The sequence below is a fragment of the Aeromonas sp. FDAARGOS 1410 genome, from assembly GCF_019048745.1.
Classification (GTDB): domain Bacteria; phylum Pseudomonadota; class Gammaproteobacteria; order Enterobacterales; family Aeromonadaceae; genus Aeromonas; species Aeromonas jandaei.
This window is the reverse complement of record NZ_CP077401.1, coordinates 2050013-2107683: the sequence shown is the minus strand read 5'-3', so window position 1 is coordinate 2107683 and position 57671 is coordinate 2050013. Positions and strand designations below refer to the sequence as shown.

At 61.7% G+C, this 57671-nt stretch carries 47 protein-coding genes, 2 tRNA genes and 1 pseudogene (2 of these 50 running past the window's edge); 26 read left to right on the top strand and 24 right to left on the bottom strand.

What is annotated here, in order from left to right; translation table 11 throughout:
- From I6L40_RS09960 to I6L40_RS09940, 5 genes and pseudogenes are all read left to right on the top strand, one after another.
- Positions 1–509: the 3' portion of a glycyl-radical enzyme activating protein gene (locus I6L40_RS09960; RefSeq protein ID WP_216995372.1), read on the top strand. 388 nt of this gene lie to the left of the window's left edge; 509 of the gene's 897 nt are visible here — the last part of the coding sequence; the start codon falls outside the window, past its left edge; it ends in the stop codon at positions 507–509.
- Between the two features lie 52 nt (positions 510–561).
- Positions 562–2994, top strand: a complete 2433-nt coding sequence (locus I6L40_RS09955) for a formate C-acetyltransferase/glycerol dehydratase family glycyl radical enzyme (RefSeq protein ID WP_216995371.1) — start codon at positions 562–564, stop codon at positions 2992–2994.
- Positions 2995–3085: 91 nt separating this feature from the next.
- The gene (locus I6L40_RS09950) at positions 3086–3832 is read left to right on the top strand and encodes a DNA-binding transcriptional regulator YciT (protein WP_011706659.1); all 747 of its coding nucleotides are present in this window, start codon (positions 3086–3088) and stop codon (positions 3830–3832) included.
- A gap of 122 nt (positions 3833–3954) precedes the next feature.
- Positions 3955–4848, top strand: a complete 894-nt coding sequence (locus I6L40_RS09945) for an EamA family transporter (protein ID WP_216995370.1) — start codon at positions 3955–3957, stop codon at positions 4846–4848.
- Positions 4849–4970: 122 nt separating this feature from the next.
- Positions 4971–6822 (top strand): annotated as a pseudogene (locus I6L40_RS09940) (extracellular solute-binding protein).
- Between the two features lie 97 nt (positions 6823–6919).
- On the opposite strand, the gene I6L40_RS09935 reads toward I6L40_RS09940, so the two are convergent.
- Both I6L40_RS09935 and I6L40_RS09930 read right to left on the bottom strand, forming a co-directional pair.
- Positions 6920–7312 (bottom strand): DUF2750 domain-containing protein, encoded by a 393-nt coding sequence (locus tag I6L40_RS09935; RefSeq protein WP_071911694.1) that lies wholly within the window; start codon positions 7310–7312, stop codon positions 6920–6922.
- A gap of 159 nt (positions 7313–7471) precedes the next feature.
- Entirely contained in the window at positions 7472–8026 is a 555-nt protein-coding gene (locus I6L40_RS09930; RefSeq protein WP_216995369.1) for a hypothetical protein, read from the bottom strand.
- Between the two features lie 245 nt (positions 8027–8271).
- Here I6L40_RS09930 and I6L40_RS09925 point away from each other — a divergent pair, with 245 nt between their 5' ends.
- Positions 8272–8520: a TIGR02647 family protein gene (locus I6L40_RS09925; RefSeq protein ID WP_033113423.1), complete on the top strand. Its 249-nt coding sequence runs from the start codon at positions 8272–8274 to the stop codon at positions 8518–8520.
- On the opposite strand, the gene I6L40_RS09920 is transcribed toward I6L40_RS09925, so the two are convergent.
- The 11 genes from I6L40_RS09920 to I6L40_RS09870 all read right to left on the bottom strand — a co-directional run bounded on the left by I6L40_RS09920 (position 8507) and on the right by I6L40_RS09870 (position 22207).
- Complete coding sequence (locus I6L40_RS09920; protein WP_225628434.1) at positions 8507–8740, bottom strand: hypothetical protein; 234 nt, start codon at positions 8738–8740, stop codon at positions 8507–8509. The two genes, I6L40_RS09925 and I6L40_RS09920, sit on opposite strands and share 14 nt — an antisense overlap.
- Positions 8741–8904: 164 nt before the next feature.
- Complete coding sequence (locus I6L40_RS09915) at positions 8905–9114, bottom strand: cold-shock protein (RefSeq protein ID WP_005302803.1); 210 nt, start codon at positions 9112–9114, stop codon at positions 8905–8907.
- Positions 9115–9320: 206 nt separating this feature from the next.
- Positions 9321–10421, bottom strand: a complete 1101-nt coding sequence (locus I6L40_RS09910; RefSeq protein ID WP_071911702.1) for a dihydrolipoamide acetyltransferase family protein — start codon at positions 10419–10421, stop codon at positions 9321–9323.
- Positions 10418–11404 carry an alpha-ketoacid dehydrogenase subunit beta gene (locus I6L40_RS09905; RefSeq protein WP_071911704.1) on the bottom strand — a complete coding sequence of 329 codons (987 nt, stop codon included), beginning with the start codon at positions 11402–11404 and terminating at the stop codon, positions 10418–10420. The genes I6L40_RS09910 and I6L40_RS09905 overlap by 4 nt, the downstream gene beginning before the upstream one ends.
- Positions 11397–12485 (bottom strand): pyruvate dehydrogenase (acetyl-transferring) E1 component subunit alpha, encoded by a 1089-nt coding sequence (gene pdhA / locus I6L40_RS09900; RefSeq protein WP_216995368.1) that lies wholly within the window; start codon positions 12483–12485, stop codon positions 11397–11399. Before pdhA ends, I6L40_RS09905 begins: the two co-directional genes overlap by 8 nt.
- A 253-nt stretch (positions 12486–12738) precedes the next feature.
- Complete coding sequence (locus I6L40_RS09895; RefSeq protein ID WP_071911711.1) at positions 12739–13608, bottom strand: hypothetical protein; 870 nt, start codon at positions 13606–13608, stop codon at positions 12739–12741.
- Positions 13605–17594, bottom strand: a complete 3990-nt coding sequence (locus I6L40_RS09890) for a non-ribosomal peptide synthetase (RefSeq protein WP_216995367.1) — start codon at positions 17592–17594, stop codon at positions 13605–13607. Before I6L40_RS09890 ends, I6L40_RS09895 begins: the two co-directional genes overlap by 4 nt.
- A gap of 125 nt (positions 17595–17719) precedes the next feature.
- Positions 17720–18487 carry a 2,3-dihydro-2,3-dihydroxybenzoate dehydrogenase gene (gene dhbA / locus I6L40_RS09885; protein ID WP_216995366.1) on the bottom strand — a complete coding sequence of 256 codons (768 nt, stop codon included), beginning with the start codon at positions 18485–18487 and terminating at the stop codon, positions 17720–17722.
- Positions 18484–19419 (bottom strand): isochorismatase family protein, encoded by a 936-nt coding sequence (locus I6L40_RS09880; RefSeq protein ID WP_216995365.1) that lies wholly within the window; start codon positions 19417–19419, stop codon positions 18484–18486. The genes dhbA and I6L40_RS09880 overlap by 4 nt, the downstream gene beginning before the upstream one ends.
- Positions 19416–21062: a (2,3-dihydroxybenzoyl)adenylate synthase gene (locus tag I6L40_RS09875; protein ID WP_216995364.1), complete on the bottom strand. Its 1647-nt coding sequence runs from the start codon at positions 21060–21062 to the stop codon at positions 19416–19418. Before I6L40_RS09875 ends, I6L40_RS09880 begins: the two co-directional genes overlap by 4 nt.
- Positions 21059–22207, bottom strand: a complete 1149-nt coding sequence (locus I6L40_RS09870; RefSeq protein ID WP_216995363.1) for an isochorismate synthase MenF — start codon at positions 22205–22207, stop codon at positions 21059–21061. The genes I6L40_RS09875 and I6L40_RS09870 overlap by 4 nt, the downstream gene beginning before the upstream one ends.
- Before the next feature lie 266 nt (positions 22208–22473).
- Between I6L40_RS09870 and I6L40_RS09865 the strand changes: the two genes are divergently transcribed.
- Both I6L40_RS09865 and I6L40_RS09860 read left to right on the top strand, forming a co-directional pair.
- A complete protein-coding gene (locus I6L40_RS09865; RefSeq protein ID WP_216995362.1) occupies positions 22474–24426 on the top strand; it encodes a TonB-dependent receptor in 1953 nt (650 codons plus the stop codon).
- A gap of 118 nt (positions 24427–24544) precedes the next feature.
- Positions 24545–25609 (top strand): 3-deoxy-7-phosphoheptulonate synthase, encoded by a 1065-nt coding sequence (locus tag I6L40_RS09860; RefSeq protein ID WP_071911726.1) that lies wholly within the window; start codon positions 24545–24547, stop codon positions 25607–25609.
- A gap of 72 nt (positions 25610–25681) precedes the next feature.
- Here I6L40_RS09860 and I6L40_RS09855 read toward each other — a convergent pair whose 3' ends face one another.
- The 3 genes from I6L40_RS09855 to I6L40_RS09845 all read right to left on the bottom strand — a co-directional run bounded on the left by I6L40_RS09855 (position 25682) and on the right by I6L40_RS09845 (position 31349).
- Positions 25682–26680, bottom strand: coding sequence for a LacI family DNA-binding transcriptional regulator (locus tag I6L40_RS09855; protein ID WP_042033294.1), 999 nt, complete (start codon positions 26678–26680; stop codon positions 25682–25684).
- Positions 26681–26856: 176 nt separating this feature from the next.
- On the bottom strand, positions 26857–28758 hold the full coding sequence (locus tag I6L40_RS09850) for a transglycosylase SLT domain-containing protein (RefSeq protein WP_071911728.1): 1902 nt from the start codon (positions 28756–28758) through the stop codon (positions 26857–26859).
- Positions 28759–28859: 101 nt separating this feature from the next.
- Positions 28860–31349: a bifunctional diguanylate cyclase/phosphodiesterase gene (locus I6L40_RS09845; RefSeq protein ID WP_071911730.1), complete on the bottom strand. Its 2490-nt coding sequence runs from the start codon at positions 31347–31349 to the stop codon at positions 28860–28862.
- A gap of 370 nt (positions 31350–31719) precedes the next feature.
- On the opposite strand from I6L40_RS09845, the gene raiA reads away from it, so the two are divergent.
- Positions 31720–32058 carry a ribosome-associated translation inhibitor RaiA gene (gene raiA / locus I6L40_RS09840; RefSeq protein ID WP_033113440.1) on the top strand — a complete coding sequence of 113 codons (339 nt, stop codon included), beginning with the start codon at positions 31720–31722 and terminating at the stop codon, positions 32056–32058.
- A gap of 89 nt (positions 32059–32147) precedes the next feature.
- Here the strand turns inward: raiA and I6L40_RS09835 are convergent, their stop codons facing one another.
- The gene (locus I6L40_RS09835) at positions 32148–32657 is read right to left on the bottom strand and encodes a VC2046/SO_2500 family protein (RefSeq protein WP_071911961.1); all 510 of its coding nucleotides are present in this window, start codon (positions 32655–32657) and stop codon (positions 32148–32150) included.
- 124 nt (positions 32658–32781) lie between these two features.
- Between I6L40_RS09835 and I6L40_RS09830 the strand changes: the two genes are divergently transcribed.
- Together I6L40_RS09830 and I6L40_RS09825 are read left to right on the top strand one after the other, a co-directional pair.
- Positions 32782–32866 (top strand) — tRNA-Tyr (locus I6L40_RS09830).
- A 33-nt stretch (positions 32867–32899) separates the two neighbouring features.
- Positions 32900–32984 (top strand) — tRNA-Tyr (locus I6L40_RS09825).
- 158 nt (positions 32985–33142) lie between these two features.
- Here I6L40_RS09825 and I6L40_RS09820 read toward each other — a convergent pair.
- Complete coding sequence (locus tag I6L40_RS09820) at positions 33143–36952, bottom strand: translocation/assembly module TamB domain-containing protein (RefSeq protein WP_216995361.1); 3810 nt, start codon at positions 36950–36952, stop codon at positions 33143–33145.
- On the bottom strand, positions 36949–38724 hold the full coding sequence (locus tag I6L40_RS09815) for an autotransporter assembly complex family protein (protein ID WP_071911735.1): 1776 nt from the start codon (positions 38722–38724) through the stop codon (positions 36949–36951). The genes I6L40_RS09820 and I6L40_RS09815 overlap by 4 nt, the downstream gene beginning before the upstream one ends.
- A gap of 497 nt (positions 38725–39221) precedes the next feature.
- On the opposite strand from I6L40_RS09815, the gene I6L40_RS09810 reads away from it, so the two are divergent.
- The 10 genes from I6L40_RS09810 to mltB all read left to right on the top strand — a co-directional run bounded on the left by I6L40_RS09810 (position 39222) and on the right by mltB (position 48922).
- The gene (locus I6L40_RS09810; RefSeq protein WP_041208422.1) at positions 39222–39605 is read left to right on the top strand and encodes a hypothetical protein; all 384 of its coding nucleotides are present in this window, start codon (positions 39222–39224) and stop codon (positions 39603–39605) included.
- A 44-nt stretch (positions 39606–39649) separates the two neighbouring features.
- On the top strand, positions 39650–39928 hold the full coding sequence (locus I6L40_RS09805) for a peptidylprolyl isomerase (protein WP_042032429.1): 279 nt from the start codon (positions 39650–39652) through the stop codon (positions 39926–39928).
- A 189-nt stretch (positions 39929–40117) separates the two neighbouring features.
- Positions 40118–40792, top strand: a complete 675-nt coding sequence (locus I6L40_RS09800; RefSeq protein WP_071911737.1) for a DUF1499 domain-containing protein — start codon at positions 40118–40120, stop codon at positions 40790–40792.
- Positions 40793–40803: 11 nt separating this feature from the next.
- Entirely contained in the window at positions 40804–41382 is a 579-nt protein-coding gene (locus tag I6L40_RS09795; RefSeq protein ID WP_071911739.1) for a carboxymuconolactone decarboxylase family protein, read from the top strand.
- On the top strand, positions 41382–43550 hold the full coding sequence (locus I6L40_RS09790; protein WP_216995360.1) for an FAD-dependent oxidoreductase: 2169 nt from the start codon (positions 41382–41384) through the stop codon (positions 43548–43550). Before I6L40_RS09795 ends, I6L40_RS09790 begins: the two co-directional genes overlap by 1 nt.
- A 5-nt stretch (positions 43551–43555) precedes the next feature.
- The gene (locus I6L40_RS09785) at positions 43556–44740 is read left to right on the top strand and encodes an ABC transporter substrate-binding protein (protein ID WP_071911743.1); all 1185 of its coding nucleotides are present in this window, start codon (positions 43556–43558) and stop codon (positions 44738–44740) included.
- Complete coding sequence (locus tag I6L40_RS09780; RefSeq protein ID WP_071911745.1) at positions 44740–46416, top strand: ABC transporter permease; 1677 nt, start codon at positions 44740–44742, stop codon at positions 46414–46416. Before I6L40_RS09785 ends, I6L40_RS09780 begins: the two co-directional genes overlap by 1 nt.
- Before the next feature lie 23 nt (positions 46417–46439).
- Positions 46440–47078, top strand: a complete 639-nt coding sequence (locus I6L40_RS09775; protein ID WP_071911965.1) for an ATP-binding cassette domain-containing protein — start codon at positions 46440–46442, stop codon at positions 47076–47078.
- Between the two features lie 14 nt (positions 47079–47092).
- Positions 47093–47707 carry a CDP-alcohol phosphatidyltransferase family protein gene (locus I6L40_RS09770; protein ID WP_071911963.1) on the top strand — a complete coding sequence of 205 codons (615 nt, stop codon included), beginning with the start codon at positions 47093–47095 and terminating at the stop codon, positions 47705–47707.
- Positions 47708–47839: 132 nt separating this feature from the next.
- On the top strand, positions 47840–48922 hold the full coding sequence (mltB, locus tag I6L40_RS09765; protein WP_042032420.1) for a lytic murein transglycosylase B: 1083 nt from the start codon (positions 47840–47842) through the stop codon (positions 48920–48922).
- A 90-nt stretch (positions 48923–49012) separates the two neighbouring features.
- Here the strand turns inward: mltB and pgm are convergent, their stop codons facing one another.
- Positions 49013–50662 carry a phosphoglucomutase (alpha-D-glucose-1,6-bisphosphate-dependent) gene (gene pgm, locus I6L40_RS09760; RefSeq protein ID WP_106843191.1) on the bottom strand — a complete coding sequence of 550 codons (1650 nt, stop codon included), beginning with the start codon at positions 50660–50662 and terminating at the stop codon, positions 49013–49015.
- Between the two features lie 58 nt (positions 50663–50720).
- The gene (gene seqA / locus I6L40_RS09755) at positions 50721–51236 is read right to left on the bottom strand and encodes a replication initiation negative regulator SeqA (RefSeq protein ID WP_042032419.1); all 516 of its coding nucleotides are present in this window, start codon (positions 51234–51236) and stop codon (positions 50721–50723) included.
- Positions 51237–51528: 292 nt separating this feature from the next.
- On the opposite strand from seqA, the gene I6L40_RS09750 reads away from it, so the two are divergent.
- From I6L40_RS09750 to fldA, 4 genes are read left to right on the top strand one after another with little or no spacing between them, the layout of a single operon-like run.
- Positions 51529–52293, top strand: coding sequence for an alpha/beta fold hydrolase (locus tag I6L40_RS09750; RefSeq protein WP_216995420.1), 765 nt, complete (start codon positions 51529–51531; stop codon positions 52291–52293).
- Between the two features lie 55 nt (positions 52294–52348).
- Positions 52349–52570 carry a DUF2788 domain-containing protein gene (locus I6L40_RS09745; RefSeq protein WP_005334296.1) on the top strand — a complete coding sequence of 74 codons (222 nt, stop codon included), beginning with the start codon at positions 52349–52351 and terminating at the stop codon, positions 52568–52570.
- A gap of 19 nt (positions 52571–52589) precedes the next feature.
- A complete protein-coding gene (gene ybfE, locus I6L40_RS09740) occupies positions 52590–52886 on the top strand; it encodes a LexA regulated protein (protein ID WP_005334297.1) in 297 nt (98 codons plus the stop codon).
- Positions 52887–52925: 39 nt separating this feature from the next.
- Positions 52926–53450 (top strand): flavodoxin FldA, encoded by a 525-nt coding sequence (gene fldA / locus I6L40_RS09735; protein ID WP_033113451.1) that lies wholly within the window; start codon positions 52926–52928, stop codon positions 53448–53450.
- Between the two features lie 69 nt (positions 53451–53519).
- On the opposite strand, the gene I6L40_RS09730 is transcribed toward fldA, so the two are convergent.
- Entirely contained in the window at positions 53520–53993 is a 474-nt protein-coding gene (locus tag I6L40_RS09730; RefSeq protein ID WP_033113452.1) for a DUF4442 domain-containing protein, read from the bottom strand.
- Between the two features lie 243 nt (positions 53994–54236).
- Here I6L40_RS09730 and fur point away from each other — a divergent pair, with 243 nt between their 5' ends.
- Positions 54237–54665, top strand: a complete 429-nt coding sequence (gene fur / locus I6L40_RS09725) for a ferric iron uptake transcriptional regulator (RefSeq protein ID WP_033113453.1) — start codon at positions 54237–54239, stop codon at positions 54663–54665.
- 115 nt (positions 54666–54780) lie between these two features.
- On the opposite strand, the gene glnS is transcribed toward fur, so the two are convergent.
- A complete protein-coding gene (gene glnS / locus I6L40_RS09720) occupies positions 54781–56442 on the bottom strand; it encodes a glutamine--tRNA ligase (RefSeq protein ID WP_042032417.1) in 1662 nt (553 codons plus the stop codon).
- 343 nt (positions 56443–56785) lie between these two features.
- Positions 56786–57671 carry the 3' portion of a beta-N-acetylhexosaminidase gene (locus tag I6L40_RS09715; RefSeq protein ID WP_071911756.1) on the bottom strand. 1778 nt of this gene lie beyond the right edge of the window, so only the last 886 of its 2664 coding nucleotides appear in the window; its start codon lies off the right edge, out of view; the stop codon is at positions 56786–56788.

Below are 57671 nucleotides of genomic sequence, written 5' to 3'. Positions count from 1 at the left end.
GCGGCGAGCCCTTCATGCAGCCCGAATTTGCTGCCGACCTGCTGGCCCGCTGCAAGGCCGAGGGACTGCATACCGCGGTGGAAAGTTGCCTGCACGTGCCCTGGCACCAGATTGAGCCAAGCCTTCCCCACCTCGACCTGCTGCTGGCGGATCTCAAGCATGTGGATGAGGAGCGCTTCTTCGACTGGACCCGCGGCAAGGTCGCCCTGCCCTTGGCCAACCTCAAGCGTCTGGCCGAGCGCGGCGTGGCCATGCAGATCAGGGTGCCGCTCATCCCTGGCTTCAATGCCGACTACGCCTCCATAGAGGCCATCACCCGAGCTGCCGCCAGCCTTGGCTCTGTGCAGGAGATCCACTTTCTCCCCTACCACACCCTGGGCGCAGGCAAGTACGCCCTGCTCGACCAACCCTATCAGGCACCCCCGCAACCGCTCGATGACCCGGCACTGCTCGCCTTTGCCCATGAGTGTGCCCGTGCGCAGGGGCTTACCCCGCTCACCCGGGGCTAGCAACACCCCATGACATCAGCCACTCACTGCCCAATGACCAGAGGATAAGACCATGACCCAGCTCGACCTCACTACCCTGCCCCCGCGGATCCGTGCCCACAAGGAGAGCCTGATCCACATCGTCCAACCGCCGGTCTGCACCGAGCGTGCCCGTCACTACACCGAGGCCTATCAGGCCCATCTGGCCCGGCCACTGCCGGTGCGCCGCGCCCTGGCGCTGGCCCACCACCTCAAGGAGCGCACCATCTGGATCAAGCACGACGAGCTCATCGTCGGCAACCAGGCCAATCAGGTGCGGGCGGCGCCGCTCTTTCCCGAATACACGGTGGGCTGGATCGAGAAGGAGATCGACGAGCTGGCCGACCGCCCCGGCGCCGGTTTTGCGGTGAGTATGAGAGACAAGCAGATCATCCACACCCTCACCCCCTTCTGGCGCGGTCAGACGGTGCAGGATCGCTGCTACGGCCTCTTTACCGATGAACAGAAGGGACTGCTTGAGAGCGGCATCATCAAGGCCGAGGGCAACATGACCTCGGGGGATGCCCACCTCGCGGTCAATTACGAGCAGCTGCTTGCCCTCGGTCTCGATGGCCTCAAGGCCAAGGTAGCCGAGCGGCGTGGTCGGCTCGATCTGGCTGACTGGGCCGATCTGCAACGCGAGCAGTTTTTGCAAGCCGTCGCCATCACCTTCGATGCCGTCAGCCTGCACATCGAACGCTACGCCGCGCTGGCCCGCGACATGGCAGCACAGGAATCGCGCCCCGAGCGCCGCAGTGAACTTGAGACCATCGCGCTCAACTGCGCCCACATCGCCCACCAGCCCCCCGAAACCTTCTGGCAGGCGCTGCAGCTCTGCTACTTCATCCAGCTCATCCTGCAGATCGAGTCCAACGGCCACTCGGTGTCGTTTGGCCGGATGGACCAGTACCTCTATCCCTGGTATCGCCGCGAGGTGGAATTGTCGGAGTCCCTGCCACGGACACGCGCCATCGAGCTGTTGCAAGGGTGCTGGCTCAAGTTGCTGGAGGTGAACAAGATCCGCTCCGGCACCCACTCCAAGGCATCCGCCGGCAGCCCGCTCTATCAGAACGTCACCATCGGCGGCCAGAACTGGCAGGGGGGCAAAGCCCATGACGCGGTCAACGGTCTCTCCTACGCGATTCTGGAGTCCTGTGGTCAACTGCGCTCGACCCAGCCCAACCTCTCGGTGCGCTACCATGCCGGCATGAGCGAGGATTTCCTCGACGCCTGCATCCAAGTGATCCGCTGCGGTTTCGGCATGCCCGCCTTCAACAACGACGAGGTGGTGATCCCCGAGTTCATCAAGCTCGGGGTGAGCGAGGAGGATGCCCACCACTACGCCGCCATCGGCTGCATCGAAACCGCAGTGCCCGGCAAATGGGGCTATCGCTGCACCGGCATGAGCTTCATCAACTTCGCCCGCATCCTGCTTGCGGCGCTCGATGGCGGCCGCGATGCCACCACCGGCAAGGTCTTTTTGCCTCAGTCCCAGTCGCTGCGGGACGGCACGTTCGGCCACTTCGACGAGGTGATGGCCCGCTGGGACGAGCAGGTGCGCTACTTCACCCGCAAATCCATCGAGATCGATTGTGTGGTCGACAGTGTGCTGGAGGCTCAGGCCCACGACATTCTCTGTAGCGCGCTGGTGGATGACTGCATCGAACGCGGCAAAACCATCAAGCAGGGGGGCGCCGTCTATGACTGGGTCTCAGGCCTGCAGGTGGGGATCGCCAACCTGGGCAACAGTCTGGCAGCGCTGAAGAAACTGGTGTTCGAGCAGGGGGTGGTAGATCAGAGTGAACTGGCCGAAGCACTCGAGCAGGATTTTGCCGGGGTCAAAGGCGAGCAACTGCGCATGCGCCTCACCAATGCCGCCCCCAAATATGGCAACGATCTGGATGAGGTAGACATGCTGCTGGTACAGGCTTACCAGAGCTACATCGACGAGCTCAAGGGGCTGCACAACACCCGTTTCGGCCGCGGCCCCATCGGCGGCACCTACTATGCGGGCACCTCCTCCATCTCGGCCAACGTGCCCTTCGGTGCGGCCACCATGGCCACCCCGGATGGCCGCCACGCCCGCACGCCGCTGGCGGAAGGGGCCAGCCCCTCGTCGGGTTCGGATCGTCTCGGCCCCACGGCGGTGTTCAACTCCCTTGGCAAGCTGCCCACGGCGGCCATCCTCGGCGGCGTGCTGCTCAACCAGAAGCTGAGCCCGGCCAGCCTTGAAAACGAGCGGGACAAGGCCAAGCTGATGAGCCTGCTGCGCACCTTCTTCGAGGTACACAAGGGGTGGCACGTGCAGTACAACATCGTCTCGCGGGAAACCCTGCTGGCGGCCAAGGCCCATCCCGATCAGTACCGGGATCTGGTGGTGCGGGTGGCGGGTTACTCGGCCTTCTTCACCGCCTTATCCCCCGATGCGCAAGATGATATCATCGCCCGAACCGAGCACAGTCTCTGACGGGCCCATCAGGGGCTGCTGTGCCCCGTTATGACCGGCAAGCCACCCGAGCGGTGGCTTGCCGCTATCCACTGTCAACCAGCGAGGTCCCATGAACCCACGCCACCAACTGATCCTCACCCTGGTCCATCAGGCCCGCAAGATGAGCGTGAGCGAGCTATCCCAACGTACCGGGGTCTCGGAGGTGACGGTGCGCAACGACCTGACCGCTCTCGAAAAGCAGGGGCTGCTCAAGCGGGTGCACGGCTCGGCCATGGCGCTGGAGAGCGACGACCCCGATGCCCGGATGAACATCAACTACCTGCTCAAGGAGCGCCTCGCCGAGCGGGCAGCCCAGCTGGTGGAGGATGGCGAGACGGTCTTTATCGAGGGGGGCAGCGCCAACGCCTTGCTGGCCCGCCATCTGGCCCTGCACAAGCGGGTCACCATCATCACCATCAGCAGTTACATCGCCCACCTGCTGCGCGACACCCAGGCTCAGGTAGTGCTGCTCGGTGGCCTGTTCCAGCATCAGAGCGAGAGCGTGGTGGGGCCGCTGACCCGACTGTGCATCGAGCAGGTGCACTTCTCCAAGGCCTTCATCGGGGTGGACGGCTTTCATCCCGAGATGGGCTTCACCGGCCGCGACATGATGCGGGCAGACGTGGTCAACAGCGTGCTGGCCAAGGGGGTGACCAATGTGGTCATCACCGACAGCAGCAAGTTCGGCGCCATCCACCCGAGTCCGCTCGGAACACCGGGGCAAATCGGCGTGCTGGTCACCGACGACGCCCTGCCCGCCCCCATGCGAGCCACCCTGGCTGCGCGTGGCATCACAGTGCACTGCGTCGCCGCCTGAATCGCACCTTGCCCCCCCGTTGCCAGGCCGCTATCCCGTCCCGAGGCTTGACTGAGCCCACCGAGGCTGGGGTATGCTCGTCTTTTTTGGCCTCTCCCGGGCCACGAACCGAAGGACGCCGCATGCACATCAAGGACAAGTTTCTGGCCGCTCTGGTAATTCTCTGCTGGGGGCTCAACTTCGTCGCCATCAAGTGGGGGTTGGAGGGGATTCCCCCGTTGCTGCTGGGGGCGCTGCGCTTCGTCGGTGTGGTCTTTCCCGCCATCTTGCTGGTCCCCAGACCCGCCATGCCATGGCGCTGGCTGCTGGCCTATGGCGGCGCCATCAGTCTGGGCCAGTTCTCCTTTCTGTTCTGCGCCATGAAGTTCGGCATGCCGGCGGGCATGGCCTCACTGGTACTGCAATCCCAGGTAGTCTTCACCCTGCTGTTCGCCATGATCTGGCTGGGTGAGCGCTGGCAACCCCACCACTGGGTAGCCCTGCCGCTGGCGGGGGCCGGCCTCTATCTCATCGCCACCCATGGCGAAGGCAATCTCACTCTGCTCGGCTTTGTGCTGACCCTCTGCGCAGCCGCCTGCTGGGGACTTGGCAACGTCATCAATCGCCAGATCGGGCTGCGCTATCAGACAACCCTGCCGAGCCTTATCGCCTGGGGCGGAGTGGTGCCCATCCTCCCCTTCTTCGCACTCTCCTGGCTGTTCGAGGGGCCCGAGCTGATGACCAGCAGCCTGCTCAATATCAGCTGGCAGGGTTTCCTGTGCGTGCTCTATCTCTCCTTTGTCGCCACCTGGCTCGGCTACGGCCTGTGGGGGCGGCTGCTGATGCGCTATCCGGTGGCGCAGGTAGCGCCCCTCTCCCTGCTGGTGCCCTGTGTCGGTATGGTGGCGGCAGCCCTGCTGCTGGACGAGCATCCCACTGCGTTGCAGTGGCTGGGCTCTGCTCTGGTGCTACTCGGCTTTGTGGTGCATCTGCTGGGTGGTCGGCTACGCTGGTTCAAACCTCAGACCGCCGCCTGATCCGTTATTTGCCCGCCGCCATTGACCGGGGCGAGGAAAATTTCCATCATGAGCCAGCCCCCAACGGGACTGAAGTCACCATCTGGTGACCTGCAGGACGCAGCAATCAGGAGAGCAAGGATATGCCATCGACATTCACCGCCGGATCCCGGATCATCCCGCGCCTTCTTCGCACCAGAGCAATCACCCTGACCCTCTGTTTGAGTCACTACGGCTGGAGCGCCACTCTGCCAGCCGATCTGACGTGGGAGAGCAACAACACGGATCCCGTTTACGCGGATCCGGCTGCCAAACGGGGGGGGACATTCCGCGACTTCGTCACCAGTTTCCCCCCTCACCCTGCGCAAGTTCGGGCCTGACTCCAACGGTGCGTTTGCCGCCTATGTCAGGGAGAGCAACCTGCCGCTGCTGGCCACTCACCCCATCACCGGCAACCCCATGCCGATGCTGGCGAATGAATGGGCTTTCGGCGCCGACAACAAGACCCTCTATTTTCGTATCAACCCGAAAGCTCGCTGGTCGGACGGCCAGCCGGTTACCGCCGATGACTGGGTGTTTACCCTCAAGATGATGCGCAGCAAGGAGATAAACGATCCCTGGTACAACAACTACTACAGTACCCAGATTGTCGATGTGACCCGCTTTGACGACCACACCCTCTCTATCACCAGCGGCACCGCAAAGAGCCGCCAGGATCTGCTGGAGTCACTGCCCATCAGCCCGGAGCCGAGCCATGCCATCAAGCTCACCAGCAATTGGGTCAAGGAGTACAACTGGAAGGTGCTGCCGGTCACCGGCCCCTACCAGATCGACGAGGTGAAAAAGGGCAAGTCGGTCATTTTCAAACGGGTCAAGGATTGGTGGGGCGATGACGAGCGCTACTTCCAGCACCGCTTCAATCCCGAACGACTCGAGATCAAGGTGATCAGGGATCAGAACATCGCCTGGCAGCACTTCCTGCGCGGCGAGCTCGATACCTTCCCGCTGGTGATGCCCAACTGGTGGCATGACAAGAGCAAAACGCCGGAGTTCGAGAAAGGCTATATCGAGCGGCTCTGGTTCTACAACCAGACCCCGCAATCCCCCACGGGGCTCTATCTCAATACCGCCGATCCGCTGCTAAGCAATCTCGATGTGCGGCTCGGCATCCAGCACGCCCTCAACATCGACAAGATGCTCGCCACCCTGCTGCGCGGGGATTATCAGCGCCTCAACAGCTACGGCGCGGGTCAGGGAGATTTTACCAACACCGAGCTCAAGGCGCGGCCCTTCGATCCGAAACTGGCGCGATCCTACTTCGCCAAGGCGGGTTTCACCTCCGCCGGCCCTGACGGTATTTTGCAAAATGGCAAGGGAGAGCCGCTTACCCTGACCATCACCTACACCACGGCAGAGCATGCCCAACGTCTGACCCTGCTGCGGGAAGAGGCCAAGAAGGCGGGGCTCAATCTGGAGCTAAACCTGATGGACGCCTCGGCTGGCTTCAAGTCGATGCTGGAGAAAAAGCACCAGAGTGCCTGGATGGCCTGGAGTGCTGGTCGCTACCCTGCCTACTGGGAGCACTTTCACAAGATCAACGCCCACAAACCGCAAACCAACAACATCATGAACATCGATGACGAGGCGATGACTACACTGGTAGAGCAGTACGACAAGGCTTTCGATTTTGGCAAAAAGGCCGAGCTGTCGCGCCAGATCCAGCAGCGGCTCTATGAGCTGGCCAGCTTCGTGCCCACCTATCAGGTGCCCTACACCCGTGATGGGGCCTGGCGCTGGATAAAACTGCCCAAGGTGCCCGCTACACCCAAGAGCGAGCTGCTCCACTGGCCCCTTGATGGCGGCAACAGTGGTTACAGCTATGGCGGTCTGTTCTGGATCGACGAACAGGTAAAAAGTGAAACGCTGGAGGCTATCAAGAGCGGGCAAAGCTTCCCTCCCGTTACTCAGGTCGATACCCGCTTCAAGCAGCCCTGAGCCAGCGGAAGATAGCAAAAGACCCCGCACACTGGCGGGGTCTTTTTTTGCAACCGGTTTTTTTGGAACCTGAGTTGCTGGCGTCAAGCTGGGGCGATTAGCCGCGCTTGGCCTGCTTCTGGGCAATAGCGTCGGCGATGTCGGCCGGCTCCAGCACGATGCCTTCCTGGTCCGGAGTCGGGAACACGGCAACGCACAGTTCGTCCTGCTCCATGCCGTCTATCCAGCGCTCCAGCCACACCTTGAGGGTGATAGACTGCGGCTTGCACTCGGCCCACTCCCCTTCGGCCCACGCCTTGGCGTATTCCGGATGCGGCCATACCGGGATGCAATCTTCATCATCGGTAGTCAGCATCATGACGCCATGCTCGTCGGTCAGTACAAACAGCTCTTCATGCTCGACCAGCTTGCTGATGAAGTGATCGTAACGGTAGTCAGCGTTCAGTTGCAGCGCGGCATTGCGCTCGGTGTCGCTCAGTTCATAGCTCATTGGCCAAGTCTCTCTCAATCGATAAAGGGCGCCATGTTCACATCTTGTGGTCAGCTTGTCCAGCCTGCCACCCCCTGACGCCAGACGGGGGAACCGGAACGCCCATAAGGATAGAGCAGGGAGCCGGATAAAAAAGCCAGGCTCGCCACATTGGCCGGATTAAAACGCCGGGGTGATCAGCTCCACATCCGCTGTTTCACTCAGTTTTTGCCGCAGCCAGTAGGCTGACTCGACCTCGACAAAGCAGAGCTGATCCCGACCACTCGCCGCCAAGCTCATCAACTGCTCGAAGCGAAGTTGCTGCTGCGCCAGCCAGGCTGTCGCCAGTTTGGTACCGTGCGCTTCATCGACCACTTCGCGACGCAGCTCGAACAGGTTGTCACTGATGGGACTGTTGATCTTGGCCGCACTGTGCCAATACATCTGCAGATTCTCCATCATCTCGGCATCGTAGTTGGCCAGGGCATCCAGCTCGGCAGTCGCCCCCTCCTTACCGGTGGCAAAGTCGCACCAGCCGGCATCGAGACTTGCCAGTTCACGGGCCTGAGCCCCTTTGGCATGCTTGCGCAGCTGGGCAATATCGCTCCCCTTGCGGGCAGGCAACCACAGGTCCCCCTCGTGGCTCTCAAGCAAGGAGGTCAGCAGCGAGACGGGGTAGACCGGAAAACCGGCAAAGTGTGAATGCAGCAGGGATACCAGAGTGATCTTGACCATGAGCAATACCTTGAACTGGGCGAACAGTCGCAAGCGAACCGTCCGGTTAACAGGAGGGCTCTATCCTATCACGTTTAGCATGGTGAGGGGCTTGTAGGGAGAAGTGCCAACCATCTGATTACGCCCAAAAAAACAGCACTCGACAGGGTATGGCTGAGACAAAGACCAATAGTTTGAACCAGCGCCCACTAAAGTGGATCCGGGAGTGCTAGTTTGCATACATCTTTAGCGTAAGGAGTAGATCCATGATTGGTATCGATCAGATTTCTGATGACGTAATAAACCAGTTGAAGATACTGGCATGCTTTGATCCGGCCAACATGAGCCTGGGGATCAAATTACGCAGCGACATGTCTGAAGAGCTGTGCCAGGCAGCAGTTCGCCTGCATCAGCAGGGGCTCATCAGTGCCGAAGATGGCGGCTACCTCACCCCGTTTGGCATGACCATGGTAGAGCATCTGCAGCACCTGCTGGTCGCACTCAAACCGCTTTGACCGGCTGGGGAGCCCACAGCGAAAAGTTGAGCAGCTCCCAGCGCTCTCCCTGATGGAGATGACAGGCAAACAGCAAAGGACCTTCGGGTCCTTTTACTTTGCCATCGACCAGCCACTCTGACTCCCTGTCGGGGATCAGGCGGGCCTCAATTTCGTCCGGTTGCCGCTCTTCACCTAGCCGCACATGGACAAACTGTTGGCAAACCCTCTCTGCCTCCATGGCGGCCTGCACCGGTATGGGTTCATCCACAATCGGGGTCAATGCAGTCAGGAGCAACAGGGTCTGGAACATGATTCACACACCGTATGAGTCAGGAACAAAGGCCATACAAACAAAAAGCCGTGGTACCAGAGGTACCACGGCTTTCTTAAATTCTGTAAGAATTACAGAGCAGTTACGTTCTCAGCCTGCGGGCCTTTCTGACCTTGGGTCACAGAGAACTGTACGCGCTGACCTTCAGCCAGGGTACGGAAACCGTTACCTTGAATGGCGCTGAAGTGAACGAAAACGTCCGGGCCGTTTTCTTGCTGGATGAAGCCAAAACCTTTGGTTTCGTTGAAAAACTTAACGGTACCGGTGATCATGTTAGACATATCTTTAAACCTGTATTCAAAATAATTACTTATGCTTTTCAGCGGGTAAAGCTCAAAAAACGGGATTAATTTATGAACAACAGGAAAAGATGTAAAACATCAAATTCATTGACATAACTATCGCCCTTTCAAGCTGCCTAGGATTATACGTGGCTTTGTAGATTACGCAAACAAATTTGTGCCCTGCCAACGGCAGGGCACAACCGTTACAGGGTCGGCGCTTCCAGCGCCTGTACCAGAGCCTTGAGGAAGCGTGCCGCCTCGCCGCCGGTACAGGCTCTGTGGTCAAATGTCATCGACAGCGGCATTGCTCTCACCGGGCGGGCCTCACCATGGATGAACACCACTTTCTCGAACAACTTGCCTGCCCCTATGATGGCCACCTGCGGCGGCGTCACGATAGGGCTGGCATAACGGCCTGCGATGGCGCCGAAGTTGGTGAGCGTAATGGTCGCCCCCTGCAACATCTCGCGGGGCACGGCGCGCGCCTTCACATCGGCGATCATCCGATCCAGCCCTTGCCGCAGATCAGCCCCCTCCCGTTCGGCCACATTCTCCATCACCGGCACATAGAGGCCATGCTTTGAATCCACCGCGATGGCCACATTGACCTCTTTAAACAGCCGCCTTGACAGGGTTTCACCATCAAACCAGGCGTTCATCGAGGGCTCGGCGCGGCACGCCACGCCAATGGCCTTGATCAGGCGCACCGTTACATCCTCATCAGGGCGCCAGTGACGCAAATCCACCTCATCAGTAATGCTGACCGGCACTACCGTCTGATGAGAGAGCTCCATCGCCTTGGCCATGGCCCGCCGTGACCCTTTGAGAAACTCGTTGCCACTGCTTTGCTGAGCCTCGAACGCCTGCTGCACATCCAGCTCGGTCACCATACCGCCACTGCCACTTCCCTTGATCCGGTCGATATCCAGACCCAGTTTTTGTGCCAGCAGTCGCACCGCTGGCATGGCTTGCACCAGCGCCCCCCCCTGGGCAATGGCCCCCACTACGAAGTGATCCTCGATATGTTGCTGATGGGCACTAACCTTGCCCACCACGGTGCCATCATCCTCACCCCCCTCGAATTCCACCAGCGGCGCACCGATATGGAGGATATCCCCCTCGGCGCCACAGAGACGGGCGATCACCCCGGCCACCGGAGAGGGCACATCCACCAGCGCCTTGGCCGTTTCCACCGACAAGAGCACCTGATCGACCTCGACGGTATCACCGGCACTCACCTTCCATTCGACGATCTCGGCTTCGGCCAACCCTTCACCCAGATCCGGTAATTTGAAAAATTTCATAGCCACTGGTTCTCCATCAGCTGGTGAGCGGCATCAGCGATATCTAGCTCGGTGATGAGGTAATACGCTTCGTTGCGATAATAGGGAACGGCTGCATCCACGCCGGTCAGCCGTTTGGGCGGCGCCTTGAGGCTGGGAAGTGCCTGCTCGGTCACCCGAGCCACAATTTCGGCTCCGACCCCAAAGCTGCCACACGCCTCGTGTACCACCAGCAAGCGGCCGGTCTTGCGTACCGAAGTGAGGATGGTCTCCATATCCAGCGGCTTGATGGTGGCCAGATCCAGCACCTCGCACTGGATATCCTGCTCGGCCAGCAGGTTCGCCGCCCGCATCACCTCCTGAATGCAGGCCCCCCAGGCCACTACCGTGATATCCCGGCCCGGGCGCAGGGTGAAGCAGACATCCAGCGGCAGGCCGACACCGTCATCCACCACCTCGGATTTCATCGAGCGATAGATGCGGTCGGGTTCGAAAAACATCACGGGATCCGGGTCGCGGATGGCCGATAGCAGCAGGCCATAAGCACGCCTCGGGCTGGAGGGGATCACCACCCGCAACCCCGGAATATGGGCAAACAGCGCCTCGACACTCTCGCTGTGATGTTCCGGCGAGTGAATGCCAGCGCCATACGGGGAGCGATAGACAAGGGGACAGGAGAGACGGCCACGGGTGCGGTTTCGCATCCGCGCCGCCTGACAGATGATCTGCTCCATCCCGGGGAAGATGAAGCCCTGAAACTGGAACTCAGCCACCGGCTTGAGCCCCTGGGTGGCCATACCGACCGCCACCCCGGCGATCAATCCCTCGGCCAGCGGCGTGTCGATCACCCGCTTGAAACCGAACTTGTCGCGCAGCCCCACGGTAGCGCGAAACACCCCGCCGTTGACCCCCACATCCTCGCCCAGTACCACCACATCCGGGTCATGCTCCATCTCGTAGTGAAGGGCCATGTTGACCGCTTCGAGCAAACTAATCTCACTCATGGCCAACCTCCTGCTTCATCCCCTTGGCAATCACTCGCTCGCGCTGGGGCACGAGTTCGGTGGGCAGGCTGGCGTAGTGATAATCGAGCATCGCCTCCGGCGGCTGGGGCGCCATCGCCTCATAGCGGGCGACCGCCAGCTCTACCTCTCGGGTGGCTTCCGCCAGCAGGCTCTGCTCCTGCTCTTCATCCCACCAGCCTTTGCTATGCATAAACTGGCGCAGCCGCTTGACCGGCTCTTTCGCCCAGGCAGCCTCAACCTCGGCCCCATCGCGATAGCGAGTGGCATCGTCGGCCGTGGTGTGATCGCCGAGACGATAACTGACCGCCTCGATCAGGGTCGGCCCCTTGCCGCTGCGGGCCCGTTCTACGGCACTGCGGGCAGCATCGTAGACCGCCACTACATCGTTGCCATCCACCTGCAGGCTGCGCACCCCGGCGCCAATCCCCTTCTGGGCCAGCGTAGGAGCGCTCGATTGCAGCTTGCGTGGCACCGAGATGGCCCACTGGTTGTTGTTGACGATGATGACCATCGGCAGGTGCCAGACACCGGCGCAGTTGAGCCCCTCCAGAAAATCACCCTTGGAGGTGCCGCCATCGCCGATGGTGACCACGGCGACACGCGGTTGATTACGCAGTTTGAAGGCAGACGCAATGCCGCAGGCGTGAGTGATCTGGGTGGCGATGGGGACGCAGATGGGGAGATCTTCAGAGGGAGTCCCATCGGGTTTGAGAAAATAACTGCCCCGCTCGTCACCGCCCCAATATTGCAGGTTCTTCTCCATCGGTACGCCCCGCACATAGAGGGTGGGCATGTCCCGATAGTAGGGAACGTAGACATCCTGCGGCTGCATGGCGAGACCAATGCCAATCCCCACGGCTTCTGCGCCGAGATGGGAGGGAAAAGTACCGAGTTTGCCGGTTCGTTGCAGCGCTATCGCTTTTTTGTCATAACTGCGCACCATCACCATATTGCGGTAAAAGGTGTGCAGTATCGCCTTGTCCAGCCAGGTCGGTAAGGTGGCGACCGGGCCCCCTTCCGCATCGAGGTAACGAAGGAAAGGGATGTCGACATGGGTCATAACTGGCTCCTTGCCGTTGTAGGCGTCACCGATGCTGGTGACACTTAGATGTAAATACCTTGTTAAATAAAAAGCAAAGGGATTTACTCAGGTAAGACCAGTAGAAACTTCTTTAAAGTAGCGAAGGAGCTGAATTTTCGGCGATGAGTTGCAAGGTATGCCGTAAATGGTGCAACTTTGCAGCGCTGAATGCAGGATGCAAAATGTGAAAAAGGGGAGCCTTGCTCCCCCATTGAGTTACTCAAGTCAGCAGTTACGCCAGCCACTGTTGCAGCTGGCGGGCCATGCCAACTGGCAGCAGGTGAGCGCGACTCAACAAGCGGCTACGCCAGGACTCGGCCAGCAAGGTGGGGCAAATTCGCATCTCCCGCCCCCTGTCAGCAACGCGCACCAACCTGTCGATAAGAGTTTCCAGCGGCGGATGCACCGGCCAGTGGGGATAGAGATCGGCGGTCGCAATCCCTGCCAGATCGCACACTCGCTCCTCTTCCTCATCTCCCTTCCCAGCAACCATTGGCCAGGGGTGAATGACATGCAGCCAGCCCGGCCGTGCTGCCTCCAGCAACTGGCCCAGCGTCGGCTGAGCAAAGTGGGGATCCCCTGCGGCTTTGAGCAGATGACGCGCCCCTGCCAGCACCACCACGCCGCGGGCGGGAAGTGCAAGAAGATCGTCGGCCAGCGCCTGATCCCGTCCCCTGTTGTGTTGCTGCCACCGCTCCGGGCTCATCTCCTGCCACTCGAATGAGGGCTCGCAGAGATGCACCCGCAGCCGCATATGTTCAGGGCGCGCCAGATTGCTCTGGCGCAGGGCCGCGAATAGGGCCGGAAACTCGGGGGCCATCCAGGCGGGAAAGGCGCAGGAGTCGAGCCAGACTGGATAGAGCCGCCCCAGCGTCAGCGGCGCCCCCTGCCAGCTCTCCTCCCCCGCCAACCAGGCATCGAGCAAGCCTTGATGGCGGCGGTTGCCGCACTCCAGCACCAGATCGGTCATGACTCCCCAGAGCGCCGGATCGCAGAGCCAGGCGTGCTGACGTCGGATAAAATCCGGGTGCCAGTGCGGCTCCCCCAGCCCCACCAGCTTGCCCGCCAGCAAGGCTTCCCGGATGGCGGCAACCGGGGTCATGCGCCCCCCTCCTGCCGGATGTGCGGTTGTTGCCCGACCCCATCGACCCGCTCACCAATAAGGGCGCCGACCTTTGCCAGCCAGTCGGGATGCACCATCTCCTGATGCAGGCAGGGGAAGCGCTCATAACGGATTTCGCCTTTTGTCAGCGGCTCCCAACCACGTCCATCCAGCCAGAGCTGGCGGGAGGCTGACGCCTCGATAAAGATCACCTCCCCGTGGTAGCAGTAGTCGACCGGCTGGCGGATCAGCCGGTTGTTGTGGCCAACCAGCTCAATCATGGCGCTCACCACCTGCTCGTCGAGCATGGCCAACGCACTCCCCTCTGCCCCCAGTCGGGCCACCACGTCGCCCCGAGTAAGGGAATCGAGCGCATCGTCCGCAACCGCAATCCCCCCCATCCGCAGCAACGCATCGAGCATCCGCTGCTCGTCGGGCAACGGCTGGGTTTGCCACTGCTGGCAGGGGTAGGCGTCGAGCAGCAGCACCATGGCCACCTCCTGTCCCTGCTCTTGCAGCATGGCGGCCATCCGGTGCACCAGCATACCCCCGAGCGACCAGCCGAGCAGCCAGTAGGGCCCCTCGCTCTGCTGACGACGCAGCTCGGTCACATAGTCGAGAGCCAGCTCGTCGAAGCTGGCGGGCAGCGGGGCATCCGGCTGGCAAAGCGCCCTTGCCTGCAGGGCATAGACGGCCATGTCGGCCGGCAGATGGGGCACCAGCGGCGCATAACACCAGCCGAGCCCCCCTGCGGGGTGGACGCAAAAGAGGGTGGGGCCTGATGTACCCGCCTGCGCACCGGGCGCCCGCAGGGGCAACAGCATGGGCATGGCCTCCCGCTCACCGCCAAGACGGCGCGCCAGCTGGGCGGGGCTCGGCGCTTCGAACAGGCTGGCGAGAGTGAGCGCCTGTCCGGTCGACTCTTCAATGCGCACCACCAGCTGCGCCGCCAGCAGCGAGTGGCCGCCGAGGGCAAAGAAGTTATCGTCGGCGCCGACCCGTGCCAGCCCAAGTACCTCGGCGAAGAGGCGACAGAGCCGCTCCTCCAGCAGGGTTTTCGGCAGTGACTGACCCACCGCCGACGCCATATCAGGCAGCGGCAACCCCTTGCGATCCAGCTTGCCATTGGGGGTAAGCGGCAGCTCGGCCAGGTTTACCAAGAGCCCCGGCACCATGTAGTCGGGCAAGGCAGCGCCAAGGGCAGGTGTAAGCTCGGCCAGCGTCAACTCGCTACTATCTGCGGCCACCACATAGGCCACCAGACGGCGATCGCCGGGGGCAAATTCGGGGGCCAGCACCACAGCCTGTGCTACCCGGGGATGGCGCAGCAGCACCTGCTCGATCTCCTCCAGTTCGATGCGCTGACCGCGGATCTTCACCTGAAAATCGAGGCGCCCCAGATACTCGATGGCGCCATCCTCACGCCAGGCAGCGAGATCGCCGCTGCGATAGAGCCGCCCCGCCCCGAAGGGGTTGGCAATAAAGCGCTCGGCGGTGAGCTCGGGCTGGCCAAAATAGCCCTCCGCCACCTGTACGCCGCCGATCCAGAGCTCCCCCGCCACACCGGGGGGCACCGGTTGCAACCAGGGGTCGAGAATGTGGATGCTGGTATTCCAGACCGGATAGCCGATGGGCACGCTGGTCACCGCCTCGTCTGCCCGGCAGGGATACCAGGTGACATCCACCGCCGCCTCGGTCGGGCCATAGAGGTTGTGCAGAGGGGCGGAGAATGTCCCATACCAGCGTTGCACCAGATCCGCGGGCAGCGCCTCGCCGGAGCAGAAGACCTGCCGCAGGGCGCGGCAACGCGCAGGCTCGGCCTGAGTGACAAAGATCTGCAGCATGGATGGGACAAAGTGCAAGGTGGTGATCCCGGCCTGCTCAATCAACTCGGCAAGGTAGGCGGGATCCTTGTGGCCGCCCGGTTTGGCGAGCACCAGCCGCGCCCCGGTCATAAAGGGCCAGAAGAACTCCCAGATGGAGACATCGAAACCGGCCGGGGTCTTTTGCAGCACCCGATCCGCCGGGCCGATGGGATACATGTGCTGCATCCAGAGCAGCCGGTTGACGATGGAGCTATGGCTCACCACCACCCCTTTGGGCCGACCGGTCGAACCTGAGGTGTAGATGATGTAGGCCGCATCTTCCGGTTTGGGGGCTGGCAGATCACAAGGTGCTGTCGTTGCCAACTCTACCGCCGCCAGCTGCTCTGCCACACTGGGGGCATCGAGGCAGACAAGTGGCGCGGCCACATCGAGCGGCATCCGCAAGGTGCGACTGGTCAGCACCAGCGCAGGATCGCTGCTGGCGAGAATGTAGCCGATCCGCTCCGCCGGGTAGTCCGGGTCAACGGGTACATAGACGGCCCCCACCGCCATGATGGCCTGCTGGGCGAGAATAAGCTCGGGAGCGCGCGGGATCACCACTGCCACCCGACAACCGGTGCCCACGCCCCTCCCCGCCAGATAGCTGGCCAGCTGGCGGGTACGCTGGCGCAGCTCGGCCACACGCCAGCGCTCGGCGCCACACTCCAGCGCGATAGCGCTCTGATCTGCCGCCGCCAGCCCTTCGGCCAGCAGTGCGCTCAGAGTGGTAGTCGGCAGCGGATGGTCGGTCTGGTTCCAGCGCGCCAGCTCAGCCTGCTCGCAGGGCAGCAGTAGCGGCAAACGCACCGCTTCGGCCTCGTCATCCGCCTCACTCCAGGCGGCCAGATAGGCCAGCAGCCGGGCCAGATGACGCTCGCTCTCCTGATGGCTGAAGCGCCCCTGATGTGCTTCGAGGGTCAGGGTCATCGCGCCTGCCTCCTCGGCAAAGTAGAAAGCGCACTCCTCCACCGGCCCCGCCGCCAGCACCTGCACCTCGCCACGAACCTGGTTGTGCCCTTCACCAAAGCTGAGGGTGCGGGCAAAGGGCATCAGATTGACCTGAGGGCCAAACAGCGGCTGGCCCGGCTGACGCTGTTGCAACCACTCCTGACGGCAGCCCTGATGGCGGCGCAGGGCGGCAAATTGCCGCTCGACCTGTGCCAGCAACGCCCCTACCCGGCTGGTGCCGCTCAGTTCAATGCGCAGAGGCACCACATTGACCTTCATGCAGGGGGTATCGGCCGCCGCTGAGCCCAGTCGCCCCATCAGCGGAATACCCAGCACTACCTCGCCAGCACCGCTCATCCGCTGCACATAGCTGGCCACTGCTGCCAGCAGCAGGCTGTAGGGGTGACAGGCCGAACGACTCGCCCGAGCCACCAGTGCCTGCCACTGGCGGCCAGCCAGACGCTGTTCAAGACGATATGTGGAGCCCGGCCCTTGCGCCGGACGGCGGGAGAGCGACGCCGGGTTCTCCACCCCGGCCAGCTGCTGCACGAAGAAATCGCGATCCCGCGCAGCGCGCGGCGAATCCTGATAGGCCGCCTCTTCTGCCAACAGTTCCTGCTGGGTCGCATAACGACAGGGAGCAGGCTGCTCGCCGATGCAGAGCGCCTCATACCAGCTCGCCACCCGCTGGCAGAGCAGGCTCAGGCCAAAGCCGTCGATGGCGATATGGTGCACGGCGATAAACCAGGCCCACCGCCCCTCGCCAAGGCGATAGAGGGTGGTGGCAAACAGCGGCCCCCCGGCCAGATTGAAGGGGACGACCAACTGCGCACGCATCTCGGCCTGCGCGGCTGCGAGCGGGTCGGCTTCGCTGCGCAGATCCCGCTCGCTCAGCTGCCAGCAGGCGGGGTTGGCCACCATCTGCGGGCCATCGGCAGTGGCCACAAAGGCGCAGTGCAGGCCGGGGATCTCGTCGATGGTCTGACGCACCGCTCGGGTGAAGTGATGGGGAGCCAGCGCCCCCTCCAGCAGCCAGTACTCGCCGGTATTGCAGGCGGGGCTCTGTGGATATTTGTGCTGGGCAAACCAGATGCCCGCCTGAGCAGTGGTAAGCGGCCAGCGCAGGTGATCCCCACGCTGATGGGTGGCGCGCATCGCCATTGTCTGTTCCATGGGAATGTCCTTGCGCAAACATCGAGCGGGCAGCGGCTTGCCCCTGCCCGCATGGCTGAAAAGCGAGGAGGCCAGGCCTCCTCCATAAAGAGAGTGTCACGCCTGCCAGATCGGCAGCGCGCGGGCTAGACCCCCAGAGTGGCACCGCCATCGACCACCAGATCCTGCAGGGTGATATGGCTGGCCGCATCAGAGGCGAGAAACAGCACGCAGGCAGCCACCTCGTCGGGTGTCCCGAGCTTGCCAAGGGGGATCCCCAGCTTGAACTGCCCGGGTAGGCCCGCAATGGTGCGCAGCTCCCCTTCGCGCTGTTCCGCCTCCCCCTCCTGCCACATGCCGTACAGCATCGGGGTTCGGGTCGAGCCCGGCGACACCAGATTGCAGCGCACCCCATAGGGGGCGAGTTCCAGCCCTGCCGTTTGGGTGAGGCTGGTCAGCGCCGCCTTGGAGGCGCCATAGATGCCCATCCCCACCCGCGGCACCCGACCGGCATTGGAGGAGACATTGACGATGGCGCCCCTGCGTCGTCCCTGAAACCAGGGGGTCAGGGCCCGCATCAGGTAGAAGGGGGCGAAGGTGTTGATGGCGAAGGTGCGCTGCAAGAGGGCGTCATCCACCTCATCGAGCCTGCCGGTCGCCAGTACGCCCGCGACATTGACCAGCACATCGGGCCCCAGCCCCTCGTCGAGCAGCTGTTCGCAGCAGCGGGTCACGGCCTCGCTGTCGCTGACATCGATCACCACCCCCTTCACGTTGCCGGGCAGCGCCTCGGCCAGTTGCAGATCGAACGCCACCACGCTGGCCCCTGCCTCGGCAAAAGTGCGCGCCACCGCATGGCCAATTCCCTGCGCCGCGCCGGTCACCCAGATGGTTCTACCTTGCCACTCGCTCATGGGGTGCACTCCGGTTCGCTGACGTGATCTTCGTTGACCACCTGATAAGCCTTGGCCTGACTGACATTAAGCTGACGGGAGAGGAGCACCCACCAGTGAGCCAGGGTCGGCGTGCGGGCCAGCTCGGCCAGCTCCACCACCAGCCCCTGCTGACGCCACTCTTCCACCAGCCCCATCACAGCCAGCGAGTCGAGACCGTAGTCGAGCAGGTTGTCATCCTCGGTGGGCTGCTCCTGCTGCATCTCGGCGGGCAGCCGTGCCAACACCTGAGCACGTAGTGACTCGCGAGTCAGAGGGCGTTTGCTGGCCGCCATCACCTCGGCCACGGTAATCACCCGACCGGCATTGCGGCTGACGTAGGAGAGCGCCAGCAGATGATCCTCGCGGGAGAAGTCGGCGATGGCATCTGCCACCAGGAAGGGGCGGATATCGCGCATAAAGGCGTCGACCGCCGTCTGCATCACCCCGATATGGCCGTAGATGCCACAGATCACCAGCTGATCCCGCCCCCATTCGGCCATCAGCTCGGCCAGCGGTGAGCGGCAAAAAGCGCTGTAGCGCCACTTGGTCAGCACCGTATCCTGCGGCTCGGGGGACAGCGCCGAAACAATCGGCTGACGCTCCGGCGCTCGGGTCAGTCCCGGCCCCCACATGTCATTGAGCAGCGCCCGATCTGCCTGACTCTGTTCGGCGGGCTGGGCGGTATAGACCACCGGCATACCGAGGGCACGCGCCTGACGGATCAGGGTGGCGATATGGTCGATGACCTGATTGATCAGCGGATTGCCCGCCCCGTAGAAGTCGACGAAATAGTGCTGCATATCGTGGACCAGCAAGGCGGCGCGGCCCGGTTCAAAGGGCCAGTTCACCCGCCCGGTGGGCAGCTCCTCAGCGGTAGGCAGCGGATAGGCGGCGAGGGATTGAATGGTCATGCACACTCCTTGGCGAGCTGCTCGCGCAGCGTCTGTTTGTCTATCTTGCCGACCGGTGTGTGTGGCAGTTGCTCCACCAGCACCAGGCGATCGGGTAGTTTGTAATCGGCCACCCCCTGCTCGCGCAGGAAACGGCGCAAGCGGGGCAGATTGAGGGGGGCGCGGCACATCAGAAAGGCGCAGCTGCGCTCCCCGAGCATGGGATCAGGCATGGCGACCAGTGCCGCCTGCCGCACATCTGGATGGGTAATTAGCAGCTCTTCAATCTCGAGGGCGTCGATCTTCTCCCCGCCCCGGTTGATCTGATCCTTGTTACGCCCCACCACCATCAGATGGCCGCTGGGCAAGCGGCAGACCAGATCGCCGGTGCAGTAGAAACCGTCCCGATCAAAAGCCCGCTGATTGTGGGCATCAGCCTTGAAATAGCCGCGAAAGGTGTAGGGGCCACGCGTCCAGAGCTCGCCGCACTCGCCATCGGGCAAGGGGTGCCCATCGCTATCCCGCACCTCCACCTCGTCACCCGGGCTCATCGGGCAACCCTGGGTATTGACGATGTGCCACTGGTCATCCTCGATGCGGGTGTAGTTGACCAGCCCCTCGGCCATGCCGAACACCTGCTGCAAGCGGCAGCCAAGGCGGCTCGCCACCGCCTCGGCGTGAGCCGGGCTGAGGCGCGCGCCGCCCACCTGCACACACTCCAGAGAGGTCTGCGGATAGTGGCTGGCCGCCTCCAGCCAGAGCGCCAGAGCCGGTGGCACCAGCGCAGCCCAATTGACCTGATGACGCTGTACCAGCTGCAGACAGGTTGCCGCGGAAGGATCCTTTGCCAGCACCACGCAGCCACCGGCATAAAACACCCCGAGTGCGCCGGGGGAGCTCAGGGGAAAGTTGTGGGGCGCCGGCAGGGCGCAGAGATAGATCACCCGCTCATCCCAACCGCACACCGCCACGCTCTGGCGCACGCTGTAGCCATAGTCATCGTGGGTACGGGGGATCAGTTTGGGGGTGCCGGTGCTGCCGCCGGAGAGCTGGAAAAAGGCGACCTGATCGGCCGGGGTAGGTGTTGGCGCAGTGGCCGTCAGAGGCGAACCATCAGCACGAGCCACGGTTTCAGGCTGACGCCATGCAAATCCTGACTGAAGATCACTCCCTTCAGCCTGCTCGAAAAACAGTGTCTGACAGGAAGGTGATGCCAGCTCATCAAGGGCCGCGAGGCTTCCCCCTTCACCGGCAAAACCGGGGTGAGAGGGGCTTAGTACCAGCAAGGCGGGCTCAATCTGGCGAGCAAAGGCCACCAGCTCTCGCCGCTGGTGGCTGTAGAGGGCATGCACCGCCACCACACCGCAGCGGATCAGGGCAAACCAGCAGATATAGAACTCGGCGCAGTTGGGCAACTGCACCAGAGCGGTATCGCCATGACTCAGCCCGCGCGCCGCCAGCCGCGCCGCCAGCGCATCGGCCTCACGTTTTAACTGGCCATAACTGAGGGTACGTTCGCTGCAGATCAGGGCCGCGCGCTCGGGATAACGTTCGGCGGAGTCATCGAGCAGGGCGGTGAGCGGTTGCCCGCGCCACCACCCTTGCGCCCGGTAGTGGGCTGCCAGCTCTGCAGGCCAGGGGGTAAAGGGCACCAGCGGCTTCATGCGGTTACCTCCGGCTCCCGGCTTTCGAGACCAAACGCCCGCAGCATGGTGCCTAGCTTGGCAGCGGTCTCCTGCCACTCCGCTTCCGGCGAGGAGCCCACCACCACCCCGGCACCGGCATAGAGCCGCAGTTGCCGGCCAGCCAGCACACCACAGCGAATGGTGACTACCCACTCGCCATTGCCATCGGCATCCATCCAGCCGACGGCGCCACAGTAGAAGCGGCGATCGTACCCCTCAAGCCGGGAGATGGCCTGACGCGCAGCCGAGAGCGGCGTGCCGCATACCGCCGGTGTCGGGTGCAGCGCCAGCGCCAGTGCCAGCACGGGAGAGGGTTCATGGAGCCGTCCGGCAATGCGGGTCGAGAGGTGCCACATGGTAGGAGTGGCGATCACCTGCGGCTCTAAGGGGACATCCAGCTCGCGGCAGAAGGGAGCGAGGGCCTCAGCGACCGCATCGGCCACCAGCGCATGTTCATAGCGATCCTTCCGGGCTCCCAGCAGTTCGGCACTGGCCACCTGTTGATCGGAAAACGCGTGGCGCGGACGGGAGCCCGCCAGTGGATTGCTCACCACCGCCATCTCGCTGCGTGATACCAGCAGCTCGGGGCTGGCGCCAAGCAGGGTCTCCCCCTCCGGCAGCGGGATCTGGAACACATAGGCGCCCGGATTCTGGGCCAGCAGAGAGCCAAAGGCGTGTGCGGGGGAGGTCTGCTCTGCGCTCCGCACGTCGATGGCGCGTGACAGCACCACCTTCTCAAGCTGGCCCTCACTGAACTGCTGCAGTGCCGCCCGCACAGCCCCCTGATAGTGGGCAGAGCCGGTCACTTCACTCACCTCGCCACGAAGCTGACAACAGCGGGCGGGCAACAGAGCATCCCTTGCGACCCACTGCGATTGCGCCGGGATCACCAGATGCCAGGGGGATTGGGTATCAAACGGGATCGCGCCGATGGCGATGGGATTGACCATCCCCTGCTGGCGCAACTGACGCAGATGGGCGAGCAGTTTCTCCGGTGGGATGCCGGTAAAACTGTCGTGGATACCGGAAGCGACCAGTACCCTGTCACCGCTGGCAAAACAGCACACTTTATCCAGCCCGGCCGCAGTGGCGGGCCACTCTCCTTCCAGTGCATGGTCACACATGACGGTGCTACTCCTTGGAATGAATCACTACCTGAAACGACAGAGTGTGAGTCATTTGACTCACCACATCGCAGGGTGAGCGGCATCCTAACAAGGAGTGAAAAAACGATCAATACAAATGAGAATTAATTTCATTAACTTCTTTTTAGTCAAAAGAGAGGGGCGAACGAAACCGAACATCACCGATAAAAAAGAGTTGCGATCGGAGCAAATTCAACTTGATAATGATAACGCTTATCATTTGAATTTTATGGAAGATGTAAATAATGAAATCCTCAACCTCCCGTTTTATTGCTCCCAGCCTGCTGGCCACCACCATCGTCACCCTGCTGACCCAGCAAGCCATCGCCGCCAGCAACGCCCCTCAAGCCGACGAGGTGATCACCGTCACCACCACGGCGCACAATACCCGCTCGGCCCCCGCCTCCATCTCGGTTATCAGTGCCGAACAGATCAAGGCCGCACCGGTCAATGACCTTGCCGACCTGCTGCGCCACGAAGTGGGCATCCAGGCCGAGACCGACACCAATGGCCGCAGCGATATCGGCATTCGCGGCATGTCGGGCAAATACACCCTGGTGCTGGTGGATGGCAAACGCCTCTCCTCCTCCAATGCCCTGTGGCGCGGTGGCAACTTCGACAACACCCCGGTGCCCCTTGGCATGATCGAGCGGGTCGAGGTGATCCGCGGCCCCATGTCGGCACTTTACGGCTCAGATGCCATCGGCGGTGTCATCAACATCATCACCAAGCAGCCGGGCAAAACCTGGCAAGGGGCAGCCGATGCCGACTTCAAGGCCATCGAGGGCAAAGATGGCGGCGATCAGCACAGAACCAACCTGGGCTTTACCGGCCCGCTGACCGACAACCTGCTGATCCGGATGAATGGCGAAGTGTATGACCGTCAGGCCTGGACTCCGCCGGAAGCGGCCGATGGCATCCCGCTTATCGAAGCCAAGCAGACCCGCAACTTTGCCTCCACCCTGAGCTGGCTGGTGGATGAGCAGCAGCGCTTCGAGTTTGACTATCTCTACAACCAGGATGAGCGGCCCCTCGATATCTTCCGCAAGACCGGCAACAAGGTGCACAGCCGCCAGCAGCAGAACGATCGCAACCTGTTTGGCCTGACTCACAAGGGGAACTGGAGCTGGGGTGACACCACCGTCATGGCCAACTATGAAAGCTCCCAGATCGATGATTTCAATACCAGCTACTCGGCCCCGCAGCAGCGCGAACTGGAGGAGAACACCTTCACCCTCAAGGGCTACACCAACCTGGCGCTGGCCAACCACTACCTGACCCTGGGTGGTGAATATCTGGATCGGGAGCTGGTGGATGCGGTGAGCTACAAGGATATCGGCGGCAAGGAGAGTCACTCCCAGGAGGCACTGTTTGCTCAGGACGAGATCGGCCTGACCGACAGCCTGACCCTGACTCTGGGCGGCCGTTACGATCACCACGAGATCTACGGCAGTCACTTCACCCCGCGCGGCTATCTGGTGTACGAACTGAACGATGTGGTGACCATGAAAGGCGGTGTCAGCCAGGCCTTCAAGGCGCCGGCACCGCACCAGTACTCCAATGGCTACAGCATCGAGAGCTGCGGCGGCAGTTGCCGCATCTATGGCAGCGACAAGGTCAAGCCGGAAACCAGCACCAACTACGAGCTGGGCGTTATCGCAGGGCAAGGGATCTGGGAGACCAGCGCCACCCTCTTCTACTCCGATATCGACGACATGCTCACCTTCAAACAGCTGCCAAACTCCACTGACCGCACCTGGTACAACCTGGAGAAGGCCACCACCAAAGGGCTGGAGCTGACCGGCAGGCTCGATCTGACCGACGACATCAATCTGGGTGCCAACTACACCTACCTGAAAGCGGAAGGCGATCAGGGTCAGGCCCTGCCCGAACGGCCGGAGCACAAGGCCAACGCCAAGCTGACCTGGCAAGCCACCGAGCGGGTCAACGCCTTCGTTGGCACCACCTACACCGGCACCCAATATGCGGAGCAGACCGTCAACAAGGCCGTGGTGCTGCACAAGCTGCCCAGCTATCAGACCTTCGATCTCGGCACCGGCTTCAAGGTCACCGAGAACTTTGATCTGCGGGTCGGTATCACCAACCTGACCGATGTGCGCCTGCAGGAGAAAGACCCCACCTTCCAGAACGTGGAGCCGGGTCGCAGCTACTACATCAGTGGCTCGGCCCGCTTCTAAAGCTCATCAAGCCAACAGCGCGGGCCCATGCCCGCGCTGTGTTGCCCGACACAATAAGGGGAAGATCCCCACTGGACAGCAATGAGCATGCAGGTTTCCATTGCCATAAGGATCGCTCATGTTCACCTCACTACTGAACGCATCACCCCTTGCCACCCTGCCCACGCCGGATGAGTTGCTGCAAGATCACCCCGCCCCTCCCCGACTCGCCCGTCAGATAGCGCGCAGCCGCCAGCAAGCCCGCCATATTCTGCATGGAGAGGACGACCGCCTGCTGCTGGTGATCGGTCCCTGCTCCATCCACGATCCCGTCGCCGCCCGCGACTATGGTGGCCGGCTGGCCGAACTGCAGGGCCAATACGGGGATCAGCTACAAGTCGTGATGCGCACCTATTTCGAAAAGCCGCGCACGACGCTCGGCTGGAAAGGATTTGTCTTCGACCCGGGTCTGGACGGCAGCGATCGGCTGGCAGAGGGATTGCGCCAGGCGCGCGAGCTGCTGCTGGTTCTCGGGCAAGAGGGGCTCGCCTGTGCCACCGAATTTCTCGATCTCACCAGCATGCTCTATCTGGGGGATCTCATCAGCTGGGGCGCCATCGGTGCCCGCACCACCGAATCCCAGCTCCACCGCCAGCTGGCCTCGGCCCTCCCCTGCCCCATCGGTTTTAAAAACGGCACCGATGGCAACATCCGGATCGCAGTCGAAGCCATCCTTGCCAGCCGGGCCGCGCACCTCTATCCGCAGCCTTCCGGTGACGGGCGGCTGGTACTGGTGCGCAGTCATGGCAACCCCGATGGTCACCTGATCCTGCGCGGTGGCCGTCAGCCCAACTATCAGAGCAATCATGTGGCAGAGGCTGGCGAGCTGCTGCGTCAGCATCACCTCTCCCCTCGCCTGATGGTCGATTGCAGCCACGGCAACAGCCAGAAACAGCACGCCCGCCAGCTACCCGTGGCCCGGGATCTGGCTGCCCAGCTGGGCAACGGCTGCCACAGTATCGCAGCCGTCATGGTGGAGAGTTTTCTCAAGGAGGGACGCCAGGATATAGCCAGCAAGCCGCTGTGCTACGGCCAGTCGGTCACCGATGGCTGTATCAGCTGGGAGCAGACGCGGGTAGTGCTCGATACCCTTGCCGAAGGGGTGGAAGCGCGCCGCCAGCAGCGCATTGCCCTGGCGGGGTAAAACCGGAACGCATATGGCGGATAAAGATATGGCCCCGATGGGGCCATATTGCTAAGGACTTCTCGCCGTAGATCAGGCGACCGATTCACGCTCCACCAGCTGGGCTTCGAATTTGAGCGGCAACCCCTCTACCGGCTTGTGATCGAGCAGACGCAGCGCCAGCTCGGCGGCGCGGCTGCCCATCTCCTCGATGGGGTAGCGCACCGTGGTGAGCTTGGGATAGATGTAGCGGGCATAGGGAATATCGTCGAACCCCACCACCGACACCTGTTGCGGGATCTTGTAACCACGCTCCAGCAGACAGGAGATGGCTCCGGCCACCATGCCATCGTTGAAACCGAGCACGGCAGTGAACTCGACACCGCGCGCCAGCAGTTCGCTCATCGCCACATAACCACCGTTCTCGTCGGCAAAGCCGCGGCTGATCAGGGCCGGATCAAGGGCGATACCAGCCCGCCCCAGCGTCTGGGTATAGCCCGCCATCCGTTGCTGACCATCGACGAACTCCTCGTCATCGGAGGTAATAAAGGCAATCTTGCGATGACCGGCATCAAGCAGATGCTGGCAAGCCGTGGTGATCCCGGCCTTGTTGTCGAGCCAGACGCAGCGATCTTCGGCGCCCGGCACCTGACGGTTGATAAAGACGATGGGAGTGGTGCCCGCCGCCAGCTCGCTCAGCTCCTCGTCGGGCAGCGCCTTGCTGTGCAGGATCAGGGCATCGCACTGACGTTGCAGCAGGGCCTGAATGGCATGGCGCTCGCGGGTAATGTCATGGTTGCCCGACATCACAATGGTGAACTTGTTTGCCCGATCGACCATGGTTTCAATGCCCCGCATCATCTGGGCGAAGAAGGGGCCACCGCAGAGGTCGCCGACCAGCACGCCGATGCAGTTGGAACGCTTGCTGACCAGAGCCTGGGCAAAACTGTTGGGCCGAAAATTGAGTTCCTTCATGGCCGCCAATACGGCCTCGCGCTTTTCCGGGGCGACCTGCGCCGTGTTGTTGATCACGCGCGATACGGTGGAAATAGACACATTTGCCAGCTGAGAAACGTCTTTTATCGTTGCCACTATCCATTCCTTTATTGTGAGGGGAACCTGCTGGTGCCGACGGCCGAGTATATCCCGCTCCCTGGAACATTTCCCGGAGCCCGATCACCACTCATGTTTCCTTTTGTAACAGAGCGTTGCTGATGATACCCGCTGCCTGCGGGATTTGAAAACGGGGCCGACTGGCGGCCCCGTGCTCAATAGGCGTGGTTGAGCTCCCGGTCCGACATGAAGCGCAGCGGCTGCTGCAGCTTGTGCTGATAGATGAGGTCAAACGACAACACGTTCTGCACGTAGTTGCGCGTCTCCTTGTAGGGAATGCTCTCGACCCAGACATCCATCGGCTTGTTTTCACTCTGATCACGCCAGCGCTTCACCCGACCGGGCCCGGCGTTGTAGGCCGCTGCCGCAAGGATCCGGTTGCCATCGTAGAGATCAAGCAAGCGCTTGAGGTAGGCGCTCCCCAGCCGGACGTTCATCGCCGGATCAAACAGCTGCTGTTCGCTGCGATAGGGCACACCGAGCTTGCCGGCAGTCTCTTTGGCGGTCGAGGGCATCAGCTGCATCAGACCGCGCGCCCCCACCGGTGACTGGGCCATCGGATAAAGAGCACTCTCCTGACGGGAGATGGCGTAGAGCAGGCTCATGTTGACCGCCCGCTCCCGCGCCACCTGACTGAAGGTCTGGGTGTAGGGTTTGGGGAAGCGCAGCTCCAGTGCATCCCACGCTTCGGCGCGGATGCTGGAGAGAATGGCCAGTTCATGCCACCCCTGATTGAGGGCGATATGACCAAACTCGATGCGTTGGGCCACCGGGTTGCGATCCATGTTGTGGATCCACTCGGCCCGTGCCGCCGTGATTTCGTTCATCGACAGCAGCTCGCGCACCCGCAGCAGGAAGGGCCAGCGCTGGCTGGCAGTGCGCCAGTCCGGTACATGCTTCACCCCCTGATTGACCATGCGGTAGGGCACGCCGGTACGCTGGGCCGCCATAAAACCGTAGAAACCACGCAGGTTGGCGGTCTCCAGATAGAGATCCTGAGCCGGTTTCTTCTGCCCCTGCACCTCGAGGGAGCGCGCCATCCAGTAGCGCCAGCGATCCTCTTTCTGACGCGCCATCGGCATCTTTTTCACCCAGCCGGAAAGGCCGCGCCAATCCTGTTCCCAAATCGCGAGACGGGCCCGCAGCTCGGTAATATCGGGATCGGCCAACCGCACCACGGTATTGTCGAGCCAGCTGCGCTGGGCCAGTGAGCGATCCAGCAACAGACGACGGGCAATGGCACGCTCAACCGGCTTGGCCTCGGCCTGAGTCAGACCAAAGCGGCTGCGAAAGAGCGTCAGCTGACGCAGTACCGCTTCCGGCTCCTGATTGGCATAACGGGCCAAACCGAGCGAGAGCAGCTTCCTTGAGTAGGGATTGCTGCTGAAATAGGCGGGATTCATCGCCTTGGCTGGCTGCTCGAACAGGGTCACCATCTGATCGCCATAGCTTTGCAGGCTACCCGACAGGTTGGCCCCCAGATGACGGATCAGGTTGGGGTTCTCCGCTTCGAAAGCGAGGGTCATCCGCTGCCAGATTTTATCCTGGGTACGCTGACCGGATGCCTGCCACAGCTTGAAGAGCGGCGAGCAGGCATCGGGGCGGGATTGGCCGCTCATCCAGAGTTTGCCAGCCCCCTGCAGTGCTTCAACCTGTTTGCCGGTGTTGTAGAGCGCCTGATAGTGCATGCAGAGCAGATCGGTGGAGCTCGGCTTGGCCGGATAGAAGCGCAGGAATTGCGACCACTGCTCGCTCTGGGCCAGATAGGTGAGGTAACTGCGTTCCAGCCGGTTCGACTGGGGGGTGTCGCCATGCTCGCGGATAAAGCGGGTCACATCGTTGTAATCGGCCGCCCCGGGCCGAAAGGCGAGCTGGTAGTAATCGAGGTAGGGCAACAGGGGATAATGAGCCAAACGGGCTCGAATTTGCTGGAAACGGGCCTGATCATCGGCCTTTACCGCATCGTAGGCCTGACGGTACAGCGACTGCTCCGCTGTTTGTGCCATCAGACCCGGCGCAAACAGCGCCGACAAAACAATTCCCCATACAGCTTTCACTGAACATCTCCATTGCGAGGCAAGAACACCGCCCGCGGGCGGTGGGTCTACTGCCTCCCATTCTACCCGTTGCCAGCCAAGGCGACAGCGGGGAGAGGAGACTATTTTTCTACGCCACTCAGCTGAATTTCGCGCGGGTACTCTTGTCTTGCGAGGCGCTGCACATATTTCTCCAGATAGGGCACCGGCAACGGCTTGGAGGCGAGGTAGCCCTGATAGAAGCTGCACCCCTGCGCCTTGAGAAACTCCAGCTGCTGGCGTGACTCCACCCCTTCGGCGGTAACGTTGAACCCCATGTGGCGCGCCATGGCAATCACCGCCTCGACGATGGCCATGTTGTCGCCATCCTTGGGGATGTCCTGAATGAAGGAGCGGTCGATCTTGAGCTCGTCGGCGGGCAGCCGCTTGAGATAGCTCAGGGAGGAGTAGCCGGCACCGAAATCGTCGATAGCAAAGCTGATGCCAAGGGACTTGAGATCCGTCATCTTGCTGATGGTGTCCTCGGCGTGGCCCAGCACCACGGATTCGGTGATCTCCAGATTGAGGCAGGCCGGATCCATGCCGGTTTGCGCCAGCACATCGTGGATCCGCTCGACAAAGTCGGTGGCATGGAACTGCTTGGCACTGACGTTGACCGAGATCTGCGGGATATGGATTCCGTTTTCCTCCCACAGCACATACTGGGCACAGGCTTCGTGGAGCACCCAGTTGCCGATATCGACGATGAGATCGCTCTCCTCGGCGATGGGGATAAACTCGGCCGGCGAAACCAGTGCGCGCCCCGCCGGCTGCCAGCGGATCAGCGCCTCGACGCCGATGATGTCGCCGCCATCCACCAGATGCTGGGGCTGATAGTAGAGCGTCAGCTCCTGCTGATTGAGGGCGTTGCGCAGCTCGTTGTGGATGTGCAGGCGGCGATCCGCCTGCTGCTGCATGGAGGCGTCAAAGAAGCGACGGGTCTTGCGACCGGCCGACTTGGCCTGATACATGGCGGTATCCGCCTGCTTGAGCAGATCATCCACTCCCTGCTCCCGATCCGGAAACAGGGTGATGCCGACGCTGGCACCGATGTGCAGCACCTGCCCCGCATAGGTGTAGGGCGCAGCAATCTCGGTGATGAGCCGCTCGGCAATGATGTCGGCCTGCATCTCCGCCTGGGGCGGGCTGGCCGACAGCGACGGCAGCAGCAGGACAAACTCATCCCCGCCGAGGCGAGCCAGACAATCGCCCTGACGCACCAGCCGCTTGAGCCGGGTCGCGACCTCTTTGAGGAGCCAGTCGCCGGTAGCGTGGCCAAGGGAGTCGTTGATGGTCTTGAAGTGATCGAGATCGATAAAGAGCAGCGCGCCGATCAGGCAGCTGTGGGTTGCCTCGTTGAAGGTCTGAACCAGAGTTTCATGCAGCTGGCGGCGGTTGGGCAGACCGGTCAACTCGTCGTAATAGGCGAGATCCTGGATCCGCCGTTCGGCGGCCTTGCGCTCGGAGATATCCTCGAAGCAGATGACGAAGTGGCTTATGCCTCCCTTCTCATCCTGTACCGGCGTCACGATTTCCCATTGGGGATAGGTATGACCATCGGCGTGCAGACGCTGGGTCTCCCCCTGCCAGCGGCTCAGGGGATTGAGCTCGTAACCGAGCCCTCCCAGATTGGGCCAGAGATCCTGTTCCAGCTGCAGACCCAGCACGGCCTGGCTGTCGAATCCGGTTATCTGGCTAAAGGCGTTGTTGACCCGCAGGATCTTGAATCCCGGATCGGTGATAATGATCCCCTCATGGGTTTCGAAAGCTACCGCAGAGAGGCGCATCTGGGCATCTGATTGCAACCGTTCCAGCTCGGCAACCATCCGCACTGTGAAGGTGTTGAGTACCGAGTTGAGGTTCGCCATGTCAGCCGGCGCCGAGCTGAGCAGCGCCAGATGGCCCAGCAGTTGCCCACGGCCATCAAACAGCGGCTGACCGTAATAGGTCTGACCGGCGGCCAGCCACGGCTGGTACTCTTCCTGCTCGGAGAGCACCTCCAGGCAGACCGCGCCCTGTCGATAGAGCTGCTGGCAGGGTGTTCCCGCCAGCGGGTAATCCTTGAGCGCCAACCCGTCGGCGGCCAGCACCCGCACCCGATCCGCCGAACTCAGCTCACCGACCCAGACCGCATCGACCTGCAGAATGTGGGAGAGCTGTTTGACCAGGGTGTTGAAGAAGTCGAGCCCGGTGCGGGCAGAGAGTGCCTGCGCCAGCTGGGTGAGCAGGCTGGTCTGCAGCAAAGGCAGAGAGAGCTTGAGAGACGTTGCGGCAAGCGGGATCAGCCAGCCACAGCAAACCTCCTGGTTGGGCACGAACTGGCCGCTCCAGAGCACATGGTTGAGGGCCCCCTCTTTATCTCTGAGGTGGCCGATAAACTGTTCCGGCAGGTGTGATTCATGAAGGCGGATGAGGAAGTCGGCAAAGCCCGCTTCATCTTCCGGCAGCAGCTGGTCGGTCCATGGATGGACTCCCTTTCCTTGCCACTGCTGGCAGGTGCCCTGATCAGAGAGACTCCACTGATCATGCTGCCGATCAAAAAACCACATGACCTGCGTGGCTTGATGCTTCATTTATGACTCCAACACAACAACCGACCACGTTTGATGTCCAGCAACAGGCAGCAGCAACCGCTCCGGATCCGCTCATGAGGTCGAAGAGAGGAGGGGCAAAGTGCAAACATGCGATATCAAGCAGTGGGAACCGGATATGAGGTCGACACAGGGTGCTGCCAAGAGGGGACAGAAACGATCCTATTCCCGTCATACTGCCTGCCAGTTTCAAGGAGCTCAAGCGATTTTTGGCACGAAACCGGAAAAGATCACAATTTATAAGTTGCTGAATAATGATGGCTGAATTTTGTGATCTACATCACACTTTAAGTGCCACCAATCAGTAATCTGAAGGTGAAGACACAAGCAAGACGACCCGAAGGGGGCCTATATGAAAATCGAAATTACCAGCAAAATCATCGACATCACCCCGGCTATTCGCGAGCGTATCGAATCCCGTTTTGAAAAGCTCGAACGTCTTCAGGTGCCTCTCATCACACCCCATGTGATTGTCTCCAAAGAGCGTCTGATGTTCATTGTCGAAGCCAGTGCTGGCATCCCCAACGGCAAACTGTTTGCCCAGGCAGAGCATGAGGATCTCTACGCCGCCATCAACGAATTGGGACAAAAACTGGAGCGTCAACTCAATCGCCATACCGAAAAACCCATTGCCCGTCGCGCCAATGCCGCGTTGAAAGAGCAGGTTGAAACGGACGAAGCTGACGCATAAGGCATCACGGATCACAAAGAGCATAAAGGCGGGTTATCCCGCCTTTTTGTTTGCCTGATTTTCAGCAGTCTGAACAAAAGCACCAGCCCCTAGCTGAGCCAGTGAAGACGGGTATCAACCCCCTGCTGCAACCGGTCGAGCACCGGCAACAGCACCAGCGGATCCTCCTCGCGCGGCACACTGGCTAGCTTGTGTTGCAGCTTCTCGCGTCCCAGCAGTGTCAGATTGTCAAACACCGCCTCATCGATCAGCGGCTGTCTGGCTACCAGTGGCGGCGTTTGCAGTGCCAGCCAGAGCCGCACATCCACCATGCCTCCCCCCTGCTGCAACCGCTCATTGATGGCACTGCAGTCACTCCCCGCCCCCTCGGCCATCAGTACCTGAGCCTCTCGCAGCTCAAAGTGCGCTCGCCAGTCCCGCGTGTCCGGGCTTGCCGCCGGCTTGGCATCGAACCAGGGCTGCTCTTCAACCGCATCGGTCAGCAGCGCCAGCTGCAATCGGAAATCAGCCCGATCGCCATGCTGAAGATCCAGGTTGAGGCGTTGCCCCAACTGGCCTTCATCGACGAGCAGCTGATTACGGATTGAACTGGGTAGCATGGGATAACTCTTGGAAATGGTGATTTCATCTCTTATCGGCCACATATCCAATTCTTTTAATGGAAAAATCCGCTTCAGGGGTTCACAAAAGCGGAAGATCTGTTAGTATGCGCCTCGCACTTGGGGAGGGGTTCCCGAGCGGCCAAAGGGATCAGACTGTAAATCTGACGGCTCTGCCTTCGAAGGTTCGAATCCTTCTCCCTCCACCATTCAAGTGCAAAAAATATGAAGCAATACCCCGTGGAGGGGTTCCCGAGCGGCCAAAGGGATCAGACTGTAAATCTGACGGCTCTGCCTTCGAAGGTTCGAATCCTTCTCCCTCCACCATCATTCAGAAAACCCGGCCTAGCGCCGGGTTTTCGCTTTTCTGGCCCGTCCAATCCGTTATCCCTCTGCACACCCAACCTTTAGCGCCATTTGCCTGTTGGCGAGTACGCAATAAAAACGGGAGGCCAGCGCCTCCCGTTGTTCAGTTCTCACCGCCATCAGAGCGTGAAGCGATAGAAGATATCCACCGCCTGTGCCACCCCGCTCATCGCCTGCAGATAGAGGCGTGGCAGCAGTTCGTAGCGCAGCTTGAACTCGGCGATGGGGCTGAACACCCCGACCCCGTACTGGAACTGCAGGCCCGGCAGCAGATAGGCCGACAGGGTTACCTGGGTGTTGTCGCCACTGCCTGCCGTATCGAGGGAAACATCGCTCATCCCGAGCGACTCGCCAATGCTCGACACCACCCCATTGGCCTGGCTGACCGCCCCCGCCACCAGCAGACCGTTGAAACCGCCATCTTCCCCGGTGGTTTGCAACCCTTTACCGCGCAGCAGGTAGGAGAGCTGTTCCGACTGCGCCATCTGCGGCTCGGAGTAGACATTGATCGCCGGCTTGCTGGCCGGGCCGGTCACCCGCACCCCGACCGTCACCTGCCCCTCGATGGTATCGGGGTCACGGTACGCCTCGATATTGAGGAAGGGGCGATCGAGCGGACCGGAGAAGAGGATCCGCCCCTCCTTGATGATCAGGTTCTGGCCATAGGCCTTGAAGCGACCATTGGTGAGCACCAGCTGACCATTGCCTGCCAGCGGCTTGCCCGGATCCTGACGAATATTGAGGCCGCCCGATACATCGGTCTTGAGCCCCATCGCCTCCAGCTTCACATCGTTACCAAGACGGATCGCCACCTTCATCGCCAGCGGCAGGCTGGCCTGCTTGGGCGGTGGGGGCAGATCGTCATAAACCACGGTGACATCGTCAGAGACGGCGACCGCAGAGTCAGGCAGGCTCTTGACCAGAATGCGTGCCCAGGGGATATCCACCTGACCGGTCACCCGGGTTTCGTCACCCAGTGAGACGGCAATATCGGGGGAGACCTTCACCCGCCCCATCCCCGGATACTGCGCCTCCAGCTCCTTGCCCTGAATGGTGAGGCTGCCGGTCACCGGCATCTTGGCCCAGCTGAGCCAGCCCCCCAGCGCCAGCGGCCCCTTGCCAACCAGCATGGAACCATCCAGCTCGGCCCGGTTGCCTTCAATCTTGAGGCGGGTCACCAGCTTGGTCAGGGTCACCATGTCGGAGTGGGTCTGTACCTCGCCATCGCTCAGATTGAGCTGGCCAAACAGCAGCGGCGCCGCCAGAGTGCCATCAAAACGGGCATTGGCCGAGATAACCCCATGCAGGGAGCGCACTTCGGGAATGAGCGGGGCGAAGGTGTCGAGCTTGAGATCATCAAACTTGAGCTGGCCGCCGAGCAGACCGCGACCGGCAGGCTCCCTGATCAGCAGCTCGGTATCGATATTGCCGATCTGCCTGGAGGCAAAGTCGAGACGAATGGCCGCCTGCTGCCGCTCGAAATCAAGGCCCAGCGCCAGTTGCTGGTAGTCGGTCTTGAGATCATCGGTGACAAAGGTGCCCGGCGTGGTACGCACCACCGCATGGAGGGTCGGCTGATTGCCGCGCCAGCTGGCCCGGCCATCGGCAGAGAGCACCGCCTGCCAGCTAAAGTTGTCCGGCAACCAGGGACGCAACCGCTTGAGGTCAAACCCGGCCAGTGCAAACTCCAGCGAGCCTTGCGCTGCCGATACCTGGCTTCGTTTCACGCAGAGGCTGGCCCCTTGCGAACCAAGGCAGAGATCCCCCATCACCACGCGCTGGCGCGGCAGATCCACATCCAGATCCCAGGGCGAGGTTAGATCCCAGCGGCGCAGCGGGGTTTTGAGCTTGAGCTCGGAGAGCGCGCCACGCCAGTGCTCCCCGCGCATGCCGCCCGCCAGTTTGAGGTTGGCCGCAACAGGGTCACCCTTCATGGTCAGGGTCAGCTGATGCTGGTTGAAATCACCGTTCAGATTGAGCAGCAGCTGGCTCAGCTTGGTGGCCCCCTGGGTCAACTCGGCAACCGAGAGTGTCAGCTCGCCAGCGGGCTTTGCCCCCAGCGCGCCGTTGCCCTTGAGGGTAATGCTGCCGAGATTGGTTCCCGCGTAGTAGAGACGGCCGGCGGTCAAGTCGGCTGCCACTCTGGGGGTCTGCTGGTTACCGCTTACCTTAACCTGCCCTTTGATATCCCCCTTCAGACCGGGATAGATGCCGCCGAGCTGCGGCGCATCCAGTGCCGCATCCAGCTGCCAGCGAGCGGGTGCTATGCTCCCCTTGGCCTGCAGCTGGTTCGGGCCACTTTGCAGCGAGAGCGTCGGGATCTGCCACTCCATCTTGTCGTTGCCGCGCAGCTCCCCTTTGAGGGCCAGCGGATACTGGTTGAGCTTGCCATCGATCTTGAGCTTGGGCAGGTTGAGCTCCCAGTGACCCGCCTCGCTCATCGCAAACCGGCTCTCCAGCTCTCCCGCCAGAGTCCCCTTGAGCTCGGGCAACAATTCGGCCGGATTGATCCCCTTGAACAGGGTCGTCCCCTGCCACTCGATCCCCTTGTTCCAGGCGAGCTTGCCATCGAGTTTGAGCTCCCCTTTGAGGGCGTTGAGCTGCAAGGCGATCTTGCTGAGCCGATCCAGATCCCCCTTCCCTTCCAGCACAACCTTGAAAGGAGGCACGTCGGTACCCTTGCCGGCGGTATTAAGAGCAAATTGATAGCCGGAAAGCTTGCCCTTGGCGGTCAGGCTCCCTTTATCCAGCCGATAGTTCGGCTCATCTTTGGCGGGCTTGTGCAACGGCCAGCCGAGGCTCTTCCAGTCGAGAGCCAGATCGAAGGGCAGATCCGGGTCGAGCGCGGCCAGAGATCCCTTGAGGTTGGCAGCAACCGGCCCCTTGGCCGCCAGCGTCAGTGCCAGTTTGCCAACCGACCCACCCAGAGTCAGGGTCGCCTGCTCCCCTTGCAGCTCACCATCGAGCAACCCCTTGCGAGCCTTGGCATCCAGCGTCACCGCCAGCGGATAGTCATCCCCCAGCCGGATATTGCCCTTGAGCGCCAGATCCGCCATGGCGTGGCGCAGCGACAGCTCGCGTACCTCGATACGATCGCCGACGGCACTGGCAGAGAGCTGCAACTTGTCGATCCCCTCGACCAGATCACCCTGCTGGTATTTCACCCGGGTCACATTCACCCCTTCAAGCTGAATGGGGAATGGCAGATGGATGGCGGGCAGCACTATGGGTTCTGCCTTCGTAGCCTTGTCGCTGCTAGCTTTCGCTGTCTTGGGCGCCTTATCGCTGTCACCCTTGGCTGCGCTCTTGGCCACCGGGGAACTTGCGGCCTCGCCGCTGGCCTGAGCCGACGCCCTGGCTGAGGTGCTGGCTGAGGTGCTGGCAGGGGCATCAGCAATGGTCACGCTCAGCTTGTCGAGCACCGGCCCGCGCACGATCAACCCCTTGCGATTGAGGGTGGCGCCGATATCGAGTGATCCCAGCGTCACGGCAACACCGGGTACCGCCAGATCGAGGTCAGCCACCTTGAGGCTGTCGACCTGAATTTTGAGGGGAAGCGGATGCCAGACAAAAGGCTCCGACGGCTCTTCCGGGGCAGGCTCCGAGTCAGCCACCTTCACCACCGGATGGGTCACTTCAAGCGATTTGATCCAGAGTTTGCCCTGCAGCAGTTTGCCAAGATCCCAGTCGAGCACGGCGCGATCGACCGTGACATCCACCAGCTCATCCTGCCAACCCGCCCCTTCCAGAGTCCAGCCATAGCCAAGCTGACCCGCCACCAGCTCCCCTTTGAGGGAGGGCAGCGCCGCCCTGGCCTGTTGCCACAACCACTTGTTGCCCTGATGGGTGAATCCCAGCAGGCTGACGCCGATGAGCAGCAGGAAAATCAGCCCCATCAGCCAGAGAAAGATGCGTTTTACCCAGATCATAATTCAGGCCCCAATGCGAAATGCAGCCGCAAGGGCTTGTCCTCTTCCGATACCCCGACCGCCAGATCCAGCCTGACCTGACCGATGGGGGTCACCCAGCGCACACCGACACCGGTACCAATCTTCCACGGCTCGCTGTAGTCGTTGGTGGCGGTACCGCCATCCACAAACAGGGCTCCCAGCCACTTGTCGCTGAAGCGGTAGTTGTACTCCATGCTGGCGACGCTGGTGTAGCGGCCACCGGTCAGCTTGCCGTCCGAGCCGGTCGGCGAGATGGTCTCATAGCCAAAGCCGCGGACCGTCTGATCACCACCGGTAAAGAAACGCAACGATGGCGGCACCAGCGAGAAGCTGTCGCCTATGATGGCCCCCTGCTCGGCACGCATCAGGAATCTGTGGTTATCCCCCAAGGTACGCAGCCACTTGCTGCGCCCCCACACCCGCATAAAACTGATGTCGGAGCCCCAGGTGGGGTCGGAGAACTCCAGCGTCAGCTGCTGGCGATCCCCCCAGTCGGGCACCAGACCACCGCGCACCCGCAGCCGCGACCAGGAGACACCGGGGATCAGCAGCAAGCTGTTCCCCTCGTCGGCGCCCTGGGTATAGATTTCGTTCTCCAGCCGGATAAAGACGTCCCGGTCCCAGCTCTCCGGCCGCCGCGTCCAGCGGTGCACACCGACGGTCGTCAGGTCGGAGCGGGTATCGTTGTTGTCCTTGTACTGGTAACCAGTCTGGATCGAGTAGTAGTCCCGCAGCGGGTTGCCCACCGGGATCTGGTAGTCGAAGCTGAGCTCGGCCTCCGGCTGGGAGACCTTGGCGGTAGCGAAGAGGCGGTGGCCATAGCGGTTGACCCAGGGCTTCTCCCAGGTGGCGCTCATCCGCGGCCCTACGTCGGTGGCGTAGCCGATACCGGTCTCAATCTCGTGATCGACCCGGTTGTCCAGCGTCACCGAGATGGGCACCCGGTAGTTGCTCGCCTCACTCAGCACCGGCTTGATATCGACCTGACGGAACAGCTTGGTGGAGGAGACATCCTGCGACATCTCGGCAAGACGGATGGCGAGATAGGGGTCACCGCTCTTGATGTTGATAAGCGGCCGAATAAGGTGGAGCGCCTCGGGGGTGGCGTCGTAGCGGATCTCGCCAAAGTGGTAGCGGTGGCCCGACTGGAAGAGGATGTAGATCTCCGCCGTCCCCTTGTCCGGGAATACCTTGACCTGACTCTTGCCCAGCTTGGCATCGAAGTAACCGCGGGCCAGCCCGAGGCTGCCCAGATCCGCCTTGATCGACTCATATTTGGCGTGATTGAGGGGATCCCCCTCTTTGAGCGGCAACTGATCGAGCAGGGCGCTGTAGACCTCGTCGCTGCCGGCATCACCCTCCAGCAGAATATCGAGGCGCGAGACGATGACCGGCTCCCCCTTGTCCACCTCGATCAGGACTTTGGAAGGGGTCTTCTTGTCGCGACTCAGGGTAATCTTGGGCTGGTAGTAGCCATACACCTGCAGCGCCTTTTGCACGCTCTCGGTGATTTTGGCGCGAGCCGGGCGGTATTGTCGCTCCTGATAGACGGGCAAGGCGTTGAGGTAGGCTTCAACGTTATCCTTGTTCTCCCCTTTCAACCCCTTGACCTGATAGGTGAGCTTGGCAGCCAGTGCGGGGGTGGCCATCAGCGACAACATAAGGCCCAGCCCGAGCACCAGGAGGCTACGTCGAAGGGCTGAGCCAAAGAGCGAACTCCCTGTCAGCAGGGACGGATTGCATCCTGTCAAAGGTCAATATTCCTGAAAATTGGTTAAGATGGCGGAGCGGCTCACGGCACATCGGAAGCAGAGAAACGGAGCACCCCAGCAAATTGCGAGCCCTATCCTAACATAGGCACCGGCTGGCAACAGTGCGGCATCCGTGGCAAATTCACCATATCTTTGAAGGTGTTGGCTACAAATCATCCGCTCTGGCACACATCGCCGGGTTAAAAAACGCCGACCCCAGCCTTCATCTCACCCCAATGCCGCGCTTACCAGTTCCACATACCCGCTACGTCCGGATTCCCGCCAGCAATCGAACGTAAAACAACATGCGACAGGGTTTGTCGGCAGCCGGGTTCCACGGCGCGCTTTCGCGGCAGAATCTTGTCGAATGGGCGTGCCCCTGAGCACACAACCCATTTCGGTTAAGAAATGCTCGTTCAGGGCAATCGAATTATCCCGCTCCCCTTGTCGCCCCCCCTGCCCCACACTTGAAGTCAGCAATGTAAAGGAGACACATCATGCATGCACGTAGCGAACAGATGGCTGACTATATTGCCGATCGTCTCGAGTTCATTACCTTTCTCGCCTGTTGCAGCGCCCTGCTGGCCCTGCTGACCGGCATGAGTGGCCAGCAGGCGCTGGCCTTTACCGCCCTCAACCTGCCGTTTGGCCTCGGGATCCTGCTGGCCATGGCACTGCTGGCACCGCTGCCCGCTTACTGGCGCCTGCCGGGCATCACCCTGCTGCTGGCAGCCGGCGCCCTGATGACCCTGCAACTGGGCGGCGAGTGGCTCAATCCGCTGGCCATCTGGAGCCTCTACGCCCTGCTCGGGCTGGAGATAATCTGGCAGGCACGGCCCAAAGCTGCACTGGCGGCTGACGGACGCGGCCAATTGAGGTAACCTTGCGCCCCCGTTTGCCAACCCCAATACCCGAGGAGCGCCCGATGAAAAAAGCCTGTGCCCAGCACATTCTGGTCAAGACCGAAAAACAGTGTCTGGAGATCAAGGAGAAGATCGAAAAGGGCGCCGACTTCGGCCAGATGGCCAAGCGCTTCTCCACCTGTGCCTCTGCCAAACGCTGCGGCGATCTGGGGGAGTTCAACAAAGGGGATATGGTCAAGCCCTTTGACGATGCGGTATTCAAGGGCGAGCTGCTCAAGGTACTGGGGCCGGTGCGCACCAAGTTCGGCTTCCACCTTATCAAGGTGCTCTATCGCAACTGATCCATCCCGTCAGCGCGACCCAATCCCCTTCCAGCGAGGCCCGTTTGCAACGGGCCTCGCGCTGTTTTACCGTCTCCCTTGACTCATGGGCCAAAAGCCCCCCGAGCCCATACGAATTTACTAACGTTATCAGGCTATTAAGTTTATTCTTCTCGGCACGTTCCGCACTTCGAGGATGGATCCCGCGCTATGCCCAGCTTATACAGGTGGCCACTGCTGGCCTGGTTGCTCCCTTTGGCAGGGGCTCTTGGCAGCCGCTTTCATCTCTGGCCCTGGTGGCTCGGGTTCACCCTCTGCCTGCTTGGCGCCATCATCTCTCTGGTGTTGCTGGTGCGCCTGCCCTGGTGCCGCAGCCGACACGCCAATGGCTGGGGCGCCGTGCCGCTGCTGTTGCCTCTGGCCTTTGTGGTACAGGCGCTGCGCGTACCGCTGGTCAACGATGTCAGTACGGATCCTTACAACCCGCCCCTGCTGCGCTGGGCCAGCGAGCTCAGAACGGCGCAGGATCTGCCGATTAATCCGGCTCCGTTGAAAGCATTTGAGGGTAAACCCGGTCCTCTCTATACCAAAGCATCCCCGGCCGAGGTGATCACCGAAGCCCACGCCCTGATGGAGCAGCTCGGCTGGCAGGTGCGGCCAAGCCCGGATGGCCTCGATGCGGTGGCCACCACCGGCTGGTTCGGTTTTCAGGATGATGTGGCGCTGCGAGTCTTTGTCGGCCCCAGCGAAACCCGCATCGATATGCGCTCAGCCTCCCGTCAGGGGCAGAGCGACCTGGGCACCAACCGGGCACGGATCGAGGATTTTCTGATCCGCCTCAACGAGCGGCTGGGTCAGGCCTACAAACCCAATTTGAAGCAATAAGAAGGTCAGCAATGCGCGTCGAGGTGAAACCCGACCGGGAATATGCCTGGTTCATCCGCCCCTTTTTCTGGCTGCAACAGCGCAACTACGGTCAGGTGCTCATTCCGGGCAAGTGCTGGGGCCGATCGCCGCGCCTGTTTGCCGCCGTCGCCACCCTCTATGGCGTCATCAACCGCAAGCGCTCCCCCATCGACCCCGTGCTGCGCTCCCTGGTGACGGTGCGAGTCTCCCAGCTCAACTGGTGCCGCTTTTGCGTCGACATCAACGCCATGACCCTCATCAAGCGGGCGGGCTCCAGCGAGAAGGTGGAGGCGCTCGCCAACTGGCGCGAAAGCCCGCTGTTCGACGAGCGGGAGCGGGCCGTGCTCGACTACACCGAGGCGATGACGGGTCTCGATGGGGTCAGCGATGAGCAGGCCGCCCGTCTCAAGCCCTGGTTCGACGACGACGCCATGGTGGAACTGACCGGCCTCATCGCCTTCCAGAACATGTCGGCCAAGTTCAACGCCGCCCTCGATATCGCCCCGCAGGGCTTCTGCCAACTGCCGGTGCAGCCAGAACGTCCGCAACCGGATAGCAAGGACGCCTGATGAGAGGAGCCCGCCTGCTGCTGGTGCTGATGATGGGTTGCCTCATCGGCGCCTTTTTCGCCTTCGACCTTGGTCACTACCTGAGTCTGCCCCAGCTGCAGGCCCGTCAGGCCGAGCTGGCCGCCCTGGTCGACCGCCATTTCATCAGCGCCGCCCTGCTGTTCGTCGCCGTCTATGTGGTGAGCACCGCCCTCTCCCTGCCCGGCGCCAGCCTGCTCACCCTGGCCGGCAGCGCCGTGTTCGGCGTCATCTGGGGGCTGCTGCTGGTCTCCTTTGCCAGCAGCATTGGCGCGACCCTGGCCTTTCTCAGCGCCCGCTTTCTGCTGCGCGACTGGGTCGAGCGGCGCTTTGGCGACAAGCTGGCCAGCTTGCAGGCCGGGATGAAGAAGGAGGGGGCGCTTTACCTGCTGAGCCTGCGCCTCATCCCCATCTTCCCCTTCTTTCTGGTCAACCTGCTGATGGGGCTCACCCCTATCAGAGTCAGCACCTACTACTGGGTGAGCCAGCTTGGCATGCTGCCCGGCACTTTCGTCTACGTGCTGGCAGGCAGCGAGCTTGCCAACCTCACCAGCACCGGCAATATCCTCTCCCCCGGCCTGATGGTGGCACTGACCCTGCTCGGGCTGATGCCGATGCTGCTTAAAGATCTGCAGCGGCGCCTCGCCCTGTATCGACTGCACGCCCCCTACCGCAAACCGACCCGCTATGACTACAACCTGCTGGTGATTGGCGCCGGAGCCGGCGGCCTCGTGACCAGCTATATCGCCGCGGCGGTGAAGGCCAAGGTGGCGCTCATCGAGAAGCACAAGATGGGGGGCGATTGCCTCAACAGCGGCTGCGTCCCCTCCAAGGCGCTGATCCGAAGCGCCCGCTTTGCCGCCGAACAGCGCCGGGCCAGTGAACTGGGCTTTTGCCCAAGCCAGACCTGCGCCGATTTCGCCGCCGTGATGGAACGGGTCGCCCGCGTTATCAAGGAGGTCGAGCCCCACGACTCCATCGAGCGCTATCAGGGGCTGGGAGTGGAGTGCATCGAAGGGGAGGCGCGGCTGGTCTCCCCCTGGGAGGTGGAGGTGAACGGCCAACGCCTTGCCAGCCGTCATATCGTTATCGCCACCGGCGCCCGGCCGCTGGTGCCCAGGCTGCCGGGCCTTGAGCAGGTGCCTTGGCTCACCTCCGACACCCTCTGGCAGCTGCGCACTGCGCCGCGCCAGTTGTTGGTGCTGGGCGGCGGCCCCATCGGCTGCGAGCTGGCCCAGAGTTTTGCCCTGCTAGGGGTGCCCGTAACCCTGGTAGAGATCTCGGATCAGCTGCTGCCCCGCGAAGAGCAGGAGGTGGCCGAGCTGCTGGCGGAACAGCTGGCCCGCGACGGCGTGCGGGTGCTCACCGGCTGGCGCGCCGAGCGAGCCGACTATCTGCCTGCGGCTGAGGGAGATCTCCCCATCCGGCTGCAACTGCGTCGGGGCGACGAGATGCAAACCATTGTAGGGGATCAGCTGCTGCTGGCACTGGGTAGGGTCGCCAACGTCAGCGGCTTCGGGCTCGAAGAGCTGGGAGTGGAGCTGACACCGCGCGGCACGGTGGCGGTCGATGGCTTCCTCGCCACCAACTACCCCAGCATTCTGGCGGTGGGGGACGTAGCGGGCCCTTACCAGCTTACCCATGCCGCAGCCCATCAGGGCTGGTACGCCGCGGTCAATGCCCTGTTCAGCCCGTTCAAGCGCTTTCGAGCCGACTATCGGGTCATGCCGGCCGCCATCTACACCACGCCAGAAATCGCCCGGGTCGGCCTCAACCAGAAAGAGGCCAGGGCGCAGGGTATCCCCTTCGAGCTGACCCGCTTCGAGCTTGCCGAGCTGGACAGAGCCATTGCCGATGGCGAGCGTCAGGGCTTTATCGAGGTGCTCACCATACCCGGCAAGGATCAGATCCTGGGTGCCACCATAGTGGGCACTCACGCCGGCGAGCGGATCGCCGAGTTCGTACTCGCCATGCGCCACCGTCTGGGCCTTGGCAAGATCCTCGCCACCATTCACGCCTACCCCACCCTGATGGAGGGGAACAAGTATCTGGCGGGCGAGTGGCGACGGGCCCGTCAGCCCGCCACCCTGCTGGCGCTGCTGACCCGTTATCACCGCTGGCGCCGCGGCGCCAGACCCAACTCCAGGTAACCCGGATGCGACACTCATTGCCCTCGTTCAAACAGCTGTTGTGCGCCCTGCCCCTGCTGGCAGGCAGCCTTCTCTTCACCCAGGCCAACGCCGCCGGCAACCCGCAGTGGCAACAGACCCTTGATGAGGCCAAAGGGCAAACCGTCTACTTCAATGCCTGGGGCGGCAGCCCGGAGATCAACGCCTATCTGGTGTGGGCCGGGCAGGAGCTGGCGCGCGACTATCAGGTCAAGCTGGTGCAGGTGAAGGTGGATGACATCGCCCAGAGCGTCAGCCAGCTGCTGGCCAACAAGCAGGCGGGCAAGCAAACTGGCGGCCCCATCGACCTGCTCTGGGTCAACGGCGAGAACTTCAAGGCGCTCAAGGAGCAGGGGCTGCTCGGTGCCCCCTTTACTCAAGAGCTGCCCAACATGGCGCTGGTAGACATCAGCCTGCCGGTGAGTGAGGACTTCACCATTCCGGTAGAGGGGTTGGAAGCCCCCTGGGGCATCGGCCAGCTCAATCTGATGGTCGACACCGAAGAGGTCACCAGCCCCCCCACCTCGGCTGCTGCCCTGCTGGCGTGGGCCAAGGCCCACCCCGGCCGCTTCACCTATCCCAAGCCGCCCCAGTTTCACGGCTCCAGCTTTCTCAAGCAGATCTTGCTGGAGCTGACGCCAGACCCCGCCCCTCTCTATCGGGAGGCGACCGATGCGGAATTCATCAGGGTCACAGCCCCACTCTGGGCCTGGCTCGATGAGCTGCACCCGGCACTCTGGCGCAAGGGCAAGCTGTTTCCGGCCAGCGCCGCCGAAACCCGCCAGCTGCTCGATGATGGCGAGCTGGCGATGGCCATCAGCTTCAACCCGCAGGAGGCGCAGAGCGCCGCCCAGATTGGTGCCCTGCCCCCCAGCGTCGAGGCGGTCGCCATGGCAAAGGGGTCGCTCACCAACAGCCACTTTCTTGCCATCCCCTTCAACGCCAACGCCCGCGCGGGGGCCAAGGTAGTCGCAAACTTCCTGCTAAGCCCTGCCGCTCAGGCGCGCAAAGCCGACCCGGCGTACTGGGGTGATCCCAGCGTGCTGCGCAGCGATGCCCTGCCGGCCCCCGCCAAGGGACAACCGGCTCTGCGCTTCAAGGCCGTGGCAGAGCCCCACCCCAGCTGGCAGCTCAGGCTCGAAGCCGCCTGGGCCGAGCGCTACGGCCACTGATGAGCCGGTTTGGCTACGCTCCCCTCGGTTGGCGCCCCCTGTTCACCGCAGGGTGTGCTCTGGTTTTTGGTCTTCCATTGCTGGCGGGGGGGTGGCTGCTGCTGGCTGAGGGGCTGACCCGACCCCATCTGCAATTGCTGCTGGCCCAACCGGGCCTGTGGCACTCGGCGCTGCTGAGTCTGTGGATTGGCGCCGCCTCGACCCTGACCAGCCTGCTGCTGACCGCCCTGCTGCTGGCCCACAGCGACAGCCGGGCCTTCGGCTGGCTGCGTCGGTTGCTCTCGCCCTTGCTGGCGCTGCCCCATGTCGCATTTGCCATCGGCTTTGCCTTTCTGCTCGCCCCCTCCGGCTGGTTGCTGCGCCTGCTCTCGCCGACCCTCACCGGATTTGAACTGCCCCCCGACTGGCAGACCCTGCGCGATCCCGCCGGGCTTGGGCTCATTCTCGCCTTGACCCTCAAGGAGACCCCCTTCCTGCTGCTGATGGCACTCGGTGCGCAAGACCCCGCCAGGGTGGCACGCCAGCAATGGCTGGGGGTGAGTCTGGGTTTCAGTGCCCCCCAGATCTGGTGGCGCCTGCTACTGCCGGTACTGTGGCCTGCCTTGCGCCTGCCCCTCTACGCGGTGGCCGCCTACGGGGTGGCGGTAGTGGATCTGGCCCAGCTGCTCGGACCCGATGCCCCCGCCCCGCTGGCCGTTCGCCTGTGGCTCTGGTATCAGGCCCCGGATCTGGTCTGGCGCGGTGCCACTGCCAGCGGCGCCCTGCTGCTGCTCGCCATCACGGCGCTGCTGCTGGCCTTGCTGTGGCTGCTGGAGCTGGTCCATCGAACCCTTGGCAAACCCGGCAGGCTCGATGGCAGGCGAGCAAACCCAAGCGCTCTTGGCCGCACCCTTGCCACGCTTAGCGTGGTGACCCTGTGCGCCATCAATCTGGCGGTTTTGGGGGCGCTGCTGATCTGGTCGCTGGCGCGCCGCTGGCCCTTTCCCGCCCTCTGGCCCAGCCAGTGGAGCGGTCACTACTGGCTGGAACTGCTGCCAACCCTGCTGCCGCTGCTGACCTCCAGCATCCTGCTGGCGCTGGCGAGCGGGGCTATTGCGCTGGCGATGGCGGTGCTGAGTCTGGAGGCACAGGCGCGCCGCCGCCCCTGGCCGCTCTGGCTCATCTGCCTGCCACTGCTGCTGCCGCAGGCCAGCCTGCTGTTCGGCATCCGGCTCGGGGTGGACTGGTTCAGTCTCGGATGGGGGGGCGATGGCATCGGCTGGAGCTGGGTGCTCTGGAGCCAGCTGCTATTTGTCTCTCCCTATGTCTATCTCTGCCTGCACGGCCCCTATCGCCTGTTTGACCCGCGGATCACCCAGAACGCCCTGCTGCTGGGGGCAACCCCGTGGAGAGCCTGGTGGCAAATCAAAGCACCGCTGCTGGCCCGTCCGCTACTGTTTGCCTTTGCGGTGGGGGCTGCGGTGAGCCTGGCCCAATACCTGCCGACCCTGCTGTTTGGCGCGGGCCGGGTCGCCACCATCACAACCGAGGCGGTGGCCATCGGCAGCGGCCTCAACCGGCGGCTGGCGGGCCTCTACGGCCTGCTGCAACTGCTGCTGCCGCTCGTTATCTATCTGCTGGCGCTCTGGTTGCCGGCGCAACTCAATCCGGCGCTCAAGGGGGGCGGCTCACGATGAACAACAACCATGACAACAGCCCCATGCTGAGCACCACACCTCTTCGCCTCTATCTGGAGGAGAGCCTGCTGTTTTCGCTGCCCGCCCTGCAGGTGGCGCCGGGCGAGGTGTTGACCCTGATGGGCCCCAGCGGCTGTGGCAAGAGCTCGCTGCTTGCGGCGCTGGCGGGGGTACTGCCCGCAAGCGGCCCGCTCCGGCTGGAGGGGGATGTGACCCTCGGCGCACGCCGGCTCACCCATTTGCCGCCCCAGACGCGACGCATCGGCATGTTGTTTCAGGATGATCTGCTGTTTGATCACCTGACGGTGGCGGAGAACCTGATGTTCGGCATGCCGGCCAGAGTGAAGGGGCACAGGGCGAGGCGAGAAAAGGCGGTGGCTACGCTGGCGCAGGTGGATCTGACAAGTCAGGCAGACAAGCTGCCGGGGGCGCTCTCAGGCGGCCAGAAGGCCCGCGTCAGCCTGCTGCGAGCCCTGCTGGCCGAACCCGAGGCATTGTTGTTGGACGAACCCTTCTCCCGCCTCGACAAGCCGCTGCGGGCCGCCTTTCGCGAACTGGTGTTCGCCCAGATCAAGGCGCTGGCCATCCCTGCCCTGCTGGTGACCCACGACGAAGAGGACGCGCCGGGCACCATACTTCAGCTCACCGAATCCCGTTTTTGACCGAGGAGTTCACCTTGTTTGATCGCCACCTGATCCCCGTTATCCGCAGCCCCCTCACCCGGCTCGCCAAACCGCTCTGCCGCGCCGGGGTCAGCGCCAACCAGATAAGCCTCACCGGCTTTGCCATCGGCATGCTGGCGTTGCCGCTGCTGGCCTTGGGCTGCTATCAGTGGGCGCTCGCGGCCATCCTGTTCAACCGGCTGCTGGACGGGCTCGATGGCGCCGTGGCACGGGAAACTGGCATCACCGACTGCGGCGGCTTTCTCGATATCACGCTGGATTTCATCTTTTACGCCGCCGTGGTGCTGGGCTTTGCCCTTGCCGCCCCCGCCAATGCGCTGCCCGCCGCCACCCTGCTGTTTGCCTTCATGGGCACCGGCTCGAGCTTTCTGGCGTTTGCCATCATGGCGGGCAAGCGGGGCATCGACAATCCGGTCTACCACCACAAGTCTCTCTACTATCTGGGCGGCCTCACCGAGGGGAGCGAGACCATCGCCCTGTTCGTGCTGATGTGCCTGTGGCCCGCCGCCTTCGCCCCGCTCGCCTACGGATTTGCCCTGCTCTGCGCCATCACCACCCTGACCCGGCTCTGGAGCGGTTACCACACGCTACGCCCCCCCCGGTGCTAACCAGTGCCGCCCTCACCGGAGGGCTAATCCATCACGCGATGAATTGACGATGGGTGCAGCGCACGGAACACTTGCGCCCGGATGACAATGTTTTACCATGGCGGCACTTTTATCAGTCTCCTTGAGAACCCTATGCGTCGCCTTGCCTCTCTTCTCACTCTGTCGTTGTTTCCTCTGCTCGGTGGCTGCAGCAGCACGCCGGCTGCCAAGCCCGTGGTCGTCCCCCAACCCAAGAGCGCCTTCATCAACCAGACACCGTCGCGCAGCCCCGTTTACAGCCAGGGGGTGAGCAAAGGGGACTTCGCCAATCGCACCAATGTGGACAGGTTCGTCCAGAAGATGGTCGAGAAGCACGGCTTTGACAGCGCCCAGCTGCATCAGGTACTGGCGCAGGCAGAGCGCTACGACTGGATCATCCGTCTGATGGATGCCCAGGCGCCGACCACCGCCAAGCCCACCGGCCCGACCGGCGCCTGGAACCGCTACCGCGCCAAGTTCATCACCCCGGACAACGTACAGAACGGCGTCAACTTCTGGCGCGAATACGCGAGCGAACTCAATCGTGCGGAGCAGATCTACGGAGTGCCGCCCGAGATCATCGTCGGCATTATCGGGGTCGAGACCCGCTGGGGCCGGGTGATGGGCAAGACCCGCATTCTGGATGCGCTGGCCACCCTGGCGTTTGATTACCCGCGCCGCGCCGAGTTCTTCACCAGCGAACTGGAAGCCTTCCTGGTGATGACCCGCGATGAGGGGATGGATCCCACCGAACCCAAAGGCTCCTACGCCGGCGCCATGGGCTACGGCCAGTTCATGCCCTCCAGCTTCCAGCGCTATGCGGTGGATTTTGACGGCAACGGCCACACCAACCTGTGGGATCCGGTGGATGCCATCGGCAGCGTCGCCAACTACTTCAAGGCCCACGGCTGGGAGAAGGGGCAACCGGTGGCGGTGCGTGGTCAGGGACAGCTGCCCGGCTATGAGCACGGCTTCCAGACCCGCTACCCGGTCGCCTCCCTGCGTCGCGCCGGGCTGACGCCAACCAGCAGCCTTGGCAACCACAGCGAGGCGAGCCTGCTGCGCCTCGATGTCGGCACCGGCTACCAATACTGGTACGGTCTGCCCAACTTCTACGCCATCACCCGTTACAACCACAGCACCCACTACGCCATGGCGGTGTGGCAGCTGGGGCTGGCGGTGAAGGCGGCGCGCTGACAAACCGCGATCAGCAGATAAAAAAAGGAGCCTTAACGGCTCCTTTTTTATACCAATTACTTTATTTATTCACGGCAGATTGACCCGAAATCAGACCCCGGCCTTGGCCAGTGCCGCGGAGACGATCTGCTGGGCCTCCTGCTGGATGAGGTCGAGGTGCGCGTCGCCCTTGAAACTCTCCATGTAGATCTTGTAGATGGACTCGGTGCCGGAGGGGCGCGCCGCGAACCAGCCGTTCTCGGTCACCACCTTGAGGCCGCCGATGGCTGCATCGTTGCCCGGCGCCTTGGTCAGCTTGGCGATGATGGGCTCACCGGCCAGAGTGGAGGCTTCCACCAGCGCCGGATCCAGCTTGGAGAGCACCGCCTTCTGGGCGCTGTTGGCCGGGGCGTCGATGCGGCGGTAGCTGGAGCGGCCAAATTTGGCTTCCAGTGCGTCGTAGTGGGCCTGCGGATCCTTGCCGGTGACCGCCAGAATTTCTGCCGCCAGCAGCGCCAGAATGAAGCCATCCTTGTCAGTGGTCCAGACGGTGCCATCTTTGCGCAGGAAAGAGGCGCCTGCGCTCTCCTCGCCACCAAAGCCGAACTCGCCGCTGTAGAGGCCATCCACGAACCACTTGAAGCCGACCGGAACCTCTTTCAGGGTGCGGCCAATCTCGCCGGCAACCCGGTCGATCATGGAGGAAGAGACCAGCGTCTTGCCGACGGCTGCATCGGCAGACCAGCCGGTGCGATGGGTAAACAGATACTGGATTGCCACCGCCAGATAGTGGTTCGGGTTCATCAGGCCGGACTTGGTGACGATGCCGTGACGGTCGTAGTCAGGGTCGTTGCCAAGGGCGATGTCGAACTTGTCCTTGAGAGCGATCAGGCTCGCCATGGCGAACGGGCTGGAGCAGTCCATCCGGATCTTGCCGTCTTTGTCCAGGGTCATGAAGGAGAAGGTCGGGTCGACCTTGTAGTTCACCACCTCGATGTTCAGACCATAGGTCTTGGCGATGACGTCCCAGTAGGCGACACCAGAGCCGCCCAGCGGATCGACACCGATCTTGATGCCCGCGTTCTTGATGGCATCCATGTCCAGCACGTTCTTCAGATCATCCACATAGGGGGTGACATAGTCGTGCAGGGCCACGAACGGGCTCTTGAGCGCCTCGGCGAACGGCATCCGTTTCACGCCGGCCAGACCCGCTTCCAGAATCGCATTGGCACGGTCTTCCACCCACTTGGTGATCTCCCCTTCGGCGGGGCCACCATGGGGCGGGTTGTACTTGAAGCCACCATCTTCCGGCGGGTTGTGGGACGGAGTGATCACCACGCCGTCAGCACGGGCAGCAGGCTTGCCTGCATTGTGGCGCAGGATGGCGTGAGAGATGACTGGGGTCGGGGTAAAGCCGAGGCCAGCCTGAATGCGGGTTTCAACGCCATTGGCGGCCAGCACTTCGACGGCGCTGGCAAAGGCGGATTCGGACAGGGCGTGAGTATCCATGCCGACAAACAGCGGGCCAGTGATACCGGCCTGCTGGCGATACTCTACCAAGGCCTGGGTCACCGCCAGAATATGGGATTCGGTAAAGGCACTGTGCAGAGCGCTGCCACGGTGGCCGGAGGTACCGAAGGCAACTCGCTGCTCGGGGCGGCTCATGTCCGGCTTGTTAAGGTAGTAGGCGCTGACCAGACGGGGAATATTGGTCAGGTCGCTTAAACGGGCCGGCTGACCGGCGTGGGAATGCTGAGCCATGGCGTTTTCCTTGCGTAATGGCGGCCTTGCCGGGCAAGGCCTGAGTCTTGAAAAACCGTTAGATTGCGCCGCACACCTGCGCGATCACCTCGTCGCCGTAACCCATGCTGCTCATCAGCTGAGCGACCATGTTCTGCTTGCGACTGGTGTTGGTGTTGGTGATCACCCAGAACGGGGTTTCCGGTACCGGCTTGGGCTTGGTGGTGCTGCCACTGGCGCGCAGAGCCTCGGGATCCCGCGAGAAATAGACGCGCTTGCGCCCCTTGATTTCGGTGGCCTGGGTAAACCCGACCGGATCGTCCCGGTAGAGGGTACTCAGCACCTGCATGAAACGGTTGATGGACTTCTCTTCCTGCTGCAGCTCGCCTGAGTCGAGCAGGGCTTGCAGCCCCTGCGGTGCAGCAACGGCACGGTGTGGTGCCGCAGGCGCTGGCTCGGCAACGGCGGCTGACGCGGCCCCCTGAGCAGGCTGTTCCAGCAGACGGCGCAGGATGTCGGAGGCACTCTCACCGATGTGCCGGGTCTGGCTGGCGATATAGAAGTAGAGATCGTCATCAAGCTCGATGGTTTTCATAGGGATGCGCTGGACTCGTCGAAATTCGGATGCGGCGATTATACATAGGCAAACCCGACAGCCCAAGGGAGGGGCTGGCAGATGTACATGAATCTCATCGAGAATACGGCATAATAGCGGCCCAAGTGTGTGATCGGCCGCACTGATAGCCGATCTGAGAGGGATTTTTTAGAAAAAAAACCACACAAATTTTCCCTTCATCACACGAAATCCTTTTCTTTCCAGTGCGTTAAATCATATCGGCAACGCACTCATGACCGAACAAGGTGTCATTTTGCAACAAAAGAGCGTAGTGAACTTCAAAGAGCAGGGTCAGGGACCGGCCGTCATTCTGATCCACGGGCTGTTCGGCAGCCTCGATAACCTGGGCCTGCTGGCCCGCGCCCTCGGCGAGCACTATCGGGTCATCAGCGTCGATCTGCGCAACCACGGCACCTCGTTTCGCAGCGACGACATGAGCTATCCGGCGCAGGCCGCCGATATACTCGCGCTGATGGATCACCTTGGGCTGGATCAGGCGGCGATAGTCGGCCACTCCATGGGGGGCAAGGTCGGGATGCAGCTTGCCAAGCTGGCGCCCGCGCGGGTGAGCCGGCTGGTGGTGGCCGACATGGCGCCGGTCGCCTATCCCCACTCCCGCCACCAGAATGTGTTCGCCGGCCTCAACGCCACTCTGGCGGCACAGCCCCAGAGCCGCAGCGATGCAGAGCGCATGCTGGCCGAGCATATCGAGATCGCCGGAGTGCGCCAGTTTCTGCTCAAATCCTTCGCCAAAGGCGAGGATGGCTGGCAGTGGCGCTTCAATGTGCCCGCTCTTGAGGAGAACTACGCCAACATCATGGGCTGGCCCGAGGATGAGCGCCGCTTCGAGGGGCCAGTGCTCTTTATCAAGGGGGGGGATTCCGATTACATGCAGCCGCAATACAGCGAGGCGGCACTGGCCCAATTCCCGGCGGCAAAGGTGCGCGTCATCGCCGGAACAGGCCACTGGCTGCATGCGGAAAAACCGATGTTGTTCAACAAACTGGTTGTGGATTTCCTGTCCACAGGCGGTTAACAGTTCCAAATCCTTTGTGATATAGTGCGCCCGTCATAAGGAGTGTGCGCAATCCATGCTAAGTGAACATATCGACCTGATCGAAAGTTTGGGCCTCAAGTTATTCTTTGTGGCCATTTTCATATTGATTGGCCTGGCCATTCAGGACGTTCTCAAACGCGGCAACGTGCCCCGTTTCGGTCGTTTCATCGTCTGGTTGGTACTGTTTCTGGGTTGTGCAGGTTTTGTCGCCAAGGGGCTGATCGAACTGGGCTGGGAAGGCTCAGGACTAGGCTAACAATTTTCATCTGTGATGTATGGCCAAACAGCAAACTGATCGAACAACACTGGATCTGTTCGCAAACGAGAAGCGCCCCGGCAGGCCAAAGACCAACCCACTCCCCCGCGAGACCCAACTCAAGATCAACAAGCGTAACCAGCTTAAGCGCGATCGGGAGAATGGGCTGAAGCGGGTAGAGTTAAAGGTGGAGGCCGAGTTGCTGGAGCGCCTGAACCAACTTGCGTTGCAACAGAACATCAGCCGAGCCGAGCTGATCCAATCTATCCTGAAGCAACAGATTGAGTCCGCCTTTGCGGTGGATATTGCAGTCTGAGCGTCAAGCATTAACACCAAATACGGGTAACTAAACACTATGGCAAGTGTAGGTCTGTTTTTTGGCAGCGATACCGGTAACACCGAAGCTGTCGCCAAGATGATCCAGAAAGAGCTGGGCAAGAATCTGATTGAAGTCCGTGACATCGCCAAGAGCAGCAAGGCCGACATCGAGAACTTCGATCTGCTGATGTTCGGCATCCCGACCTGGTACTACGGCGAAGCACAGGCCGACTGGGACGACTTCTTCCCCGATCTGGGCGAAATCGACTTCACCAACAAGCTGGTTGCCATCTTCGGTTGTGGCGACCAGGAAGACTACGCCGAGTACTTCCTCGACGCCATGGGTACCCTGCGCGACATCGTTGAAGCCAAAGGCGCCATCATCATCGGTCATTGGCCGACTGCCGGTTACGAATTCGAAGCCTCCAAGGCGCTGGTAGATGACAAGCATTTCGTCGGTCTGGGCATCGACGAAGATCGTCAGCCGGAGCTGACCGCCGAGCGAGTCAAAGGCTGGTGCAAGCAGCTGCACGAAGAGATGTGCCTGGGCGAGCTGGAGTAATCTCCTCCCCTTGCTTGAAGCAACAAGGGCCCCGTCGGGGCCCTTGTTCTATTTGCAATTTGCTGCCGTTCACTCTCCCCTGTGCTCGGGCTTGGCCCGCACATAGAGAGTACGTTTCACCTGCGCCACCAGCTCCCCCTGACCGTCCTGCACCGTCACCTCGAATTCGGGAAAGTACTTGATCCCCCCTTCGGTCGCCGCCACGATCTCGGCCAGCTTGCCGTCGCTCAGGTTGAATTCCGCCACCAGCTTGCCCTTGCCCGGCTTGATGTAGTTGATGCTGCCCGCCTTGTCCCAGACGTAATAACGGTTCTTGAAATAGCCCATCAGCATCAGCGGATAGATGGGATCTGTCATGGCAAACATGCTGCCGCCAAACTGGGTGCGGTTGGCGTTCTTGTTCCACCAGCGGGATTTCAGGGTCACCCGGCAGTAGCGAAAATCATCGCTCAGGGTTTCTATCTTTATACCGGCGCCCCAGAAAGGGGGCCAGGCATTGAGGGCGCGGCGCACCCAGGCCGCGTTGTCAAAAAGCCAATCCATGGATCTCATCCGACCAGACATGTGAAAGTTACATCTTATCAACATCTGCCATCCCGGCAAGTCGATCAAGGTGATTGATTATTTCAATCCAGACCCGGATGAGTGGCTAAACCCTTTGAATTTGCGGGTTTATTTTTAGGGAGGCTACGACCTATAATGACAGGCCAAGCGAGTTGAAGGTTGCCATTCCCGCGGCAGTCCATCAGAATAAACCCCACCTTCGAGAATGCGAATAAGTAGAATATGGCAGACAACAACCAAGCGTTAAAAAAGGCCGGGCTCAAGATCACCTTGCCCCGGGTCAAGATCCTGGAAATCCTGCAACAGCCGGACTGCCAACACACCAGTGCCGAAGATCTCTATAAACGCCTGATCGATCTGGGTGAAGAGATTGGCCTCGCCACCGTCTACCGCGTTCTCAACCAGTTTGATGATGCCGGTATCGTGACCCGCCATCACTTCGAAGGGGGCAAGTCGGTTTTCGAGCTGGCGACTCAGGAGCACCACGACCATCTGGTTTGCCTGGACTGCGGCAAGGTGATCGAGTTCTCCGACGAGGTGATCGAGCAGCGCCAGAGCGAGATCGCCAAAAAGCACAATATCCGTCTCACCAACCACAGCCTCTACCTCTACGGTCACTGTGCCAGCGGTGAGTGCAAGCACGACGACTGAGTCGGCTGCAACATCAGATCACGGACAATAAAAAAGCCAGCATCAGCTGGCTTTTTTATTGTCCGAAACAGGATAGAAGCACAATGGAGGGCAGAGTCTCCCCTGCCCCACTGTATCAGCCTTCTACCTTGCCCCAGGAGTCGCGCAGGGCAACGGTGCGGTTGAACACCAGATGCTCCGGGCTGGAGAGCTTGTTGTCGGCGCAGAAGTAGCCTTCGCGCTCGAACTGGTAAGCCTGCTCCGGCTTGGCGTTCTTGAGCGAAGCCTCGACACGGGCACCCTCGATGATCACCAGGGATTCCGGGTTCAGGGCAGCTTCGAAGTCCTCTTCGGCGCCCGGGTTCGGCACCTTGAACAGACGGTCATAGAGACGTACTTCTGCCGGCAGGGAGTGAGTGGCGCTGACCCAGTGGATCACCCCTTTCACCTTGCGGCCATCGGCCGGATCCTTGCCCAGGGTCTCTGGATCGTAGCTGCAGTAGATGCAGGTAACCTTGCCGTCGGCATCCTTCTCGATGCGCTCGGCCTTGATGACATAGGCATTGCGCAGACGCACTTCCTTGCCCAGCACCAGACGCTTGAACTGCTTGTTGGCTTCTTCTTTGAAGTCGGCTTCGTCGATGAAGATTTCGCGGGTAAAGTTCAGCTCGCGGGTACCCATCTCGGCGTTGCTCGGGTGAGCCGGGGCGGTCAGCACTTCATCGGCAGCCAGGTTCTCGATCACCACCTTCACCGGGTGCAGCACGGCCATGGCGCGCGGCGCATTCTCGTTGAGGTCTTCACGGATGCAGGCTTCCAGCATGCTCATCTCGACGATGTTGTCCTGCTTGGTCACGCCGATGCGCTTGCAGAACTCGCGGATGGAGGCCGGGGTGTAACCACGGCGACGCAGACCGGAGACGGTCAGCATGCGCGGGTCGTCCCAACCATCGACGTGCTTCTCGGTCACCAGCAGGTTCAGCTTGCGCTTGGACATGACGGTGTATTCGAGGTTCAGACGAGAGAACTCGTACTGACGCGGGTGACAGTCGATAGTGATGTTGTCCAGCACCCAGTCGTACAGACGACGGTTGTCCTGGAACTCCAGAGTACAGATGGAGTGGGTGATCCCTTCCAGGGCGTCCGAGATGCAGTGAGTGAAGTCATACATCGGGTAGATGCACCACTTGTCACCGGTCTGGTGGTGGTGGGCAAACTTGATGCGATAGATAACCGGATCGCGCATCACCATGAAGGGAGAAGCCATGTCGATCTTGGCGCGCAGGCAGACGGAGCCCTCGGCAAACTCGCCGTTCTTCATCTTCTCGAACAGGGCCAGGTTCTCTGCCACGCTGCGGTCGCGGAACGGGCTGTTCTTGCCCGGCTCGGTCAGGGTGCCGCGGTACTCGCGCATCTGCTCGGGGGAGAGCTCGTCCACATAGGCCAGACCCTTTTCGATCAGTTCAACGGCGTAGCCGTGCAGCTTGTCGAAATAGTCGGAGGAGTAGCAGATCTCGCCGTTCCACTGGAAGCCGAGCCACTGCACGTCCTGCTTGATGGACTCAACGTACTCGATATCTTCCTTCGCCGGGTTGGTATCGTCAAAGCGCAGGTTGCACTGGCCCTGATAGTCGCGGGCGATGCCGAAGTTCAGGCAGATGGATTTGGCGTGGCCGATATGGAGATAACCGTTCGGCTCGGGCGGAAAACGGGTATGCACGCTGCTGTGCTTACCGCTGGCCAGATCTTCATCAATGATCTGACGAATAAAGTTAGTTGGGCTGTTCGCCTGACTCATGGCTCACCTCAAAAAAGCGTCACTGGCGGAAGTTGTGCCGGCTGGCACCCTCATCCCCCCGCCGTCAAGCCGGATATGATCCCTCATTACGCGCCCTGCCTCAACCTGAATTTGGCAGTTCCGGGCTATTGGCGTGCTAAAAAGCGGGTCAAAGCAGCCTCGTAATGCCGGATGTATAAAAAAGCCCCGCACAAGGCGGGGCTGAAAGTGATGAAAAACAAAACAGACAATACACACACAACAAAGGCTCACACGCACAGTCAACCTTTCCCAAATCCGATAGACCATCGCCCTTGGGAAAGGCGGGTCTTGCGACCCACCTTGCGTTACGAGATGTGTACTATCAGTTCAGCTCGGTGACGCGGCTGCTGCGCTTGCCATCGAAGCTGGTGGTACGCAGGTAGACCTTGCCGTCAACGGTCGGCTTGGCCGCGGCGTCGTAGGCACTCCAGGTCTTGCCGTCCAGGCTGTACTGGATGGGCAGACCCGGCAGATCCACGTTCGCTTCCAGCACACCGTTCACCACTTTGGCACCCGGTACGGAGAGGCGGTATTCAACACCGGCCTGATCCAGTTTCGGCAGAACGCGCTGACCCAGCACGTTGGCGAACTGGTTCCACTCTTTGTTCAGAGTGGCCTTGTTGACATGCTTGGTCTCGCCGGAGAACTCGCGACCTTTCACATAGTTCAGCTCGAAGCCACCCTTGTGCCATGCGCGCTCGGCCATGGAGAAGATACGCGGGTAAACCATGTACTCGTACTGAGCGTCGGTACGTACGGTTTCACTCCACTGCTGACCGGAGATACCCTTGAACTTGACCGGATCCTGGTCACCCTTGGCCACGAAGGCGTTGCCATCGCGGTCAACCGAGGTCTCGGCGTTCTGCGGCAGGTTTTCCGGGGCGAAGGCGAACACCTTGCGGGTGTCATTGAAACGGGTTGCCCAGTAGTAGCCACGCTCAGCCGGGTGCACCTCGTTCGGGAAGTCGAAGTAGAGGTAATCCGGGTTGGAGAGGACCACTTCGTAACCCTTGTGCGCCCACTTCATCGCTTCGTTGAAGCCACCCCAGTAGAGGGTTTCCCAGAAGTTGACACGGGTGTTGTCGGTGGCAAAGTCCTTGGCGCTGTTGGCGTACTTCAGACCATCTTCCCACGCCTGCAGGGTGGAGAAGCCGTGGCCTTTAACCATCTCGCCCACTTCCTTGGCGAAGTAAACCGGCAGCTCGGCA

What these genes read in the sequence shown, in the direction of transcription:
- I6L40_RS09835 (WP_071911961.1), bottom strand. Translation starts at nt 32,657, where the DNA reads ATGCTACCCAGTTCAATCCGTAATCAGCTGCTCGTCGATGAAGGCCAG.
- I6L40_RS09795 (WP_071911739.1), top strand. Translation starts at nt 40,804, where the DNA reads ATGCGCGTCGAGGTGAAACCCGACCGGGAATATGCCTGGTTCATCCGC.
- I6L40_RS09905 (WP_071911704.1), bottom strand. Translation starts at nt 11,404, where the DNA reads ATGAGTGAGATTAGTTTGCTCGAAGCGGTCAACATGGCCCTTCACTAC.
- dhbA (WP_216995366.1), bottom strand. Translation starts at nt 18,487, where the DNA reads ATGAGCGAGTGGCAAGGTAGAACCATCTGGGTGACCGGCGCGGCGCAG.
- I6L40_RS09895 (WP_071911711.1), bottom strand. Translation starts at nt 13,608, where the DNA reads ATGACCCCGGTTGCCGCCATCCGGGAAGCCTTGCTGGCGGGCAAGCTG.
- I6L40_RS09890 (WP_216995367.1), bottom strand. Translation starts at nt 17,594, where the DNA reads ATGGAACAGACAATGGCGATGCGCGCCACCCATCAGCGTGGGGATCAC.
- I6L40_RS09910 (WP_071911702.1), bottom strand. Translation starts at nt 10,421, where the DNA reads ATGAAATTTTTCAAATTACCGGATCTGGGTGAAGGGTTGGCCGAAGCC.
- I6L40_RS09780 (WP_071911745.1), top strand. Translation starts at nt 44,740, where the DNA reads ATGAGCCGGTTTGGCTACGCTCCCCTCGGTTGGCGCCCCCTGTTCACC.
- fur (WP_033113453.1), top strand. Translation starts at nt 54,237, where the DNA reads ATGGCAGACAACAACCAAGCGTTAAAAAAGGCCGGGCTCAAGATCACC.
- I6L40_RS09800 (WP_071911737.1), top strand. Translation starts at nt 40,118, where the DNA reads ATGCCCAGCTTATACAGGTGGCCACTGCTGGCCTGGTTGCTCCCTTTG.
- pdhA (WP_216995368.1), bottom strand. Translation starts at nt 12,485, where the DNA reads ATGACCCATGTCGACATCCCTTTCCTTCGTTACCTCGATGCGGAAGGG.
- ybfE (WP_005334297.1), top strand. Translation starts at nt 52,590, where the DNA reads ATGGCCAAACAGCAAACTGATCGAACAACACTGGATCTGTTCGCAAAC.
- I6L40_RS09790 (WP_216995360.1), top strand. Translation starts at nt 41,382, where the DNA reads ATGAGAGGAGCCCGCCTGCTGCTGGTGCTGATGATGGGTTGCCTCATC.
- I6L40_RS09845 (WP_071911730.1), bottom strand. Translation starts at nt 31,349, where the DNA reads ATGAAGCATCAAGCCACGCAGGTCATGTGGTTTTTTGATCGGCAGCAT.
- raiA (WP_033113440.1), top strand. Translation starts at nt 31,720, where the DNA reads ATGAAAATCGAAATTACCAGCAAAATCATCGACATCACCCCGGCTATT.
- I6L40_RS09785 (WP_071911743.1), top strand. Translation starts at nt 43,556, where the DNA reads ATGCGACACTCATTGCCCTCGTTCAAACAGCTGTTGTGCGCCCTGCCC.
- mltB (WP_042032420.1), top strand. Translation starts at nt 47,840, where the DNA reads ATGCGTCGCCTTGCCTCTCTTCTCACTCTGTCGTTGTTTCCTCTGCTC.
- I6L40_RS09810 (WP_041208422.1), top strand. Translation starts at nt 39,222, where the DNA reads ATGCATGCACGTAGCGAACAGATGGCTGACTATATTGCCGATCGTCTC.
- I6L40_RS09745 (WP_005334296.1), top strand. Translation starts at nt 52,349, where the DNA reads ATGCTAAGTGAACATATCGACCTGATCGAAAGTTTGGGCCTCAAGTTA.
- I6L40_RS09880 (WP_216995365.1), bottom strand. Translation starts at nt 19,419, where the DNA reads ATGACCATTCAATCCCTCGCCGCCTATCCGCTGCCTACCGCTGAGGAG.
- I6L40_RS09945 (WP_216995370.1), top strand. Translation starts at nt 3,955, where the DNA reads ATGCACATCAAGGACAAGTTTCTGGCCGCTCTGGTAATTCTCTGCTGG.
- I6L40_RS09730 (WP_033113452.1), bottom strand. Translation starts at nt 53,993, where the DNA reads ATGGATTGGCTTTTTGACAACGCGGCCTGGGTGCGCCGCGCCCTCAAT.
- I6L40_RS09915 (WP_005302803.1), bottom strand. Translation starts at nt 9,114, where the DNA reads ATGTCTAACATGATCACCGGTACCGTTAAGTTTTTCAACGAAACCAAA.
- I6L40_RS09930 (WP_216995369.1), bottom strand. Translation starts at nt 8,026, where the DNA reads ATGGTCAAGATCACTCTGGTATCCCTGCTGCATTCACACTTTGCCGGT.
- I6L40_RS09875 (WP_216995364.1), bottom strand. Translation starts at nt 21,062, where the DNA reads ATGAAGCCGCTGGTGCCCTTTACCCCCTGGCCTGCAGAGCTGGCAGCC.
- I6L40_RS09920 (WP_225628434.1), bottom strand. Translation starts at nt 8,740, where the DNA reads ATGGAGGCAGAGAGGGTTTGCCAACAGTTTGTCCATGTGCGGCTAGGT.
- I6L40_RS09865 (WP_216995362.1), top strand. Translation starts at nt 22,474, where the DNA reads ATGAAATCCTCAACCTCCCGTTTTATTGCTCCCAGCCTGCTGGCCACC.
- fldA (WP_033113451.1), top strand. Translation starts at nt 52,926, where the DNA reads ATGGCAAGTGTAGGTCTGTTTTTTGGCAGCGATACCGGTAACACCGAA.
- I6L40_RS09860 (WP_071911726.1), top strand. Translation starts at nt 24,545, where the DNA reads ATGTTCACCTCACTACTGAACGCATCACCCCTTGCCACCCTGCCCACG.
- seqA (WP_042032419.1), bottom strand. Translation starts at nt 51,236, where the DNA reads ATGAAAACCATCGAGCTTGATGACGATCTCTACTTCTATATCGCCAGC.
- I6L40_RS09775 (WP_071911965.1), top strand. Translation starts at nt 46,440, where the DNA reads ATGCTGAGCACCACACCTCTTCGCCTCTATCTGGAGGAGAGCCTGCTG.
- I6L40_RS09935 (WP_071911694.1), bottom strand. Translation starts at nt 7,312, where the DNA reads ATGAGCTATGAACTGAGCGACACCGAGCGCAATGCCGCGCTGCAACTG.
- I6L40_RS09870 (WP_216995363.1), bottom strand. Translation starts at nt 22,207, where the DNA reads ATGTGTGACCATGCACTGGAAGGAGAGTGGCCCGCCACTGCGGCCGGG.
- pgm (WP_106843191.1), bottom strand. Translation starts at nt 50,662, where the DNA reads ATGGCTCAGCATTCCCACGCCGGTCAGCCGGCCCGTTTAAGCGACCTG.
- I6L40_RS09820 (WP_216995361.1), bottom strand. Translation starts at nt 36,952, where the DNA reads ATGATCTGGGTAAAACGCATCTTTCTCTGGCTGATGGGGCTGATTTTC.
- I6L40_RS09805 (WP_042032429.1), top strand. Translation starts at nt 39,650, where the DNA reads ATGAAAAAAGCCTGTGCCCAGCACATTCTGGTCAAGACCGAAAAACAG.
- I6L40_RS09925 (WP_033113423.1), top strand. Translation starts at nt 8,272, where the DNA reads ATGATTGGTATCGATCAGATTTCTGATGACGTAATAAACCAGTTGAAG.
- I6L40_RS09950 (WP_011706659.1), top strand. Translation starts at nt 3,086, where the DNA reads ATGAACCCACGCCACCAACTGATCCTCACCCTGGTCCATCAGGCCCGC.
- glnS (WP_042032417.1), bottom strand. Translation starts at nt 56,442, where the DNA reads ATGAGTCAGGCGAACAGCCCAACTAACTTTATTCGTCAGATCATTGAT.
- I6L40_RS09955 (WP_216995371.1), top strand. Translation starts at nt 562, where the DNA reads ATGACCCAGCTCGACCTCACTACCCTGCCCCCGCGGATCCGTGCCCAC.